This window comes from Catellatospora chokoriensis, from assembly GCF_011297315.1.
Lineage (GTDB): Bacteria > Actinomycetota > Actinomycetes > Mycobacteriales > Micromonosporaceae > Catellatospora > Catellatospora citrea.
Genome location: NZ_JAAOTI010000036.1, coordinates 1 through 57,671, shown reverse-complemented (window position 1 = coordinate 57,671; position 57,671 = coordinate 1). Strand labels below are relative to the sequence as shown.

Genomic DNA, 57,671 nt, shown 5'->3' with positions numbered 1-57,671 from the left:
ACGGCGATCTTGGCCAGTACCAGTCGGCCGTAGCCGGTGTCGACGAGAGCTGTCCAGGAACCGAGGATCCGCCATGTCAGCAGCGAGCCGGTGGCGACCAGGGCGGCGAGCACACCGGCGGCGGTGGTGGAGAACCGGGCCAGCACCTCGGCCGCCGTGGTGCCGTGACTGGACAGGCCCGGCAATGTCAGCGCCAGTCCTACGAGTCCGCCGAGCCAGACGCTGCCCGCGAGCAGGTGCAGCGCGTCCGCGCCGATGACGAGCGGTTCGGGACTCGCTGCGCGGGCGTGTCCGACCAGCGCGGGAGCCGTGACCGCGAGCGCGGCGGCCGCTACCGCTGCGACGCGTCGCCGACGCGTTGTCGTCGCGGGACTGAACAGGGTCACAGTCAGCGTAAGTCCACCGACGACGGCCGCCGCGACGGCGTATTCGGTCAGCGGCAGCGCGGACCACGTCGCGCCCTGACTGAGCAGTGCCGGCCCGCCGCCGAGCAGGTAGAGCGCGGTGATCGGCAAGGCCGCCAGCCATGCCGCCACCGCGACGGCTGCGGCGGTTCGCGCGAGGGTGGCCAATTGGCGTCGGGGGCGGTCGGCGCCGGGGTCGGTGGGCAGGAACAAGGCGGCGAAAGCGACGAGTCCGGTGGCGAGAAGGAGGCCGAGATAGCCCACGACGCGCGCCAGGGTCAGCGTCCAGGGGATCTCCGGGACGCTGCTGGCGTCACTGGGAGCGGGGGTGGTGACGGGGGTGGGCGCGCCGACGGAGAACGTGAGCGCGCCGCTGATGGGATGGCCGTCGTCGGAGACGACCCGCCAGGTGATCACGGTCGTGCCGTGGCCCAGGCGGGCAGCCGGCACGACTTCGAGCTCGGCGCCGGTGACGGTCGGTCTTGCTTCGACCTGCTCACCCTGCGGGCCGTAGATCTGGACGCCGCCCGGGACGCCGCGTACGGCTTCGTCGAAGGTGAACAGGACCCGGTCGGGTGCGGTCTGCAGGACCGCGCCCTCGGCCGGGTCGGTGCCGACGAGGTGCGCGTGCGCGTGTGCCGGCTGGGGGAGGCCGAGCAGCATCGCGGGCACGAAGACCAGGACCAGCAGCGCCGTGGTCCGGATGCGCCGCGATCGTCGGCTGGTCATGTCCGGCGGCGCTGTCGTACGAGCGCCGCGCCGCCGAGCAGCGTGCCGAGGGCGCCGGCCGCCAGCGCGGCGAACGTCAGCGCGCGGTCCTTTCCCGACACGGGTGCTGTGGCAGCGGAGTGCTCGGAATGGGCGTCGTCCGTGGTCATGTGGTGGGCCGTGCCCTCGCCGGGCTCAGAGGTGATGAAGCTCGGGGCGGGCAGCTCGAGCTCTTCGACGTTCTGCCCGTCCTGCGCGACCTCGATCCAGGCGGATTCGCCCTGCGCGCAGGTCTGGATGGTCGGGAAGACGAGCTTGGTTCCCGTGGCCTCGGGCAGCTGGACCGTGAGTTCGAAAACCTCGCGGTAGCCGTCCGGGAGCGGGGTGTCCGTGCTGAACGTGACCGAGGCGACGCGTTGCACGATCTTGTTGCCGTGAGCGTCCACCGCGGGCGGGTCGACCGTCTCCGTCTGCTTCGCGATCTTCCACAGCGCCGTTCGGGTGGGGGTCACCGAGGTGATCTGCGCCGGGATCTGAATGGTGATCCTGGTGGTGGGCGAGTCCGCGCAGCCGTGTCCGACGCTGAACTGCAGGACGGCGTGGGCGCCGGCCGCGGTCGTGGAGGGGGTGACGGTGACGTGCGCACCCGCCGGGGACGCGAACCCGAACACGCTGGCGATCAGCGCGGCGGCGCCGGCCTGCATGGCGCGGCGTGCCCGCGTTCGCGCCGGACGGCGGTCGGGCCGGTCGGCCGGGATCTGGGCGGATCCGAAGTCATTGCGCCGCATGTCGCATCCTCGCGCCTCAGGACGAGTCGGCTCGCCGGTGTTGATCGGTGTGCGGGCGTCGCCGCATCGGGTCGCCATGATTCGACCAACAGGCCGAACCGATGTCAAGTATGTGAACTGACGAAGGTCCATCGTTGCGACACCCCCGGAGGGCCTGTAGCGTGCGTTCACGTTGATGAACTGAAGTCCATGACGTGGACAGCCGGTACAGGGAGGGGCGCCATGCCTAACATCACCGTCGAACTGCTCGCGGGCCGGTCCGTGGAGCAGCGCAGGGCCTTTGCCCGGGCCGTGACCGACAGCGCCGTCGAGCTCCTCGGGGCCCGTGAGCAAGACGTCCGCATGGTGTTCACGGAGATCACGCCGGATGTCGTGGCCAACGGAGGTGTGCTGGCCAGCGAGGACGCCAGCCGTGCCGGTGTGGTGGCGGCTCTCGAGAAGCGCTGACGTCGCTGTTCAAGTGCGCAAGACGATGGGGCCGACCTGTGCGCAGGTCGGCCCCATCGTCGTAGTCAGGGGTCGGTCGGTGTCAGGGGAGCCGGTGGTCGCGGTCCGGACGCCGGCTCGGCTCAGCGCACCAGGCCGTTGTCGCGCATCGCCGACAGGCGGGCCTTCACGCTCAGCAGGGTCTCGATGATGAGGTCTTCCCGGCCCTGCTTCAGACGGCTGATCGGCACCGCGACGCTCAGCGCGTCGTCCGACCGGTGCGAGAAGGGGAGCGCGACGCCGAAGCAGCGCACGCCCAGGCACGACTCCTCGCTCTCCTCTGCGTAGCCGAGCTGGGCGGCCTTGTCGATGGTCGCCAGCAGGGCGTCCCGGTCCGTGATCGTCTGGGAGGTGATGGCCTTGATCTCGTGGGGGACGAACGTCTCGCGGACGTCTTCGGGCATCTCGGCCAGCATCGCCCGGCCGAGGGCCGTGCTGTAGGCGGGGAGCCGGCGGCCGACGGCTGAGTACATGCGCAACGGATGCTTGGACTCGCGCTTGGCGGTGTAGATGATCTCCGCGCCCTCCAGGCGACCCAGGTGCACGGTCTCCTCGGTGGCCGCCGCGATTTCGTCCATCACGGCGCTGGCCCGCGACAGCACCGGGTCGCCGTCGATGTAGGCGGAGCTGACCGTCAGCGTGTGGACGCCGAGCCGGTAGACGCTGCCGGTCTGGTCGGTGTCCAGCCATCCGCGAGCGCACATGGTGCGCAGGAGCGCGTGCAGGCTGCTCTTCGGGATGCCGAGGCGGGTGGCCAGCTGCAGCTGGGTGCCGGGGCCGTTGGCGGCGATGTCGTCCAGCACGTCGAGGACGCGCGCAGCAGACTTGACCTGCGAGGTAGCGGAGTTGTTGACCGTTTTGTCCGCGTCCACCGCGGCCTCCTCATCAATCCATCGTGGTACATGACCCGGCGTACAACACTAAACCACAGTTCACATAGAGGGACTGACTTCGGCCCCTTGACTCGTGATCCGGGCCATGGGTATCGTCGCGTTCAGTTCACATAGCGGAACCAGGTTCACAACCGAGGAGAAGTTTTGATCGAGGTAAGGCACTCCGCATCGCCGTCCAGCGTGGAGACGGCAACGAATGCGGACCTGCGAAAGAACTTTCTCGTCGACCGCCTGTTCCGCACCGGCGAGGTGCGCGGGGTGTACACCCACGACGACCGGCTGATAGTCGGCGGCGCTGTCCCCGGCGCAGGCCGGCTCGAACTGCCGGCCTGGGACGTGCTCGGCACGAGCTCGCACCTGGCCCGCCGCGAGCTCGGCATCGTCAACGTCGGTCAGTCCGGCCACGTGCTCGTCAACGACGAGAAGTTCGAACTGCGTCACCTCGACGGGCTGTTCGTCGGCCGTGGCAACGAGGTCGTGTTCGCCGGCGCCGACGCCGCGTTCTACTTCGTGTCCGCGCCCGCCCACGCGTCCTACCCCACCGCCCTGCTGAGCCACGCGGCGATCGAGCCGGTCAAGCTGGGCACGGCGCAGGGCGCGAGCGAGCGCAGCCTCTACCGGTACGCCTGGGGCCAGGAGCTGCAGACCTCGGTGCTCCAGTTCGGCGTGACCGTCATCGCCGACGGCTCCGTCTGGAACACCTTCCCGCCGCACCTGCACGACCGGCGCACCGAGGTCTACATGTACGTCGACCTCGACGACAAGGACCGGGTCTTCCACCTGATGGGCCAGCCCGGCGCCGCCCGCCACCTCGTCGTGCGCGACCGCGAGGCCGTCATCTCACCGCCGTGGTCGATCCACTCCGGCGTCGGCACCGGCTCGTATGCCTTCATCTGGGCCATGGGCGGCGAGAACAACGACTACACCGACCTGCAGCCCGTGGCGCTGGAGGACCTGTGACCGCCCAGCCCGCCGCCGAACTCCGGTCGCCGTTCGATCTGACCGGCCGCTGCGCCGTGGTGACCGGCGCCGGCCGCGGCCTGGGACAGGCCATCGCTCGCGGGCTCGCCCAGGCCGGAGCCGACCTGGTCCTGCTGGGCAGGCCGGGCAGCCAGTCTTCGACGCGGGACCGGCTGGCCGACCTCGGTCGTGCCGTGGAACTCGTCGACCTCGACGTCAGCGACCACGACGCCGTCGAGCGGGTCGCCGCGCAGGTGAACAGCGACCGCCAGGTCGACATCCTGGTGAACAACGCCGGCATCATCGACCGCCAGGACTCGGTGGACGTGAGCCGGCAGTCGTGGAACCGCGTGGTGGACGTCAACCTGAACGGCCTGTTCTTCCTCTGCCAGCAGTTCGGGCGCCCGATGACCGAACGCGGGCACGGCAAGATCGTCAACATCGCCAGCCTGCTCTCCTTCCAGGGCGGACTCCGCGTGGCCGCGTACGCCGCCAGCAAGCACGGCGTCGCCGGCATCACCAAAGCCCTGGCCAACGAGTGGGGCCCGCGCGGCGTGCAGGTCAACGCCATCGCGCCCGGCTACATGAACACCGACAACACGACCGCGCTGCGTGCGGACCCGGACCGCTCCCGGTCCATCCTCGAACGCATCCCGGCCGGTCGTTGGGGAGACGCCGCCGACATCGCCGGAGCGGCCGTCTTCCTGAGCTCCGCCGCCGCCGACTACGTCAACGGCCATGTCCTGGTCGTGGACGGAGGCTGGATGGCCCGCTGACCCTGGCCTCCAGCGCACCAAACCCGTACGATCCGCCGACCGCCAACCTCCCACCTGGCGGCAGGTTTCTCGCTCGATTTGTGCCACCCCCAGCCGGATTTTCCGGCACTGAAGAGATCGAGGATCACCGTGAAGATCGCGTTTCGTCCCACCGCAGTCTTATTGACCCTGTCCCTGGCAGTCGTCGGCCTGGCCGCCTGCAGCGAGGCCCCGGCCGGGGAGAACGACCCCGCCGGCGCGGGCGCCTGCAAGCCGGCCGACGTCAAGCTGGTCGGCCAGGTCCGCAACGAGTCCAACCCGTACGAAGCCTCGTGGCTGGCCGGCGGCGACGCCTTCGCCAAGACCGTCGGCCTCACCCAGCAGCGCCTCACCTACGGCGGCGACTCCACCAAGCAGCAGGAGCAGATCAGCCAGCTGCTGGCCGGCGACACCAAGTGCCTGGTCATGAACGTGCTCCCCAACGGCGACTCGGACACCGCGCCGATCGTCAAGGGCGCCGACAAAGCCGGTGCCTACCTGGTCACCCAGTGGAACAAGCCGGCCGACCTGAAGCCGGCCGACTACCAGACGTGGATCAGCCACATCACCTACAACGGCGTCGAGTCCGGCAAGCAGATCGGTGACGCGCTCGCCAAGTCGATCGGCGGCTCGGGCGGCATCATCGCGCTGCAGGGCGTCCTGGACACCGCGGCCGCCAAGGACCGGTTCGCCGGCCTGCAGGAGTCGCTCAAGGCGAACACCGGTGTGCAGCTGCTCGACCAGCAGACCGCCAACTTCTCGCGCGCCGAGGCGCTGACGGTCACCAAGACGCTGCTGACCAAGCACGGCGACAAGGTCAAGGGCATCTGGGCCGCCAACGACGACATGGCGCTCGGCGCCCTGGAGGCACTCCAGCAGGCAGGCAAGGCCGGCAAGGTCGCGGTCGTCGGTATCGACGCCGTGCCCGACGCCGTCGCGGCGGTCCAGAGCGGATCCATGACCGCGACCGTCTCCAGCGACGGCACCTGGCAGGGCGGCATCGGCCTGGCGATCGGCTTCTGCGTCGCCACCGGCAAGCTGCAGGTCAAGGACATTGCCGCCGACAACCGGGCGTTCTTCGCCGAGCAGTTCCTCATCACCAAGGACAACGCCGCCAGCTTCGCCCAGCCGAAGACGGACCCGGCGGACTTCGACTGCGCCAACGTCTTCAAGCGCGTGGCCGGGCCCCTGAAGTGACGGTCACCACCGGGGTCGCCGCGTCTCGCCGGATCATTCGGCGGGGCGCGGCGTTTCGAGACGCCGGCCCGCCGGTCGCGCTCGTCGTCATCTTCGCGGTGTTCGCGGTCCTGAGCCCGCAGTTCCGCAGCATCGACAACGTCCAGAACATCGTGGACGCCGCCGCGGTGCTCGCCGTCGTCACCTGCGGCATCACGTTCGTGCTGATGATGGGTTCGATCGACCTGTCGTCCGCCGGCGTGATGGGCGCCTCCGCGCTGACCGTGTCGCTGCTGGTGGCCAACAACCGCAACGACAACGACTTCGGTCTCGTCGGCGTCCTGGCCGCGATCGTGCTGGGCTGCGCGTTCGGCTGCCTGAGCGGGCTCGCGCTTGTCCTGCTGAAGGTGCCGTCGTTCATGGCCACGCTGGGCGTGTCGGCCATCGGGCTCGGCGTCGCGACCCTGCTGTTCGCCGGCGTCCAGCCCAACATCTCCGACACCATGCTCAAGAGCTGGGCCATCGAACGCTTCCTGGGCCTGTCCTATCTCACCTGGATCGCCGCCGCGTGCATCCTGGTGGGCTGGCTCGTCCAGCGCTACACCCGGCTCGGCCGGTACGCCTTCGCGATCGGCGGCGCCGAGGAAGTGCTGACGCTCTCCGGCGTCAGGGTCAAGCCGTACAAGGTCGCGGTCTTCACCCTCGCCGGCGCCTTCTACGGGCTGGCCGGGGTCATGGTGACCAGCCAGCTCGGCGCCGGTCTCGTCCAGGCCGGCAACGGATACGACTTCTCTGCCATCACCGCCGCCGTCGTCGGCGGCACCCTGCTCACCGGGGGCCGGGGCGGCATCCTGCACTCCGCCGTGGGTGTCGTGCTGGTCATGGTGCTCACCAACGGCCTCGTGCAGGTCGGCGTCAGCCCCTACTGGCAGGGCGGCGTCGAGGGCCTCATCGTCGTGGCCGCGGTCGCCGCCGCGGTCATCCCGCAGCGTCGAAGAAACCAGGTGGTCAAGTGAGCGTCCCAGACCAGCGGGAACCCACGACGTCCGCGCCGGTGCCGGCGTTGGAGGTCCGCGGCCTCGTCAAGCACTACCCGGGTGTGAAGGCTCTCGACGGCGTCGACCTGGTGGTCCATCAACACGAGGTGCTGGGCCTGGCCGGCGAGAACGGCGCGGGCAAGTCCACGCTGCTCAAAGCGCTGGTCGGTCTGGTCACCCCGGACGCCGGCGAGATCTACGTGCGCGGCGAGGCCGTCAAGCTGCGCAGCGTCGTCGACGCCGCCGACCACGGCATCGGCATGGTGTTCCAGGAGCAGTCCCTGGTGCCGAACCTGACCGCGGCAGAGAACATCCTGCTCGGCGGCGAAGGGCCCGCGGTCCGTCGCGGCGTCTACCGCTGGGACGTGATGCGCCGCCTGGCTCAGGAGCAGCTCGACAAGATCGGCTCGAAGATCGACCCCCTGGCCCGCACCGACACCCTGTCCTTCGCCGACCGGCAGATGGTCGAGATCGCCAAGGTGCTGCGCATCGAGCAGCGCAGCCAGCACCCGCCGGTCATCATCCTGGACGAGCCGACCTCGGTCCTGGAGTCCAAGGAGATCGACACCCTGTTCGCGCAGATCCGCCGGCTGCGCGAGTTCGCCTCGGTCGTCTTCGTCTCCCACCGCCTCGACGAGGTGCTGGACGTGTGCGATCGGGTGAGCGTGCTGCGCGGCGGCCAGTCGGTCGGCGAGGTCGCCACGGCCGGCGCCGTCCCGCGCGAGCTGCACCGGATGATGATCGGATCCACCGGGTCCGACGACCACTACCACGAGAACGCCGCCGCTTCCGTCGCGTCCGAGCAGCCCCGGCTGTCCGTACGCGGGCTGTCGGGCAAGTCGTTCCGCGACATCGACCTCGACGTCGCCGCGGGCGAGATCGTGGCGATCGTCGGCGTGCACGGCTCCGGCCGCGAGGACGTCTGCCGGGCGCTGTTCGGCATCGAGCCGACGAGCGCCGGTGAGATCCGGATGGACGGCAAGAAGATCAGCCTGCCGAACACCCGCGCCGCCTGCGCCGCCGGCATCGGCTACGTGCCCGCCGAACGCAAGATCGAAGGCATGGTCGGCCCGATGTCGGTGGCCGAGAACATGACCCTGACCAAGCAGAAGGCCCGCTGCGCGGGCCCGTTCGTGGCGCCGAAGAAGCAGGCCGGCCTGGTGGACCGCTGGATCGAGCGGCTGTCCATCCGCACGCCCGGCCGCGACACCCCCATCCAGCGGCTGTCCGGCGGCAACCAGCAGAAGGTGGTCCTGGCCCGATGGCTGATCGGCGACGGCATCCGGCTGCTCCTGCTCGACCACCCGACCCGCGGCCTGGACATCGGCGCCCGCTCGGAGGTCTATCGGTTGATGCGTGAGCTCGCCACCAGTGGCGTCGCCACCGTGCTGCTGGCCGACAGCCTCGAGGAGGCCATCGGCATGGCCGACCGCATCCTGGTCATGAACGACGGACGGGTCGTGACCGAGGTCGCCTGCCCGAACGGCGGCAAGCCGACCCCTCTGGACCTCGTGAAAGAGATGGTATGAGCACTCCCGTCGCCATGCAGCCGGTCGCCGAACCCGCGACCGGCAGAAATGGCCCCCGCCAAGCCAACCGGCTCACCGGGTTCATGCCGCTCATCGCCCTGGTCGCCCTGGTGGTGGCCCTGACGATCGCCGACCCGGACTTCCTGACCCAGCGCAGCCTGACCGCGGTGGCGCGGACCGCCGCCCCGCTCATCGTGCTCGCCGCGGGGGCGACGCTCATCGTCCTGTGCGGTGGCATCGATCTGTCCATCGCGGCGCTGGCCTCGCTGTCGACCGTCCTGCTGGCACTCTGGCTGCCGAACCTCGGCGGCCTGGCCACCCCGGCCGTCATCGCCGTCGCCGCGGCGATCGGCGCGGTGCAGGGCGTGGCGCATGTACTGCTACGGATCCCGTCGTTCATCGTCACCCTGGGCGGGATGAGCATCCTGTCCGCGGTCGCCCTCGTCGTCTCCGGCGCCGGCACCGTGCGGGTCGTCGACGACTCGCCGGTCAAGTGGCTCGAACTCTACGTCGGCGGCTACGTGCCGATGTCGGCCGCCATGGCGCTGCTCGTCGTCGCCCTGCTCGCGGCGATCCTCAAGGCGACCCCGCTGCAGAGCTGGGTCTCGGCCACCGGCTACGCCGAGTCGGCAGCGCGGCTCGCCGGCACCCCCGTGGACCTCGTGAAGATCGGTGCGTTCTGCGTCTCCGGCGCCTGCGCCGGGTTCGCCGCGGTCATGCTGGTCTCGCGGCAGTTCAGCGGCGGGCCGACCATGGCCGACAACCTGCTGCTGCCGGCGGTCGCGGCGATCGTCGTCGGCGGCACCGCGATCACCGGCGGTCACGGCAGCCTGTGGCGCAGCCTTGCCGGCGCGTTCGTCGTGACGCTGCTGCGGGTCGGCCTGCCGATCGTCGGTGTGCCGTCCGCCTACGAGCAGATCCTGTACGGCGTGATCATCGTCGTCGCCGTCGCACTGACCCTCGACTGGTCGAAGGTGTCGATCATCAAATAGCCGAGCCGAATCCCGACCCAGGTAACCGCACATACGGAAGGCCACCATGTCCCACGAGAACTCCACGCTCCTGCCCGCCGTCCGCTCGTTCCTGTCCGCGCCCAAGCAGCTGCTCATCGGCGGCGAGTGGGTGGACGCGAAGGACGGCAGGACGTTCGCCACCGTCAACCCGTCGACCGAGGAGGTGCTTGTCCAGGTCGCGCACGCGTCCGCCGTCGACGTGGACCGTGCGGTCGTGGCGGCGCGCACGGCGTTCGAGTCGCCCTCCCCGTGGTCGAAGATGACCCCGCGCGAGCGCTCCCACCTGCTGTGGCGCATCGGTGATCTCATCGATGCCCACGCCGAGGAGTTCGCCCAGCTGGAGGCCCTCGACAACGGCAAGCGCGTCGAGGCGGCCCGCGACGGTGACGTCGCGATCTCCGCCGAGCTCTTCCGCTACTTCGCGGGCTGGGCGACCAAGATGGAGGGCACGTCCATCCCGATGTCCGTGCCGGGCCGCGAGTTCCACGCCTACACCCGCCGCGAGCCGGTCGGCGTCGTCGCGGGCATCGTGCCGTGGAACTTCCCCCTGCTGATGGCCTGCTTCAAGATTGTCCCGGCGATCACCGCGGGCAACACGGTCATCCTCAAGCCGGCCGAGCAGACTCCGCTGACCGCACTGCGCCTCGGTGAGCTGCTGCTCGAGGCCGGCGTGCCGGCCGGTGTCGTGAACATCCTGCCCGGCTTCGGTGACACCGGGGCCGCGCTGGTCGACCACCACGGTGTGGACAAGGTCGCCTTCACCGGCAGCACCGAGGTCGGCAAGAAGATCGCCGCCGCGGCCTCGGGCAACCTGAAGAAGGTCTCCCTGGAGCTCGGCGGCAAGGCGCCCAACATCATCTTCAATGACGCCGACATCGACGCCGCCATCGCCGGCGCGGTGCTCGGCGGCTACTTCAACGAGGGGCAGTGCTGCGTCAACGGCTCGCGCCTGTACGTCCAGCGCGGTGTCTTCGACCAGGTCGTCGAGGGAGTGGCCGCGGCTGCCCGAGCGATCAGGGTGGGCGACGGCTTCGACCCGGCCTCGCACATGGGCCCGCTGGTCTCCAAGGAGCAGCACGAGAAGGTGCTGGGCTACATCCGGGGCGCGGTGGCCGAAGGCGCCGTGCTGAACGCGGGCAGCGCCGACGCTGTCGGTGATCGCGGCTTCTTCGTGGCGCCGACGCTCATCACATCGGTGAACGAGCAGATGGCCGTGCAGACCGACGAGATCTTCGGCCCGGTCGTGACGGCGATTCCGTTCGACACCGAGGACGAGGTCGTCGCGGCCGCGAACAACACGGTGTACGGGCTCGCCGCGGGCGTCTGGTCGCAGAACATCGGCACCGCGCACCGCGTCGGCGCCCGCCTGCGGGCCGGCACGGTGTGGCTCAACACGTGGCACGCCGACGATGTCACGCTGCCGCGCGGTGGCTTCAAGCAGTCGGGCTGGGGGCGCGAGCTCGGCTCGTTCGGCCTGGACGACTACACCGAACTCAAGACCGTCATCGCCGAGCTGCGATGAGCTGAGCTCACCGCCGAGGTGAGCGAGGTGAGTGACCGAAGGTAGGCCCCCGGAGATCCTTCCGGCGGGCCTACCTCCATGTCGGCCGGCGCCGGGATCGAGTCTGGGTTCACATATAAGAACGAAGAGAAAACCTTGTTCATGTATGTAGACCCAGTTCTTGACATTCCATTCACGAGTGTCTTACGTTCAGGCTTCCGTGGCGGAATCCGTCCTCGCCGTCACGCCCGCCGAACCTCAAGGGATCTCTTATGAAAGTGCCCCGCAGGTCTGCCCGCTCCCTCCTATTTGCGCAACTCGAACGATGGTCCGCGGGTCTGTCCGGCCGCGCCGCCGCGACGTTCGTCGCGCTGGCCACGGTCGCCGGTTTGCTGACCGGCCCCGTCGCCGCGCACGCAGCCCCCGACAACGACGGCCGGCTCAGCGTCCTGCTGTTCTACAAGCCCAACTTCCACGCCTCCAACGTGCAGGCCCGCCAGGCCGTGCGGGACCTGGCCAACCAGCTCGGCACGCAGTACGGCCAGCCGGTGGACATCCAGGAGACCGAGGACCCCGCGGCGTTCAACACCGCGAACCTCGCCATCCGCGACACGGTCGTCTTCGCGCAGACCGGTGGCGTCCTGTTCAACGCTTCGCAGCGCTCCGCGCTGGAGGCCTACATCCGCGGCGGCGGCGGCTTCATGGGCCTGCACTACACCGGCTGGTCGGTCGGTGAGAGCGAGCACGACGTCAACCCGTTCTACGCCCGCCTCGTCGGCGCCGTCTCCGAAGGACACCCGGAGAACCCGGGCGTGCGGCCGGGCCGCGTGTTCGTGACGAACACCAGCCACCCGCTCACCCAGGGTGTGACGGCCAGCCTCACCCGCAGCGACGAGTGGTACGACTGGGTCGTCAACCCGGCGCCCTGGGTGCGCACCCTCATCCAGGCCGACGAGTCCTCCTACGGCATGGGCCGCCAGGGCTCCATGCACCCGGTCACCTGGTGCCAGACGATCGACTCCGGCCGGTCCTGGTACACCTCCATGGGCCACGAGGGCACCGCGTACAGCGAGTCCTACATGCTCGCCCAGATGAAGAACGGCCTCGCCTACGCCGCGAAGCTGCTGGCCGCGGACTGCTCGCCGCCGACCAAGGACCAGGCCGGCTCCTGGAGCGGCGTCACCCCGTGGCCGCTGGTCCCGATCAACATGGCGCTGACCTCCGACGGCCGGGTGCAGTCGTTCGGCAGCGTCGGCGGCTGGGGCACCGACACCACGCCGTACGACTGGACCGGCAACGACTCGGTCACGCAGGGCGGCCAGATGGAGGTCGACGTCTGGGATCCCGCCCAGCCGCGCACCCTGGCGAACCTGCGCAACGGCATCCTGCCGAACACCACGTACACCGACCTGTTCTGCGCCATGCAGGTGCAGTCGCCGCACGACCACTCCACCATGACGGTCGGCGGCGACGACGGCATGGGCGGCAACTCGCCCAACGACGGCGCCATCGGCGTCACCAGCTACACCACGAACAACGGGCTGCAGAACGAAGCGCCCATGAACTACCCCCGCTGGTACCCGACCGGAACCACCATGCCCAACGGCGACGTCGTCGTGCAGGGTGGCAGCCTCACCGGCGGGCCGGGCGGGCGCGGCGTGCTCACCCCGGAGATCTACACCCCGGAGCAGGGCTCGGGCTGGAAGAAGCTCACCGGGGCGACGAACTCGGCCGCGTACGGCGACGGCGGGTCCGACCACGCCGGCGCGGACGAGAACCGCTGGTGGTACCCGCGCGCGTTCGTGTCCCCGACGACCGGGACGCTGTTCAACATCACCGGCACGCAGATGTACGAGCTCAACCCGTACGGCAACAGCGGCACCGGCCAGCTGACGCTGCGCGGCACCCTGCCCACCAACATCTCCAACCAGGGCGCCAACGGCAACCCGGTCGGCGCCACGTCCACCGCCACGATGTTCCGCCCCGGCAAGATACTGCAGGTCGGCGGCGGCTGGTGGGGTAACGGCGGCGGCCCCGACGGCGCCCGCGCCGGCTTCGTCGTCGACATCACCGGCGGCACCGCCAACCCGGTCGTCACGGCGACCCAGCCGATGAAGTACCAGCGGCACTGGGCGACCTCGACGCTGCTGCCCGACGGCCGGGTGCTGGTCACCGGCGGCGGCCGGGAGAACAACGGCAACGGCGGATACGTCACCAACCCCGAGATCTGGAACCCGGACACCGGCGCCTGGACCGAGGTCGTCATCCCGGCCGAGCGGGCCCGGCTCTACCACTCCACCGCCCTGCTCCTGCCCGACGGCCGGGTGATGATCGGCGGCGGTGGCGCGCCCGGTCCGCGTAACTACACCGATGTGGAGTACTACTCCCCGTCGTACCTGTTCGACAGCAACAACGCCGCGCCTCGCCCGGTGATCAACACCGCGCCGGCGAAGATCGGCTACAACGGCACCTTCCAGATCACCGCGACGGGTACGGTCTCCAAGGTCGCGCTGGTCCGCAACGGCTCCGTGACGCACGGGTTCAACAACGACCAGAACTTCCAGAACCTGGCGTTCAGCCAGTCCGGCGGGACGGTCACCATCAACTCGCCGCTGAACGGCAACTACGCGCCGGCGGGTTCGTACATGCTGTTCGTCTTCGACGCCGCCGGCACCCCGTCGGTCGCGAAGATCGTCAAGATCGACCCCGCGGTCATCATGACGCAGCTCAACCCGCGGGTCGTCGACCAGTTCGAGTACCCGCGCCTGCCCGCCGAGTGGCGCACCAACAACCCGCCCGCGACGGTCGACGTCGCCGCCGGCAACAGCCGGATGGTGCCGTGGACGGTCCAGAGCCAGGTCCAGCTGGTGCGCGGCAACGCCACCGGCCAGGGCGGCCTCGGCTTCACCGGCTACCAGCTCTCCCTGGGCACCTCGGGCAGCATCAGGCGCACCGTCAGCGACCTCACCCCCGGGGCCACCTACCGGATATCGCTGCGCTACGCCCGCGACGCCCGATCATCCGGGACCGCCGCCGCGACGGCCACCCTGTCGATCGGCAGCCTGAGCACCACGCTCACCGCCACGACAGCGCAGCCGTCGACAGCCGCCTACGGCACCTACTCCGGCACCTTCACGGCCGCGACCGCCTCGCAGACGCTCGCCCTGACAGGGACCGGTGGCGCCAGCCTGATGATCGACGACCTGGTCATCGTCGGCGACAACGCTCCGCCGCCCGCCACGGGCATCCCGGTGCGATACGAGTTCGAGGAGGGCACGGGCACCACGGCCGCCAACACCGGCTCCGTCAGCGGGGTAGGGGCTGCCGTGCTGACCGGCACCACCGGCTGGTCCGTCAACGGTGTCCTCGGCAAGGCGGTCAACCTGCCCGGCGGCAGCACCGCGAACGCGGTGGACCTGCCGGACAACCTGCTGCAGGGCGCGGCGAACTTCTCCACCAGCCTGTGGGTCCGCCCCGACACGAAGTCCAACTGGACCGGCCTGTTCCACATCGGTGACGGACTCGGCTCCGCCGGGAGCTACTACCAGATCCAGATGCAGACCCAGGCCAGTGGCAGCACCGGACTCGCCGTCACCTTCAAGGGCAAGACCGGCCCCGAGGAGCGGGTCTTCGCCACTCCGGCGCAGGACGTGGCCGTCAACCAGTGGAACCACGTGGCCTTCACCCGGCAGGGCTCGATCGGCACGCTGTACCTCAACGGCGTGGTGATCGCGACGCGCACCGACCTGACCGTCGGCATGACCGAGGTCGGCCCGACCGCCAACAACTGGCTGGGTCGCAACGGCTACGGGGATGCGGCGTTCGACGGCCTGATGGACGACGTACGCCTGTACACGTCCACGCTGACCGCGGCGGACGTGGCGGCGATGTACAACGAAGGAGTCGCCGTCCGGTACACCTTCGACGAGAACACGGGCACCTCCGCCGCGAACACGGGCGCGAAGTCGTCGATCGGCGCAGCCTCCTTCCTGGGTACCACCGGCTGGAGCACGGCCGGCCAGTACGGCAGCGCGGTGTCGCTGCCGGGCGGCGCCGCGAGCACGAACAACCACGTGAAGATGGCCGACAACATCGCGGCCGGACTGGACGAGCAGTTCACCGTGTCCTTCTGGGCACGGCCGGACACGCTGCCGAGCTGGGTGCCGCTGGTCCAGATCGGCAGCAGCACGGACACGTTCTTCCTGCTCCAGTCGTCCACGAACGGCACGACCACCGGGTTCGGGGCCACGTTCAAGGCACCGGGGGTGGCCACGCAGGAACGGCTCCTGCTCGGTGCGGGCAGGGACCTGCCTCTCAATGCCTGGACGCACGTGGTGTTCACGATGAACGGATCGACCGGAAAGATCTACTTCAACGGCGTTCTGCAGGCCACTCGTACCGACTTCACCATCGGCATCGGTGACGTGGGCGTGGGCGGCACCACCACGGCCAACTTCGTCGGTGGCACGAGCTGGGGAGATGCCAGGTTCGACGGGTTGATCGACGACTTCCGGCTGTACGGTTACGAGCTCAGCGCCGAGCAGGTGACACAGCTGCACCAGGGTCGCCGGTAAGCGATGACACGACGACGTGGGCTCCGGGGAAGTTCCCGGGGCCCACGTCCCGTGCCGGGACTGAGCCGGATACCGTCGGCGCCGCCGACGATCTCGAAGAGCAGGGACACCTCGCATGACCGACACCATCGCGCCACCCCGGGCCACCGGTTCCGGCCGCGCCGCAGCGCTCGTCTCCGAGGTCCTGCACCCGGGCATCTTCTCCCTGGTGCTGCCGCCGGCGGTCGGCGCCGTCGCGGCGGGCTGGGGCGGCGCGCTGTGGGGGCTGCTGGCCTGCGTATTCACCGCCGGGATACCGCTGTTGATCATCCTCGGCGGCGTCCGGCGGGGCAGGCTGAGCAATCACCACATGGACCGGCGTGAGGAGCGCGCCGCGCCGCTCGGTCTGTCGGTAGTCTCGGTCGCCGCCGGTCTCGGCCTCCTGACGTTCCTGAACGCGCCCGCCCCGTTGCGCGCCACCGTCGCGGCCCTCGGTGCCGCACTGGCCGTGACCACGTTGGTCAACCTGTGGTGGAAGCTGTCGGCACACGCGGCGACGGTGTCCGCGGCGGCCGTGGTGCTGACTGCGGCCCTCGGCGGCCCCGGTGCCGTCTCGTGGTTGATGGTGGCGGTGGTCTGCTGGGCGCGCCTACGCCTGGGCGCGCACGATCCCGCGCAGATCGGCGCCGGAGTCCTGGCCGGAGCCGGCTCGGCCGTGCTTGCCTGGACCGTGCTGAGCTGATCCGCGACGGCGGACGCCAGGGACGGGCACCCTCGTGGCCGGGCACCGTCCGTCCTGGCCGGCCGCACGTTCGTGCCACTCCGTCAGGTGCGTGGCATGCCGGCTGCCGCGACATTGCCCACCTGGCGCAGTTCGGTCAGGCGCAGCAGCAGACCGGCGGCGACATAGCCGACGATCCCGGCCGCTCCGGCGGCGGCGAGCACAGTCAGTGACGCGGTCCAGCCGTTGCCCACGACCGGGGTCAGCGCCCGCGTGGCGAGGATCGCGCACGCCGCACTGATGGCGGCCGCGCCGAGGGTCCGCAGGTGCGTGGCGATCAGCCGTCGACCGTCGATGCGGCCGAGGCGGCGGCGCAGCAAGGCGGCAGAGACGAGCAGTCCGGCGCTGTACGCGATGGCATATGCCGCGGGCACGCCGAGAACAATGTCGGCGCGCGGCAGCAGCCAGATGGCACCAGCGCATCCGGCCACGCCGATCGTCGCGACTCCCGCACTGATCAGTGCAGGTGTCTTGGTGTCCTGCAGGGCGTAGAAGCCTCGGACCATGATCGAATACCCGGTGAAGGGCAGCAGCGTGAACCCGAACACCGTCACGACCGCGCCCAGCAGGCTCACCGTCGACGCCACGCTGCGGCCATGCTCGAACAGCAGGGCGGCCAGTGGCCGTCCGAGGGTTATCATCGCCACCGCGATCGGTGCCATCGCCACCGCGGCGACTCGTAAGGTACGGGACAGGTCTTCGACGACCTGCGCATGGTCGAGCTGAGCCGCGCTGCGGCTCAGGCGCGGCAGCATCGCGGTCATCACCGACACCGCGATGACCGCGAACGGCACCTGGAAGATCGCATACGCGCTCTGGTATGCGGTGACGCCGCCCGGCCCGCTCAGTGACGCGGCCCGGGTGGCCATGGCGAGCAGCACCTGGCCGGCCACGACCGAGATCAGCACCCAGGCGCCGAGCCGGCCGATGCGGCGGACCGCCAAGCCTCGTGGGTTCCAGCGCGCCCGCAGCGGAAATCCGCTGCGCATCAGGTAGTACAGCACCAGCGCCATCTGGGCGAAGACTCCCGCCGTGGTGCCGAGTGCCAGCAGCAGCGTCTGTCCCGTGGTCAGGTCGCCCGTTCCCACCGTCGGCCAGATGACGAGGTAGATCAGCCCGACCGCGATGAGCACCACGTTGTTGCACAGCGGGGCCCACATCGGGGCGGTGAAGCGGCCGCGGATGTTCAGCACGGCTCCAGCGGTGGCGCTGACTCCGTAGAACAGGATCTGGGGTAGGAAGAACCGGCTGAACACCAGTGCCTGACTTCGCTGCGCGGCGGTGAAGCCGGGCGCGAGGAGGTCGATCAACAGCGGTGCGGCCAGCAGCGCGACGAGGGTGACCAGGCTCAGGCCATACACCATCAGGGTCAGTAGGCGCTGAGCGTACTCCACACCGTCGTCGGGTTCGGACAACGACGCCCGCACCAGCAGCGGCACCACGACGCTTGCCATCGCCCCGCCGACCACCAGCTCGTACACCGCGTTGGGCAGCGTGTTGGCGACGTTGTAGTTGTCGAGTAGTTCGGTGCCCATGCCCAGCGCTGCCGCGATCACCACGATCCGCAGGAATCCGGTCGCCCGGGCCGCGAGCGTCGCGACAGCCATGCCGCGGCTCGCCTGTCCGAGTGTCGGTTCCTTTGCCACGCCGACATTCCTAACGCATCGATGCTTCGGACGCAGCCCCGTCAACAGTCGGTGCAGGGGATGCGGTCGGCGGCGAACCTGGTCGACGGGTGGTTGTCCCTACCTCCGAGCAGGGGGCGTGCGGGATTCCTTGTCAAGGTCACGTTCGCGAGGCTCGACACATGAGCCAAGCCATGATCGCGGACCGCCCTCCCGCCAACCGGGGCAGCGACTTCGCGCACCTGTCGGAGCGGATCAAGAAAGCCGGCCTGCTCGACCGGCAACCCGGCTACTACGCGCTACGCATCACCCTCGTCGTCGCGGCGTACGCCGGGGCGTGGGCGGCCTTCGCGCTGATCGGCGACTCGTGGTGGCAGCTGCTCGTCGCCGCCGCGCTCGCCGTGGTCTACGCCCAGGTGGCCCTCGTCGCCCACGACCTCGCACACCGTCAGGTCTTCACCTCCCGCAGGCCGAGCGAGATCGCCGGGCTCCTCGCCGGCAATCTCGGCATCGGCATGAGCTACGGCTGGTGGATGGACAAGCACACCCGCCACCACGCCAACCCGAACCACGAGGACCACGACCCCGACGTCTCGCCCGACATCCTGATCTGGTCCACCGACCAGGCGCGGGCCAGCAAGGGCGTGCCCCGCCTCATCGGTCGCTACCAGGCATACCTGTTCTTCCCGCTGCTGCTGCTGGAGGGGCTGAACCTGCATGTGGCCGGCGCGCGTGCCCTGCGCCGGCGCGGGATCCGGCACCGGGCGGCGGAGATCGCGCTGTTCACCGTGCACGTGGTCGGCTATCTCGGCGTCACTGTCGCGATGCTGCCGCCTGGCAAGGCTCTCGCCTTCATCGCCGTCCACCAAGGGCTGTTCGGCCTCTACCTCGGCTGCACGTTCGCGCCCAACCACAAAGGCATGCCGATGGCCACCGACGACATGGACTACCTGCGCAAGCAGGTGATCACGTCCCGCAACGTGTCCGGCGGGCGGCTGCTCGACCTGGTGCTCGGCGGGCTCAACCACCAGATCGAGCACCACCTGTTCCCGAACATGCCCACGCCGAACCTGCGCCGGGCCAAGCCGATCGTGCGGGCGTACTGCGCCGAAATCGGAGTGCCCTATGCGGAGTCGGGCCTCGTCGCGTCCTATCGGCAGGCGCTGACGCATCTGCACCGCGTCGGGGCGCCACTGCGAGCACGGTAGGCCGGTGCCCGACGCCTGGCCGACAGCACGACGAGAGCAGACCGGCCGAACGGTGGTCCGGTCGGTGGCCCGGACCGGGTCCGGCGGTGCCGGCGGCGGTGCAGGCACGGAACTCATGCTCGCCCACGGCAATCGAGCTGCGATCATCGGTGAGTTCCGGGCCTGCCTGCCGTCGTTCGTCTGTCCGGATTGGCGCCTACCACCGGTCGTGCGCTCCGGCAGGCCGGTCAGGAAGGCGCTCTGGCCATCTCAGCAGCCGATGCGAGCCGAGCCCCACGCGATGTCGTCGAACCAGAGGCGGTCGGCGCCCTCACCGTAGCTCTCCCAGCCCAGGCGCAGGTCGGTCAGGTTGGGGTGCCAGTTGGCCCGGGCGAGCCACTGCCGATCCACGTCGGCGGTGGGCACTCCGTCCACGCGCAGGCCCGCCACCTCGCTGCCATCTGTCCAGGTCTGCACCTGGCCCGCGGGCCCGTCGACCCGGATCTCCACGCACACCCAGCGGTCGACCGGCAGCGGGCGGCTGAGCGCCACCCCGGTCGGGCTCTGCTCGGGCAGGGTCGCGTCGTCGGACTGGCGGTTCCACTGCAGGGCGGCGTTCTGGCCGCCGACGCGCAGGTCCCGGTTGCCGTCGGCGGCGTCGCGCATGGCCAGGAAGGTCACGTGTGCCGACGGCAGTGCGGTGGTGTGCCTGACGTAGAACCGGCCGTACCAGACACCGCCGAGCGCGCTGAAGTCACGGGTCGACTTCAGGAACACGTGGTTGCAGTAGCCGGCGGTGCCGTCGACGCGAACCGACCGGCTGCCCGACCTGGCGACGGTGGTGTCGACAACGGCAGACCCGGTGCCCTGGCAGTCGGGGTAGGCCAGCGTCCACGCGCCCGACGGCACAGTGCCGGTCTGGTCCTCGAAGCCGTCGCACCACAGCGCGCCGGTGCAGCCGGCCGGCGGCGGCCCGGACGGCGACGGGCTCGCCGACGGGCTGGCCGACGGTCGGGGGGAGGCGCTCGGCGACGGTGACGTGCTGCGCGACGGGCTCACCGACGGGCTGGGTGAGCTGCTGCGCGATGGGCTGGGCGAAGCGGAGCTGGGCACCGGCGACGGGGTCGCCCCGCAGGGCGCGCCGTTGACGGTGAAAGCGGTCGGCGCGGTGTTGTTGCCCGCCCAGGTGCCCTGCATGCCGAACTCCAGCGAGGCCCCGGGCGCCAGGTCGCCGTTGTAGGCGGCGTTGACCGCGGTGACGGCGGTGCCGGACTGGGTGACGGAGGCGTTCCAGGCGTTGGTGATCTTCTGGTCGCCGGGCCAGGTCCAGCCGACAGTCCAGCCGTGGATGGCGGTGTCGCCGGCGGTGAGCTTGACGTAACCGACGAAGCCGCCGGTCCACTGGTCGGCACGGTAGCTGACCTGGCAGGCGGCGGCCGCGCCGGCTGGGGGTGGGGCGGCGGCGACGGCTCCGATGCCGGCGGTGACCGTGGCGAGGACGGCGGCGGCGGACGCGCGCCATCGTGCGGACAGGTGCATGGAAGATCCTTCCGGGAGGCCGTGCGGCAACGGCCGCGACGGCGAGGGTGCGCTGTGGACCAGCCGACGCCCGGTGCGTGGCTGGGGCAGGACAGCTCCCGGCTCCCGGATCCGCGTCGCCGCACCCACGGCGAGCAGATCTGATGGATGAGTGTAAATGTCAGGACGGGCGGCGTCCAGCGATGCTTTATCCACTTTCGTGTGATCATGAGCATCGACGGGGTGCCGTCACCACTACAGGGTGTTGCACGGCCCGGAGTACTTGGCCGGGTCCTTCTCCGCCATCGTCAGGATGTCCACCCTCAATCGCACGTTCTTGAACAACTTGCTCTTCATCCAGGCGAGATCGTCCGGGGTCAACTGCCCGCGTTCGGCCGCCGTCGGGCACAGCCTCGGCGCGAACCGGAACGGCACGTTCCCGTTGCGCAGCAGCTGCACCCCGGTGCTCCCGCCCGTGGTGACGTCGAATGCCAGGTCGAAGGAGTACGGCCGGCGCAGACTGCCCACCTTCACGGTGAAGTCCCGCTCCTCGCCCGGGGCGATTTTGACGGTCCTGCCGTTGAAGTACGGCACCGTCGCGGTGCCGTTGGACGACTCCTCGTAGGCCAGTGGCGTGTCGGCGTCGGCGGTGAACGTCAGCGCGACGAACTCGCCTCCCGCGCCGCCCTCGTTGTTCATGATGTACGCCATGGCCAGTGGCATGCACTCCTCGGCGATGTTCACGAGCCGCACATTGGTGATGGTCACCGGCTCTGTGCCGGAGTTGCGCACGAGGAACATCGCGCGGGCCCCGCCGAGCAGGAACAGGCCGTCGGTCCAGGCGTCCTGCAGCGACCACTCGGGAGTGCGTCCCGTGCTGAGCAGCTGGGGATACTTCTGCAGCGTCGCCTCGGTCAGCGCGTAGTTGAAGCCGGTGCCGTTGGTGAGCTCGGTGATCTTGAAGGTCAGCGGAGTGGCGGTCTGCTCCTGGACGTTCCTGGCCGGCAGTGGGCACGCCGCGGCTTCGCCGGCGGCCGATGCCGCCGCGCTGCCCGACCCGTTCGGCTGCACCGGGGCCGGGTCCGACGGCGTCCCGCAGCCGACGGTGACCGCCGCGGTGAGCGCGGCTGCCGACAGCAGTGCCGCTGCCCGTCGGCTGCGCTGGGATGCTCGCATCGTCATGCTCCTTCTCCGCAGTCTGCGAGGGGCTCTTGGCTTCCCCGGATGTAGCCGAGCGCGCCCGTCGTGTCGGCCGGGTTCAGCTCGGCCCGGGTCAGGTCCAGGCCGTGGCTGGTGAGCGCCCAGACGTTGGTGGTCTCGGCGAATACGACGTACACGCCGAAGGACGCGCTCTGCTCCTTGCGTTGGATCGATTGCGGTGACCGTGCGAAGACCCGGAAGGTGACCTCGGCACACGGCGGGATGTCCCCGACGTCCACGCCGCGGACGCCGGCGACGCCGTCGTCGCCGATCAGCGGGAGGAACGGTGTGACGGACCTGACCGGCACCGGCGACCGGTTGGAGACCAGGATGTCCAGGCCTCGTGGCCGTACGCTGCTGGCGTCGTCGCCGACCTGGATCCACGTCGACACCCGGGAGGCGTAGATCCGCAGCTGCCGCTGCCGCTCGAAGTTGTTGAGCTCGGTCTGCAGCTCGTTGACCCGGCGCTGGTCCTGGAGCGTCAGCGCGGTGACGACCAGCGCGAGGACGGACACGATGAGTGCCACACCGGTGATGTACAGGTTGACGCGCTCAGGACTGTAAAGGTGCGGGGGAATCTGTCGCGGAGGCGGCGACGGTGCCGCGGGTGGTGGAGGCGCTACGGGTTCTTCCGCGTCGCTCGCGTGGCGGACGCTTCACGCACCGGCATTTGGCGAATGATTCCGGCCGCGACTGCGGAGGACCACGCCCCTGTCGCATTGGCGACTGTGCATGCGGGCTGGTGGTCGGCGCTTGCCGCCGATGCGGCAACCACGCTCGGCCGATACGGTCGGTCCCCGCGGGTGGCCCGGCCGGTGCGGGAGGCCGGTCGGCCGGCGGCCGCCGTCGTTGGCGCGGCCCGCGCTGACCCGTCGGTCGCGTCGTGTGGATTGTCGGATGGCTGAACGTCAGTCTCCCGCCGGCAGGCTTCGCCGTCTCCCGCTCGGGTTCGGCGGCCTCGGCGGGTCGGCACGTGATGAGCCTTCACAACGGCGAGGGAGTCTGTTTAACTGTCTGCACTGGACGGGAGAGCGCTCTCCGATCAACCGGAACAGGGAGGAGGTGAAGGCACGTACGCCCTCATGTCGTGGCCGGCTCGGCCGCTCACGACAAGCAGCCCGGTGGTGGCCAACGGCTTGCGGCACCTCTCGACTTCGGCGAGACGACATGTGTCCGATGCCGACCACACGACAGCAGGGCGACCGTTCGGCACTCTCTCTGTCGAGCGGATGCGGCGCTACCAAACGAGTCGTAACCCAGTCTGAGGCCCACCGTGCCATGGTGCGGCTGACAGCTCACGGACCAGACGTGATCGGCGCACGTCTTCATTGTTCTCTCTACAGGAGAGGTGCAACCGATCATGTTCCTTCGCAGAGTGCTGCTCTGTGTCACCATCGTGCTGGCCGGCGTCGGCTTCAACGCCGTCCCCGCGCAGGCCGCCCCCGACTTCTCGGTGCTGATCTTCAGCAAGACCGCGGGTTTCCGGCATGACTCGATCCCGGTGGGCATCACCGCGATCCAGCAGCTCGGCACGGCCAACAACTTCGCGGTCGAGGCTACCGAGGACGCCACCCAGTTCAACGACGCCAACCTGGCCAGATTCAAGGCCGTGATCTGGCTGTCCACCACCGGCGACGTGCTCGACGCCACCCAGCAGGCCGCGTTCGAGCGCTACGTCCGCGCCGGCGGCGGGTACGTCGGCGTGCACGCCGCGTCCGACACCGAGTACGACTGGCCCTGGTACGGCAGCCTGGTGGGCGCCTACTTCGCCAGCCACCCGGCGATCCAGCCGGTCACGGTGCGCATCGAGGACACGGCCCACCCGTCCACCGCGGGCCTGCCGACGAACTGGAACCGCACCGACGAGCTGTACAACTACCGCACCAACCCGCGCTCGACGGTGCACGTGCTGGCCAACCTGGACGAGTCCACGTACACCGGCGGCAGCATGGGTGCAGACCACCCGATCTCGTGGTGCCGCGCCTACGACGGCGGACGCTCGTGGTACACCGGCCTCGGACACACCCAGGAGAGCTTCAGCGAGGCCAACTTCCGCACCCACCTGCTCGGCGGCATCCGCTACGCGGCCCAGGGCACCGGGAACTGCACGGTCGGCGGCCCCCCGCCGGTCGGCACGTTCAACCAGGTGACGCTGGCCAAGGGCGCGGCCGAGACGGGCGAGCCGATGGGTCTGACCGTGCTGCCGAACCGGGGTGTGCTGCACACCTCCCGCGACGGTGTCGTCCGGTACACCGACGTCAACGGCAACACCAAGGTCGCGCTGACCCTTCAGGTCTACACCCACGACGAGGAGGGTCTGCAGAGCATCAAGGCCGACCCGAATTTCGCCAGCAACCGGTGGGTGTACCTCTACTACGCGCCCCCGCTGAGCACCCCGGGCGGCGACGCGCCGACGACCGGCACCGCGGCACAGTTCGCCCCGTTCAACGGGTCCAACAAGCTGGCCCGGTTCACGGTGCGCGACGACAACACGATCGACCCGGCGTCGCAGGTCACCATCCTCGACGTGCCGACCAGCCGGGGGCAGTGCTGCCACGTCGGCGGTGACATCGACTTCGACGCGGCCGGCAACCTGTACCTGTCGACCGGCGACGACACCAACCCGTTCGACTCGGGCGGCTCCGCGCCGATCGACGAGCGGGCCGACCGCAACCCGGCGTTCGACGCGCAGCGCACCGCGAGCAACAGCAACGACCTGCGGGGCAAGGTCCTGCGGATCAAGCCGGGAGCCACCGGTGGTTACACCATCCCGGCCGGCAACATGTTCGCGCCGGGCACGCCGAACACCAAGCCCGAGGTGTACGCCATGGGCTTCCGCAACCCGTTCCGGATGAGCGTGGACAAGGCCACCGGGGTCGTCTACCTCGGTGACTACGGCCCCGACGGCGGCGCCGACCCGAACCGCGGACCGGCGGGCACGGTGGCGTTCGAGCGGATCACGCAGCCGGGCAACTTCGGCTGGCCCTACTGCTCGAACTACAACACCCCTTACCACGAGTACACGTTCCCCAGCGGTCCGTCGGCCGGCCTGTTCAACTGTGCGGGCGGCCCGACGAACAACTCGCGCAACAACACGGGCATCACCACCCTGCCGCCGTCGCAGGCCGCCTGGCTGCCCTACGGCGGTGCCGGACCCTGGCGGCCCGAGCTGGGCGGCGGCGGCCCGATGGGCGGCCCGGTCTACAACTTCAACCCGGCGCTGGTCTCCGACGTGAAGTTCCCGGCCTCCTACAACGGCAAGGCCATCCTCGGCGAGTTCACCAGCCGCTGGATCAAGGCGGCCACGATCAACGCCAACGGCACCGCCGGCGCGATCGACCCGATCCCGTGGTCCGGGACCGCGATCATGGACCTGGAGTTCGGACCGGACGGCGCCCTGTACGTGCTCGACTACGGCACGACCTGGTTCGGTGGCGACGCCAACTCGGCCGTCTACCGCATCGAGTACAACAGCGGCGGCAACCGGGCGCCGATCGCCCAGGCCGCGGCGAATCCGTCCACCGGCGCGGCGCCGCTGACCGTGCAGTTCAGCTCGGCGGGCAGCAACGACCCGGACGGCGACGCGATCACGTACGCCTGGGACTTCACCAGCAACGGGAGCACCGACTCGACCGCGGCCAACCCGACGTTCACGTACGCGGCCAACGGCGAGTACACCGCGACCCTGACGGTCCGGGACACCGGCGGCCGGATCTCGACGGCGAGCGTCGTCGTCGGCGTCGGCCGGGCGGGGATCCAGATCGTCATCCCGGGCAACGGCACCGTTTTCCAGTTCGGTGACCTGGTGCCCTACGAGATCCGGGTCACCGATCCGAACGTCGGCACCGTCGACTGCAACCGGGTCGTGCTCAACTACGTCCTCGGCCACGACAGCCACGGACACCCCATCACCAGCAAGACCGGATGCACCGGCTCGATCCAGACCACGGTCGACGGTGAGCACGACGCGGCCGCGAACATCTTCGGGGTGCTCGCAGCGGTCTACACCCCGCCCACCGGCGTCGCCGTCCAGGCCCAGCACCAGCTGCAGCCCAGGACGCGGCAGGCCGAGCACTACAACACGATGAACGGTGTCCAGATCGCCGCCAAGGCCAGCGCGCACGGCGGCAACGCCGTCGGCTACATCGAGAACGGCGACTGGATCTCCTTCACGCCGTACAACCTGACCGGCGTCACCGGGTTCAAGGCGCGGGTCGCCTCGGCCGGTGTCGGCGGCACGCTGACCGTGCGGGTCGGCTCGCCCACCGGCACGGTCGTGTCCACGGTGCCGGTCGCGCCGACCGGCGGCTGGGAGACCTGGGTCGACGTGACCGGCACGGTGACCGTGCCGGCCGGAACGCAACAGCTGTACCTGGTGTTCACCGGCGCCGCCACCGGCTCGCTGTTCGACATCGACGACTTCACGTTCACCGCCGGCGGCACCCAGCCGCCGACGGGGACCAACCTCGCGCTGAACCGTCCGGCGACGGCGTCGAGTGTCGAGGGGGCCTACACGGCGTCGGCGGCGGTCGACGGTTCGCTGACCACCCGGTGGGGCAGCGCGTTCGCCGACCCGCAGTGGATCCAGGTGGACCTCGGTCAGTCGTATGCGATCAACCGGGTCAAGTTGACCTGGGAGGCCGCGTACGGCTCGGCGTACCAGATCCAGACGTCGGCCGACGGCACGACCTGGACCACGGCACGCACGGTCACCGGCGGTGACGGCGGCGTCGACGACAACACGGGGCTCACGGCCACCGGCCGGTACGTGCGGATCAACGGCACGGCCCGGGGCACCGCGTGGGGCTACTCGCTGTTCGAGTTCGAGGTCTACGGTGACGGCACCCCGCCGCCGCCCACGAACAACCTCGCGCTGAACCGGCCGGCCACCGCATCCAGCGTGGAAGGCGCGTTCGTGGCGTCGGCGGCGGTCGACGGCTCGCTGACCACCCGGTGGGGCAGCGCGTTCGCCGACCCGCAGTGGATCCAGGTCGACCTGGGCCAGTCGTACGCGATCAACCGGGTGAAGCTGACCTGGGAGGCCGCGTACGGCTCGGCGTACCAGATCCAGACCTCGGCCAACGGCACGACCTGGACGACGGTACGTTCGGTCACCGGCGGCAACGGCGGGGTCGACGACAACACGGCGCTCGGGGCCACCGGCCGGTACGTGCGGATCAACGGCACGGCCCGGGGCACCGCATACGGTTACTCGCTGTTCGAGTTCGAGGTCTACAGCTGACCGCGTAGGCCGCCTGCGCCGGGCGCGGAGGACCGCTCAGGTCCTCCGCGCTCGGCGGTGCTCAGTGACAGTGCGGTTCTCCGACCAGGGCGGCGCACCATTCGGCGGCGGATTCGGTGGCCGCCGAGCCCGGCCACCGTGGCAGTTCATGTGCGCCGTCGAGCGCATGACCGAGCGCGGCAGCGGTGGCGGAGACGTCGAACGGGTCAACGCCCAAGGTGTAGGGGTGCAGCTCGTCATATACGCCCGCATTCACCGAGAGCACGACCGGGGCCGTCGGGTTCACCAGCAGCGATTCCTTGGCAACCAGGTTGAGCCCGTCGAAAGTCGGGTTCACCAGGGTCGCGCAGGCCAGCTGGAGTGCGGCGACGACCCGGTGCTGGGTGTTGTCGCCGGGTTCGGCGTACAGCAGAGTCACCGGCTCGGGACCGTCCCCGCCATGCCGCGCGTTGATGCGCGCGGCGATCGCCGCGCACGTCTGCTCATACCTGCGGTGCCGCTCGGTGGGCCGGCGAACGCCGGAGAGCAGCGCGCAGTGCCAGACACCGCGAGCCAGTTCCGGCCGGCCCGCCAGCAGCCGCTCGTACGCCAGCAGACCACCCGCGACGTTCTTCCACAGATCCATGCGCTCCGCGCGCACCAGCAAGCGCCGCCCTTCCGCCTGCGCGGTGAGCCGGTCGCGCCACCGCACGGTCAGCGGGTCGGCGGCCAGCCGTTGCAGCGTGGCGGCGTCGGCCGGTCCGGGGGCGGCCACCACCCGAGTTCGCCGCCCTCGGTGGACGACGTGGTCGCCGGCGACATGGGCCTCTGGCAGGTCGCGGGCGCAGCAGGACAGGAACGCCCGCGCCCAGCGGCGAGCGTGGAAGCCGACGACGTCGCACGCGAGCAGGCTGTCGAGGATCGCGGTGCGTACGCGGCCGGGCAGCAACGCGAAATTGTCGGCATCGCACCACGGCGTCTGATGGAAGTAGACGACGGGGCCTGGACGCGCCGGCCGCAGCTCGCGTAGACGTCCACCGACGAGCAGGAACTGGTGGTCGTTGACCAGGAGCAGGTCGGCCGGGTCGGCAAGGTCGTGCATACGTGTGGCGACCTCGAGATTGACCTTCTGATACCCGCCCCACGCGTCCCAGATCGCCGGGTCGGAAATCGGTGTGGCGAGGGGATCATGTAGGTAGTGCATCAGCCACTGCAGCACCTCTATCGACATCCTGTCGTGCTGCGCGGCCGAATGCGCATCGACGCGGTGTCCGTGGAGGGTCGTGGTGGTCCCGGCCATGGCGACGGCGGTCGAGTCGGCGTGATCGCCGTTTCCGACATACACCCAGTGACCCCCGTGGTGGCGCATCAGCGCGGCGACCATGGGCACCAGTCCACCGGGCGAGACCGGCACGAGTTGTGGCGATTGCCCGGCCGTTGCCTGTACCGCGCTATTGCTACACGTCACGATGCGCATGGGCCATGACGCTAGCTGGCGTCGGTCACGCCCGATCGGATGGTGGATCTGACGTTTCCTCGACTGTTCAATCAGGATCCGTTGACAGTCCTTATATTGCTGACATGCCTGCTGTCTCCGCTGTGCTCTCCGGCGCTGGGATCTCCCGCGGAAGTCCGGCGAACCTGCCATTGGGCGACGAGTTCCACGACGCCCTTCTTCACGGTTGCTTCGACGCCGCGAGCGCGATCACCCGTGGCGCCGTCACGACGCTCGGACTGGACCTGCTCATGTCCGGAGGCAGGCGCAACATTCTGGGCTGCATCGAGGACTGCCTCGACTCCGGCACGGTCGCAGCAGTGCTCGACTGCATGCGGGTGCGGTTGCCCACGGAGGAGCATCTGCTGTGCGCGATGCTGGCGGCACGAGGCGTGCTGCAACTGACCTTGAACTTCGACAACGGCATAGAGCTGGCATACGCGCTGCTCACGGGGCGGGCCCAGCTTCCGCGGGACGTGCCGGCCGACTATGCGCGGGCGCTGGCCCGGTGGCGGGAGGCGATGCCGGCTGCGCCGCCGCTGCGCGTGATGGCTACACCGCGGGACTTCGCGTCGCGTGGCGTCGGGCACCGGCCACTGCTGGTGAAGTTGCGCGGGTCGGTGGATGTCGGCGCCGATGGCACCGTGGTGCCGCTGCGGCCGACCATGGAGGATCTGGAGTGCACGCTGCTCGACGACGACCGCCGTGAGGCGCTGTCCGAGGCGGTGACGGGCGGACGCCTCCTGGTGATCGGGCATTCGGGCAGGGACCTGGACGTCTTCGAGACGCTGGAGGCGATGCTCCGGCCGGACGGGTTCGACTGGATCGCACCACAGCTCGATGACAAAGTCGCGGCGCGGCTGAGTGCAGTCGACCCGCAGCAGCCCCGGCTGGGCACGGCTCGGCACGTGCTGCGGGCAGAGCTGGGTGAGCTGCCGGATTGGCCGTCGGTCGCGGTCGCCGGTTCGCCGTTCTCGCAGCGGTTCGCCACCTGGTGGCGCTGTGTGCCGCAGCTTGCCGCAGCGGAGGCATACGGGTGGATGCTGTCGGAGGCGGGCCACCACGGCGAAGCCGTGCTGGTGCTACGAGCCGTCGCGGCCGGCACCTCGCGTCGGCCCGCGTCGGCCCGGGTGCGGCTGCGGCTGGCCGACGCGCTCGCGCGCCGGGGCGGCCGGGAGGATCTCGCCGAGGCGGCCGTGCTTTACGCCAAGACGTCGCGCGGCCGGAGTACGCCTGCGGGCCTGCGGGCTTACGCGATCACGCGCGGGCTCGAGTGCCGGGCCGACCGAGCACCGACCGTGCCGGTCCTGCTGGCGGCTGCGGCGAGCGGCGTCGGCGCGGCCGTGTTCGCGCAGTCCGGCCACGGTCGGCTCCGGGTGATGATCCGGGTGCTGGCCGGCATCGGCCACGTCGCGGTGCGGTGCACCGAAGCGGGGCTGGAGCGAGGGCTCTCGCGCTCGGGCCGCTCGTCGACTGTGCTGGTGGCGCGGGCTGCTGCCCGGGTGCTGGAATCAGCGTGGCGGAGGTCGATGCTGGCCGGCACCGTCACCCGGCAGTCTGATCTCGAACTGTTGCGCCTGCGAGCCGACCTCCTGCTGGCGCTGCTGCGCGGCACACCGCCGGCGCCGGACGCTTCCGCGCGGCTGGCCGGTGTGGAACGCGCGTACGCGCATCGCGGGAACCGGTCCGGGGTGGTCGAGGTGCGGCTGACCAGGGCGTTGATGCTGCTGGCCGCGCGGGACGCGAGCGGGTTCACGCTGGCGATACATGCTGTCGGAGATCCGACCGGAGCCGAGTTGCGTCCCCGTACCGCGTCCGAGGTAGTCAGCCTGCGGACGTGGGCGAGCAGGCTGGAGATGATGTCCGATTCGGATCATCCCGGTATTGTGCGCGCCACTGCGGTGGGCCACGCTTGAGTGCGGTGGCAACGGGCATGGACCGATAGGCGGGGGACTCGCGATGGCCTGGTTCTGGCGCAAACGACGCCGCGCTGCGGCGGCCGCGGTGCCCGCGCCTACCGAACCGATGGTCAATCGCAAGCTCGAACTGGAGCTGCTGCGTGACCACATGGAGACCGTCGGCGGTGGGCGCGGGCACGCCGTGCTGCTGCTGGGCGACTCGGGAGTGGGCAAGTCCCGGCTGGTCGCCGAGCTGGTGCGAGAATCCGAGCAGCTGCAGATGGTGGCGATCCTGTCGCGCGGCCTGGGCCGCGGCGCGGAGCCGCTGCTGCCGGTGAAGGACGCGCTGCGGGAATACCTGGGGACCACCCCGGACAAGGTGCGCCGGACCCTGCTCAGTGCGGCTCCCCGGCTGCTGGATTCGATCCCGTTCATCGGGGCGTTCCTCGGCAAGATCGGTGAGACGCTGGTCGACAGCAGGTCGTTGTACGGGGCGAGCCTCGACGGAATCTACGAGGAGCTGTCCCGGGTGCTGCTCGGCGTCTCGGAGCGGCACGGGCTGTGCTTCGTGGTGGAGGACCTGCACGACGCCGACCAGGACACGCTGTACTTCGTGAACTATCTGCTCGGCAAGATCCGCGGGCGGAGGGTGCTCGTGCTGATGACGGCGCAGTCCGAGCAGTTGCGCGAAGCGCCGAACCTGCAGCTGCTGACCGCGCGGTGGAGCGCTGAGGGCCTGGCCGCGCTGACCGTGACGCCGCTCGAGCGCGCGCACGTCGGAGAGTACGTGCGATCGGTGCTCGCGTTGGGCGGCGAGCCCGACGAAGGGCTGATCGACCAGGTGTTCCGTCTCACCGGCGGCAACCCGTTCTACCTCAAGGAGACCCTGCACATCCTCTCCGGCACAGGCGGAGACGGCGCCATCGCCGATGACGCCGTGCTGAAGCTGCCGCCCGGGCTGGACGCGGTGGTTCGCCAGCGGCTCGCGCGCGCCGACGCGGACGTGCGCGAACTGCTCGACGCCGCCGCCGTGGTCGCCGACGGATCTCAAGACATCGAGGCGGTGCTCCATGTCATGGAAGCGCCGATGGGCAAGGCGGTCCGGCTCTTGCGCAGGGCCTGTGAGCTGGGCATCCTCCAGGAGGGCCCAGCGGGGGAAATCAGCTTCGTGCACGGCATCATGCGAAACGCGGTCTACGGCGAGCTCGGTGCGGCAGCCCGCAAGTACCTGCACTCGCGGGCCGCGGAGTGGTTCGACGAGCGCGCCCAGCCGGCGAGCGCGGCGGGTCATTTCGAGCGCGCTGGACGCACGGCGGATATGGTACGAACGGCGCTGCAGGCGGCTGCCCACGCGGAGCAGCAAGGTCTCTACCACTCCGCGCTGTTTCACTACCAGAAGGCGCGTCCGCACATGGCAATCGAGGAGATAGGCCCCCGGCTCGGCCGGGCCCTGATCACACTGGGCGATTGGGCCGGCGCCGACGAGGTCATCCGGTTGCTGCCGGCTGACGACAGCGGCACCTGCCTGCTGCGCTCGCAGCTGTGCTTCGTGCGCGGCGATTTCGAGGGCTCCCTGGCCGCAGCCCGTACGGCGTTGGCCGACCCGGACGTGGACCGGGTCGCGGTGCTGCACCGCATCGGCGACATCGAGCTCTACCTCGGCAACTTCGACGATGCTCGGCAGTACGCCGAGCAGGCGCAGGCCGCGGCCGACGGCGCGCCGATCCCGAGCGCGCTGCTCTGCGCGCTGCTCGGCGCGATCTCCTACTTCCGCGACGAGCTGGACGCCGCCGAGACGTACTACCGCCGGGGCCTCGATCTCATCGCGGCGCTGCCCGAACAGCAGCAGGACGCGCTGATCGAGACGATGCTCCGGGGCAACCTGGCGAACGTCGCGCTGACCAGAGGGGATCTCGTCACCGCGACGGAGATCCACGCTGCCGCGCTGAAGAAGCGCCGGGAGGTCGCCGACGTCCGCGGCGCGCTGCACAGCATGCACGCGCTGGGCATGTGCCATCTGCGCGCCGGTGACACCGCCGCCGCGGTGGAGCTGTTCGAGCAGACCGAGCAGCTGGCGGCGAGCCTGGGCGAGACGCTGGAGCGGGCCAAGGTCGCGCAGACCAGGGGATTGCTGGCGCTGGAGCAGGGTGAGGTCGAGCAGGCCTATGACCTGATCCGCGGTGCGCTCGACTCGTTCGGGCAGTCGCAGTGCCGCTACGACATCACCCATGCCCGCGTCGCGCTGAGCATGGCGGCGGCAGCGGCGGGTCGGGAGCGGGAGGCAGTGGAGCTGGGCGCGCTCGCTCGCGCGGATGTCGCGGCGCACGGCTACGGACTGCTGCGGCGGATGTACCCGGAGACGGTGTTCTCGCTCGCTGAGCGGATCGGGGGTTCGCTCACGGCATACGCGTGCGGTGACGCGCTCGGCCTGCCGTACGAGACCTACCCTCCGGAAGGCCCGTCGGGCGCGAGCACCGAAGAGATCGAAACGGTGCACGCCCGCGAAGGATGGGAGGTCGGCTCCACCTCCGACGACACCGCGCTGACCCTGCTGGTCGGGGAGTATCTGCTGAACACCGGTGGCGATGGCGGCGCGGAAGGGTTCCTCGCGTTGCTGGGCGAGCGCGCCGGCGAGATCAAGGGCCTGGGCCCGTCGACCACGAAGGCGGTGGAACACTTCGCCGAGACCGGCCAGATCGCCCAGGACCAGGCCGGTAACACCAACGGCGCCGCGATGCGCGCCCTGCCGGTCGGCTGGACGGTTGGCATCGGCGACCGGGCGCGGCTGCAGGAGCGCGTCGCCGAGTTGAGCCGGCCCACGCACCGCAGTCCGGACGCGCTGGTCGCCGCATGCGTGATCGCCGAGTGCGGCGCGTGGGCCGCGGAGGGCGCGTCACGATCGCTGCTGATGGAGATCGCGACCGAAGCCGCCGCGCAGGCGACGCAGGCGTACGAGGCCACCACCTCGGTCTCGGACGCGCTGGCCCGGGTGGCCGACGGCACGTGGACCGTGCCGGACCACGGGCCGAGCATGGACCCGGCCGAGACGGTCAGCGCCGTGCTGTACTGCGTGCACACCGGGCAGCCGTTGCGGGAGGCGATCGTCACGGCGATCGGGCTGGGTGGCGACGCCGACACCGTCGCGGCCATGACCGGCGGTCTGCTCGGCGCGGCGTACACCCGCGAGCAGGTCATGGCGCAGCTGCCCTATGCGTCGGAGTTGAAGATCCCGGACGGCGACCGCACCGCGGCACTGGCTGAAGGGCTGGTCGCGCTGCGGCAAGCAGGCCGCTGAGCAATGGGCGCCGAGGTCCGGCTCCTCGGATTGAACGACCTGCATGGCCACCTGACCGGTCGCGGGCTGGCCTACACCGACCCGTACACCGGCCGGACCGGCCCGGTCGGCGGGGTCGCGACTCTGGCCGCGATGATCCGGCAGCGCCGGCGCGCGTACCCGAACCCCACGTTCGTGGTGCACTCCGGCGACATGACCGGCGGCAGCCCCGCCGAAGCCGCACTGCTGCGCGACGAGCCGGTCATCCGGGTGCTCAACCAGCTCGGAATGCTGGTCGGCACGCCGGGCAACCACGAGTTCGGGGCAGGGCTCGGCGAGTTCCTGCGCCTGGTGCGCGGCGGGAACGGCTTCGAGGGCCAGAACTTCCCCTTGGTCAGCGCCAACATCATGCACCGACCCACCGGCCGCACCCTGTTCCCGCCGTACCTGGTGACCGCCGTCGGCGGCATCAAGATCGGGTTCATCGGCGCGACGGTCTGGTTCACGCCTCTGCTGACCAGCCCGGGGACCGTGGACGACTTGGACTTCCTCGACGAGGTGGACGCGGTGCGCGCCTGCCTGCCCGAACTCCGCGCACAGGGCGTGCACGCGATCGTGTTGCTGCTCCACGAGGGCGGCCACCAGCAGACGCTTCCCGGCGGCACGGTTTCCGCCCGGGTCAATGAGATCGCCGCGAGTCTGCCCGAGGTCGGTGTCGTGATGGCGGCGCACACCCACCACAGCATCCACACGTACGTCGGGAACACACTGGTCATGCAAGCCGCACCGTTCGGTCGGGCGTTCTGCGACGTGCGGATCACGCTGGACCCGCGCACCGGACGGATCGCCACCGCAGACGGCGAGCTGGTGCCCGTATGGGCCGACGGGGCGGCAGCGCCCGACGTCGCCGCCATCGTCGACGACGCCCTCGCCGCGACCGCCGAGGTGACCGGCCGCGTGGTCGCCGTCAGCTCGCGGCGCCTGGTGTCCGGCCGCGACGGTGGAGCCACGCATGCCGGGGAGTCGCCGCTGGGCAACCTGCTCGCCGACGCGATGAGGGCCACCACCGGTGCGGACGTGGCGTTCACCAACCCCGGCGGCATGCGCGCCGCCATCCCCGCCGGCGCGGTCACCTGGGGCGACCTGTTCGGCGTGCTGCCGTCGGGCAACGACGTGATTTCCTGCACGCTGACCGGCGCGCAGCTCTGGGAGTTGCTGGCGCAGCAGCGCCGTCACCGGTTCCGGCGCAACCTGGCGGTGTCCGGGCTGCACTACCGCTACCGCCCGCACGACGAGCACGGCGGCGAGGTGATCGAGATCCGCCTAGGCCCTGCGGGGCAGCGGGGCAAGCTGATCCGGCCCGATGCGAACGAACGCTACCGGGTCGCGGTGAACAGCTTCCTCGCCGCCGGCGGCGACGGCTACCGGGCACTGCTGGGCGGCGCCGAGGTGGTCGGACACGGATCCGAGCTCGGCGCCCTGGTCGAGTATGTCGCCACGCTGCCGTCGCCGTTCGACGCGGCGATCGAGGACCGGATCGTCTGCGACCGGGTCGCGAAGATCATCTGATCGGAGCGCCTGCGGTCCGGGCTCCGTCAGGAGTCCGGACCGCAGAGGCTCCGCGGTGCCGCTCAGGGCCGTAGTGCGGTGACGGCGGCCGCCGCGGCCTGCGCGATGAGCGCGTCGTCGTACTTGGCGTCCTGCTCATCGCGGCTGGACAGGACGGCCAGGACGATGGGGGCGCCGTCGGCCGGCCAGATGACGGCGATGTCGTTGCGGGTGCCGTAGGCGGCGGCTCCGGTCTTGTCGCCGACCTGCCAGCCCGCCGGGATGCCGGCGCGGATGAGCTTGGCGCCGGTGGTGTTGCCGCGCAGCCAGTCGTTGAGCACGGTGCGGTCGTCGTCGGCCAGACCGTCGCCGAGGGCATAGGCGCGCAGGTCGGTGGCCAGCGCGCGGGGGGTGCTGGTGTCGCGGGTGTCGCCGGGGGAGGCCTGGTTGAGTTCGGTCTCGTGGCGGGCGGCGTCGGTGGTGCGGTCGCCGATCTCGCGGAGCGACCGCTCGAAGCCGTCGGGGCCACCGAGGTGGTCCAGCAGCAGGTTGCCGGCGGTGTTGTCGCTGTAGCGCACCGCGGCGTCGGCGATCTCACGCAGGCTCATGCCGGTCTGGACGCGCTTGTCGGTGACGGGCGAGTAGGTGACCAGGTCGGCGTCGGTGTAGTGGACGACGCGGTCGAGTTGCTCGGCGGTCGTGCTGTCCAGCACCGCCGCGGCGGCCAGGGCCTTGTAGGTGGAGGCGTAGGCGAAGCGCTCGTCGGCGCGGTGCTCGACGGTGCGGCCGGTGCCGGTGTCGACCGCGTACACCCCCAGCCGGGCGTCGAACCGGGTCTCCAGGTCCGCGAAGGCGGCGACGGCCGAGGGCGCCGCAGCGCCGGGCGTGGGGATGGTGGGGGTGGTGGGCGTGTTGGTTGTGCAGCCGCTGAGGATGAGGCAGGTGAGCGTGGCGGCCGCAGCGGTCCGCCGCACAGAGATGATCATGTTGGTGCCTTCCCTCGTGTCGTGTCTGCGCCGATCCGGGGACGCCGGACGCCAAAGCCGCCAGGTTCGGGCGACAGCGTTCCCGGAGCGGCGCGCTGAGCCTCCCACCGCCCAACGAATGCAGACAAAGACGAAAACGAGCCGATCCATGCTGATCTTGCATAGAATGCTCGGGTGGATCTTGTGGCGGCCTGTCGCGCCTTTCTGGCGGTGAGCGGGCAGGGCAGCTTCACCGCCGGCGCGGCGGTGGCGCGGATCCCGCAGTCGGTGGCCAGCAGGCGCGTCGCCGCGCTGGAGGAGCACCTGGGCGGTCGGGTGTTCGCGCGCTCGTCGCGGACGGTGCGGCTGACGCCGTTCGGGCGCGACATGCTGCCATGGGCCAGGCGGGTCGTCGACGTGGCCGACGCGATGGCGCTGGACGCGGCACGGGCACGGCTGCGCCCGATCCGCCTGGCCGTCCCGGCGGTGTGCGGCACCCTCGCGCTGGCCAGACTCGCCGCGGCGGGCCGTGACGAGCAGGTGCACCTGGACCTGCTGGCGGCGGGCCCGGTCGAGCGGGCGGAGCTGGTGCGGTCCGAGCAGGTCGGTGCGGCGCTGGTGGCCGTCGCGCCCGACGCCGCGGTGTGGCAGGTGCCGGTGGGCGTGGCCACCGTCGCCGACCCGGGCCGGTCGGCTGTGCACCTGGAGTCGCTGCGAGCCGGCCGGGCCGCGCGGACGGCTCGCCGCCGGCGGATCTGGGTGCAGCCCGAGGACGACGTGGCGCATGTACGCGACGAGCTGACGCGCCTGGGTGCAGCGCTAGGGTTGCAGCCCGCGCAGGTTGCGACCGGGGCTTCGTTGGTGGCCGCGGCATCGGAGGTGCTGACCTCGAACGATCTCCTCGCGTGCTCGCCGGCGCAAGCCGAGGAGCTGGGCCTGCACTGGCGGCCGATCGGTGAGCTCGACCTGCGCCGGGGCTACGACCTGGCGGTCGGCAGCCGTGAGGACGCCTCGGCGGTGGGGCAGCTGCTGGAAGCCGAGATCGGTCGTTGCCTGGGTGTGCGCCACGGGCAGGGGAGGGGGCGCTCGTGAACGACGCCGCGGTCGTGGCGGAAGCCCGCGAAGCCCTGCGAGACGCAGGGTTGCGCGGATCGTTCCTGGTGCGGGATCTGGACTCCGGGCAGGAGGTGGGCATCGACGCGGACCTGGTGTGGCCGGTCGCGTCGCTGGTGAAGGTCCCGATCGCCGTGGCCACGCTGGAACGCGCCGCCCGCGGCGAACTCGACCCCGCGGCTCCGGTCACCGTCCAGCCCGGCCGCGTGAGCACGCCGGGCCCGACCGGGCTCAGCAGGTTCCGGCACCCGGCGACGCTCGCCGTCGAGGATCTGGCCTACCTGGCCGTGGCGGTCAGCGACAGCACGGCCGCCGACGCGCTGCTGGCCATCACCGGGCCGGCGCAGGTGACCGCCGAGCTGCGGCGGCTCGGCGTGGCCGGCATCAGCGTCCGCTACCTGATGCGTGAACTGGCCAGCACCCCCGCCGAGCTGCTCGACCCGGGCGAGGTGCACGTCGCTCACTCCCTGGCCATCGCCGGCGCCACGCCGACCGGGGGGCACGCGGTCGCGCAGCTGGACGTCGCCCGTGCCAACACCGGCTCGGCGCGCGCCTTCGTGGACCTGCTGCACGCGCTGTGGCGGCCCTCGACCGTGCACACCGCGGTCGCCGAACGCGTACGCGAGCTGATGGGCGCCACGGTGATGCGCCACCGGCTGGCGCCGGACTTCAGCTCGGACGCCTCGGTGTGGTCGTCGAAGACCGGCACCCTGCTCAACCTGCGCCACGAGATCGGCGTCGTCGAGCACGCCGACGGTCAGACCTTCGCCATAGCGGCGCTGACCGAGTCCAGCGTCGCGGCGGCGGTGCAGCCCGAGGCCGAGGCGCTGATGGCGCACGTCGCCCGGACGCTGCGGGACCAGCTGCGCCGCTTCGACCGGCTCTGACAACGTCTGCGCCCGACGGCCGGCTGCGCCGCCCACTGCGGGCTCGCACCGTGAGCTTGGGAGTGTCGGGGAAGGACGGCGGACCACCGCGCCATGACGGCGATCCATCGACGCAAACTCCGCCATGTGCGGAAAACGCCGTGACCGGCCACAATGCGGTAGCGACAGCCGCGGGAGGGGAAGCGCACATGAACGAGGCGACGAGCCAGCCGACCGAGACGACGGTGCCGCTGCTGCCGTGCGTGTCCGCCGACGACACCCTGGCGTTCTACCAGGCGCTCGGCTTTCAGGTCACCTGGCGGCAGACCAAGCCGTACCTCTACCTTGCCTTCAAGCGGGGCGGGTTCGAACTGCACTTCAAGAATCCGCCGCGGGGGATGGACCCCGGCGAGGAGAACAGCGGCGGCTGCCTGGTGCTGGTCGATGCGGTCGCGCCGTACCACGCCGCCTTCACCCGGGCGATGCGCCAGGCTTACGGCAAAGTGCTGGTCACGGGGCTGCCCCGGCTGACCCGCTACCGGCCCGGCGCCAGCCGCTTCACCCTGATGGACCCGTCCGGCAACTCGATCATCTTCATCCAGCGCGACGAGCCGGGGGAGGTGGAGTACGGCGGCTCGAAGAAGCTCGAAGGGCTGGCCCGGGTGCTCGACAACGCCCGGATCTACCGCGAGTTCAAGAACGACGACCGCGCGGCCTACCGCGCACTCACCTCCGGGCTGCGCAAACACCGCGACCAGGCTGCGCCGATCGATCGGGCGCTGGCGTTGGCGGCGCTGATCGAGCTGGCAGTCGCCATGGACGAACCCGCGAAGATCGAGACGTACGCCGCGGAGCTGCGGACCATCCAGCTCACCGAGTCGGAGCGCGAACGGGTCGACGCGGAGCTGCGCACCGCGGCAGACCTCGACATCTGGCTGACCGCCGATCCGGCGGCGGACGGCCGGTAGGCGTCTGGCAGCCGGTACGAAGGCGGCAGCCGGTGCTCAGCCGCGTTACCCCGGCGGTAGTTCCTGCCAGTGCCCGAACATGTGGATCAGGACGGTGAGCTCGGGGACCGCGCTGAGCAGCTGCGACACCACCGGCTGGCGGCCGTCGGTCCAGATCTTCAGGCGGGTCTTGCCGACCTCCACCCGCGTGACGGCGTGCCATGGCACCAGGGAGTCGCGCCAGCGCACCCCCTCGGCGGCCAGCGTGATCGGCCCGAAGACCGCGGCACCGGTCTTGCGGAACTCCTCGGTCTTGAGGGGGAGTTTGACGGCGGAGACGTTGGCGTCGATGAACGACACGATCTCCGGCATCTCCTTGTAGCGCGGCTTGGCCAGGTCGAGGACCTCGCCACTGTTCAGGTCGAGACGGCACTGCGGCACCTCGGTGTACGCGGTGCCGAGGTTGACGACCCTGGTCCAGTACCGCAGGTGCGCCACGTCGTGCCAGGTCACCAACGAGGTCACCGTGCCGCGTGGGCCGACGGTCAGCGTCCCGCCGGTGAACAGGTGACGCCATGTGTTGGCCTTGCGCCAGGTGACCAGCCCGCCGACCGCCGCCAGCGCGAGCACGCCGAGGCCCATCGCGACGACCGCGCCCGCACCGCCCGCGGCGGCCAGCAGCACGAAGCCCAGCGCGGCGCAGCACACGACGATGACGATGTCGGCGGCAACCGCGGACCGGTAGCGGCCGTGCTGCTCACCCAGCCCGGCTTCGGCCACGGCCTGCTCGATCGAGCGTCCACCCGCACGACTGTCCATGCGCAAATCATGCCGTGTCGATGGGCGGCCATCAATGGGTCAATGCCTGTCGTCGAGGTCACCGCCGGGCGGGTGCAGGCACGTACGACGCTGTCTGACAGGCGTCAGATTTCGGCTGTGGTGAGGGCTCCGTCAGCACGGGTCGGGCCACCGAGCTACCCGTCCGTACCGTGGGACGCCGGCACTGCGGCCGGGCGAGACCGCCGCCCCGCGGCTCCCGTAAGCTGGTCTATCTCAGCGCGGGCGAGGAATGGGGGCAGGACCGGAGATGGTCGGGAGTCAGCCGGATCCGGTGCCGCGGCGGCCTGCTGCCAGTCGGGCCACGCATGTCGACCTCACCGACGCCGAGATCCTCCGGCGGGGCCTGGAGGCGTTCTCGGAACTGGGCTACGAGGGGGCCTCGGTGCGCGAGCTCGCCAAGCGCCTCGGGGTCAACCACAACTTCATCAACGACCGCTTCGGCTCGAAGAACAACTTCTGGCGGGCGGTGGTCGACCACGCCATGGGTGCGATGCAGAGCCGGTTCTCCCTCGCCTTCGAGCTGGGCTCCGACGACTACGAGAAACTCGAAGCCATCATCAAGGCCTTCTACTCCGTCGCCGCCAACGCCCCGCAGATGAACCGGATCCTGGCCGCGGAGTTCGTGCTCGACTCCGACCGCCTCGACTACATCTTCGACAAGTACACGACCGCGATGCTGGAGCGGGTCGAGCCGATCGCACAGCGGCTGATGGACGCCGGGCGCATGCCGCGAATATCGACGGACATCCTGTTCACGGCGCTCAGCGGGCCCGCGCTGGCCCTCACCCAGGGCGGCCTGGCCCGGCGGCTGGGACGCGCGCCGAGCCAGTCGGACGCGGAGTGGCAACAGATCACCGATTCGCTGGCGGAGGTGGTCCTGCGCGGACTGCTGCCGGCAGAGCCGACCGCCTGAGCCCGCCTCGGCGGCTCGGGTCGGCTCCGGCCCGGCATCAGGCCGGGCCGACGCCGTCGTAAGCGATCCGCAGGTGAATCGGTCCGCGCAGGACCGGGCTCGGGCGGTAGGGCGGTGGATCGGCGACCAGGCGCGGGTTCCGCAGTCGTTTGGCGAGCTGGGTCAGCGCGATCTGCGCCTCCAGGCGTGCCAGGGGCGCGCCGAAGCAGTAGTGGACACCCCCGGCGAACGACAGGTGGATGTTGTCGGCGCGGTCGGGGTCGAAGCGGTCGGCATGTGGGATGCACTCGGGGTCACGGTTGCCCGATGCGAGCATCACGGCGATCGGGTGGCCCTTGCGGATGGTGGTTTCGCCGATCTCGATGTCGGACACCGCGGTCCGGAACGGCAGGATGTGCACGGACGGTTCGTAGCGCAGCAGCTCCTCGACCAGGCGGATGGCGAAATGGGGTTCGGTGCGCAGCCGCTCCAGCACGTCGGGGTGGCGTTGCAGGGTCAGCCAGCCGTTGGTGATGAGGTTGACGGTGGTCTCGTGCCCGGCGATCAGCAGCAGCATCAGGGTGGCGAGCAGGTCGCCGCCCTCCAGCCGCCCGTCGGGCCCGTCGTCGGTGACGTAGCCGGAGATCATGTCGTCGCCGGGTTCCGTGCGGCGGCGCGCGGCGAGTTCGGACATGTAGTCGGTCATGTGCTGCCGTGCGTCGTTGCGCGCCTGCAGCTGCTCGGGTGTGGGCCGGGTGAGGGCGTTGACGATCGGGTCGACCCAGGCGCTGAATTTCGGCTCGTCTTCGGGCGGGACGCCGAGCAAGTGGCAGATGACGGCGACCGGGAACGGGTAGGCCACCTCGTCGACGAGGTCGGCCTCCTGCTTGTCGGAGATCTTGTCGATCAGCTTGGTGACGATCTCGGTGAGCCTCGGGGTGAGCTCGTCGATGCGAGCCGGCCGGTGCGGCGGGCCGAACTGGCGCATCGCGATGCGGCGCAGCACGTCATGGCGTGGCGGGTCGGTGACGATGAAGCTGCGCGGCCCGTCGTCCTGCGGCATCCTGTCGGCGAACTGGGGCAGCAGGTTCGCCATGTCCGAGCTCAGCCGCGGGTCGTGCATGAGCGCGTAGATGTCGCGGTACGTGCTGACGACGAAGGTGCCGTCGGCCTCCTGCCATACCGGCTGGGAACGCAGCTTCTCGTACAGCGGCCACGGGTTGGCGCGGTTGGCGTAGTCGAGGATCTGGTCGTAGAGGCTGGCCTCGGTCATGGGATCTCCTGCTCAGCGCCGGCGGAGGAACACGCACGGCGCGTACCCCGCACACTTCGTCAGGTCCACCACCACGCGCATGCAGGCCATCATCCCACTCGGATGGTGCATATCAGCTCTTTTACGACATTAGCCATGCTAAGCAGCTCTCAGGCCACCCTCAGCCGATGAGCCGGTCGAGCAGCTCGAAGGTGTCGTATTGCTGGTTGTAGTCGCCGAAGTGTCCGTCGTCGCGGATGATCTGCGTACCGCCGAGGCGCTCGAACATGGCGCGGCCCTGTGCGGCGTCGCATCCGTACGGATCGCGGGTGGAGTTGACGAAGTAGATGTCGCGCACGTGCGCCTTGATCGCCGCCCAGTCGTACTCGGCCTGCAGCACCGGCTCGTCGGCATCGTTGGGCCGCGTCGAGTAGCCGGCCACGAGTATCGCCTGCGCGACGGTGACGTCGAGGTGTTCCAGCAGAGCCAGCAGGAATGCGGCACCGCCGGAATGCCCGACGAGCACAGTCCGCTCATCGAACCGGTGGCCGGCCAGCACCTTCGGCAACAAGGTGGCGACCGGCTCGGCGTTCATCCCGGGGTAGTGCGGGATGTCGACGGCGTAGCCGCGCTCACCGAGACGCGCGCCCAGCCAAGGAAACCAGAGAATCTCCGGACTGCCGCCCGTGCCGTGGAAGATGATCGCGTTTGGCTGCATACGGCAGCACGCTACCGCCTGCGCCGGTCGCGGCACGCCGCGGAGCCGCGCTCGTCGACCTACCAGCGGCGGCCGCGTCCTGGCAGGCGATCAGCCTGGTAGTCAGTCAGTCCGGCCCGTTAGGGTCGGCGGCATGACGCCAACCGTTGCCGCCACTGCCTTCGACTCGCTGCGCCTCGACGCCGTGCCCGATGAGGAGGCGCTGCGCCGGACCTACGAACTCCCCAGCGACGCGGCCGTGCGCAAGCAGATGACCGAACTCACCGACGAGACCCGGCGGTTGATCGGCTGCTCGTCGCTGGTCCTGGTCGCCAGCGTCGACGCTGACGGCAACTGTGACGTCTCCCCGCGCGGCGGCCCCGCCGGGTTCGTCGCCGTCCTGGACGCACGGACGGTGGCGATACCGGATGCGACCGGCAACAAGCGTCTGGACACGCTGCGCAACGTAGTCGTCACCGGGCGAGCCGGGCTGCTGTTCATCATCCCGGGGCGGCCCACGACGCTTCGGGTCAACGGCCGGGCCTGCGTCTCCACTCGCCCCGAGCTGCTGTCGCAGCTGACCGCCGTAGGCAAGCCGCCCGCCAGCGCCCTGGTGGTGGGGATCGAGGAGGTCTACCCGCACTGTCCCAAGTCGCTGCTGCGCAGTGGGGCTTGGAAGCCGGAGCAGTGGCTGCCGGCGGACGCCCAGCCGACCTCGGCCGAGGTGACGCTGGCCCAGCTGCGGATGCCGGAGCTGACGATCGCCGACATCGAGCGGGCGGAGGCGGATTCGCTGAAGTACCGGTACGAGTGACGGCCGCACCGTGGTGGACGCTCGGCCATTGCGTTCGCCGATGGCGGCGTTAGGGTTGTCCGTGACCACGCGCATGTCCGCCCGTGTTGCCGGGCTCGCCGTCCTCGCCGCCGAGACGACGGCCATCGCGACCCGGACCAACCGGCCGCTCACACAGGTTGTCTGCGCTGTGCTGGTCGTCCTGCAGCTCGCCGCTGTCCTCTGGGCCACCGATCGCAGGTCGGCGGGCGCACTTCGGGCGGTGGCGCCGGCCGGACTGGCGGCGGTCACCGCGACCGCAATGTGGACGGTGCTCGCGCTCGCTGCCCCGTCGACCGCCACCGGCAACGCGGCAGCTCTGTGTGTCGTCACCGGGGTCGGCATCGTCGTGGCGGCGCTGTCCCACCGCAGCGGCCGTGAGAGTTCCCTGCGGCTCGCGCTGATCGCCTCGGCGGGCAGTGCGCTGCTCATCTTCCTTTCGATCTCGTGGTTCCTGCCGACGGTCCCCGGTTTTGTCAGCCACAACCATCCGCCGACCTATACCGATGCGGTGCGGATGGTAGACCCGGTCATCGAGTTGGCCTGTTTCGTGCTGCTGATCACGGTGCTCGGCGTCCACGTGCTGCGCGCTCGATTCCGCAACCGCCGGGCGGGCAGGCACGGTCAGACTCTCGCGCACGTGCCCGGGATCAACGAGATGGTCGTCGAGCCCACCGCGTAGGAACGCCGCCAAGCGTATCGAAACGCCCACGGCCGTCGCGGGCCCACGCAAGCCGGCACCCTTCACTGGCCTGCAGATCGGCGACCTCCAGCAGCGCGGCGGTCAGACCGCATCGGGTGCGTCGGCACGCACCTGCGGCGATGGCTGCATCCCGGGCCGGTAGGCGAGGCCGCCGGCGGCGATTCCGCCCAGCAGCGCGGTGCCGTGCAGGTCGGCGAACACTGTCAGGCCGATGCCCACCGTCAGGGCCACCAGGCAGTATGTCCAGCGGGGCACGCGGCCGCGCTGGCTGATGAGCAATCCCGCCAGGACGGCGGCTGCCACGAAGGACCACAGGACGTCCACTGCCGACGCGGCGACGGCGAGCGCGTACGCGGCGCCGATCGCTGCGGGCAGCGGATCGCGGCCGTGCCATGCCGCGACCGCGGTGCCGCCGACCAAGCCGCACAACCCGATGGAGCTGCCGGCGCCGACAGTGTCGAACAGCAGCCCGCCGATCTGGCCCAGGGCGACACCGCTGAGGAAGAACAGCAGCCAACGGCCGGGGCCGACGGCACGCTCCGCCAGCCATCCGAGCACCAGCAGGAAGCCCAGGTTGCTGACGGTGCCGGGGACCCCGCTGTCCTGGACGAGCGAGGACGTGACCAGCCGCCAGAGCTGACCGTCGGCGATCAGAGCAGGGTCGCGCCGCAGGCTGGTCAGCAGTGACGGACAGGCGAACTGCAGCAGGCTCGGGACGGCGGTCAGCAGGAAGACGATCGCGGTGACACGGGGGAACGGCCGCATCCCGGCATGATATGGCCGTGCGGCACTCAGCCGCCGAACGAGGCGGCCCCGGAGCACTCCACCCGGCTGCCGACTCTGCCGGTAGCGAACTGGGCTGTCAGGTCGTGGCCGGCCCGGCTATAAACGATCCATGCGGAATCCGGCGGAGCGGTCACACGCCCAGGCGCCTGCGCGCCGAGTGCTGTTGCGCTCGGCGCTGGGCGAAGCACTGCGGCGCCTGCGCCTTGAGCAGGGGCGCACGCTGGCCGAGGTCGCGCTGGCAGCGCGCATCTCGATGCCCTACCTGTCCGAGGTGGAGCGCGGCCTAAAGGAGATCTCCTCCGAGGTGCTCGCGGCGCTGTGCGCGGCGCTGGGCATCGAGCTGTCGGACCTGCTCGTCGCCGTCGCCTTCCACATCTCGGCGAGCAACGGCGCGGTCACGGTGGTGCCGGTCCACCGGACGGCCGTGGGGCGGTTCGAGGTGGCGGCGCCGCCGACCCGGCGAGCCGGCGACGCCTACGCCCTGGCCGCCTAACCCGTCGGCGCCTTCACGGTGGTGATGACCTGGTCGGCCAGGCCGTACGCGACGGCCTCGGCGGCGCTGAACGTCTTGTGCCGATCGAGGTCGTGCCGGATCTTCTGCGCGGGGTGACCGGTGTGCCGGCTCAGGATGTCGTCCATCTCGGCTCGCACCCGCGACACGTCGCGGGCCCGGATCGCCAGGTCCGGCAGCGTGCCATGGGCCACGTCGAAGGAGCCCTCCTCGGTCGACGGCTGGTGCAGCACGACCTTGGCGTGCCGCAGCACGGCTCGCTTGCCGGCGGTGCCCGCGGCCAGCAGCACGGCCGCCGCCGAGGACGCCTGCCCGACGCACAGGGTGGCGACGTCCGGGCGGACGTACTGCATCGTGTCGTAGATCGCGGTGAGCGCGCTGTAGGAGCCGCCCCGTGAGTTGACGTAGAACCAGATGTCCATGTCGGCACTCTCGGCCTGCAGGTGCAGCAGTTGCGCGATGATCACGTTGGCGACGTCGTCGGTGATCTCCGTGCCGAGGAAGATGATCCGCTCCGACAGCAGCCGGGAGTAGATGTCGTAGGCGCGTTCGCCGCGCGAGGTCCGCTCGACGACGGTGGGAATCGTGTACTGGCCCACGGTCCTACACCCCCATCCGCTGCTTGACCACGCGCGGGCGGATGTCGTCTAGGTGGGCGACGATGTGGTCGACCATCCCGTAGTCGAGCGCCTCCTGCGCGCTGAACCAGCGGTCGCGCTGCCCGTCCTCGACGATCTCGGCCACCGGCCGGCCGGTGTGCCCGGCGGTCAGCACGCTCATCAGGTTGCTGAGCCGTTCCAGCTGCCCGGCGTAGATCTCCACGTCGGCCGCGGTGCCGCCCAGACCGGCCGACCCCTGGTGCATCAGGACCTGCGCGCTGGGCAGCGCGAACCGCTTGCCCGGCGTGCCGGCGCACAGCAGGAACTGGGCCATGCTGCCCGCCAGCCCCATCGCAACGGTGATCACGTCGTTGGGGATGAGCTGCATCATGTCGTACACGGCCAGCCCCGCGAGCACGGATCCGCCGCGCGAGTTCAGGTACAGCGCGATGTCGCGGCGCGGGTCTTCGGCGGACAGCGCCAGCAGCTGGGCGCATATCCGGTTGGCGATCTCGTCCTCGACGTCGGAGCCGAGCACGATGATCCGCTCGTGCAGCAGCCTCTTGCTCAGTTCGTCGTCCAGCGTGGCGGTGACGCCCATCGGTGTACTCCTGTTCCTCGGGCCTGTTCGTAGTCCACGATCAGGCCCGAGGGTGCGGCGTACCAAGGCATTCTGCTGACAGCGACTTAGCCGAGGGCAGAGCGGCCGCTACCTGGCCTCGGCGACGTCTGTCACCGGCCATCCCACGAACCGGGCGATGTCCTCGTCGGGCGTGGTCAGCAGGTCGACCCAGTCCTCCAGCGCGCCGGCCAGGCTGTGCGGGATCCCGGGATTATCGGGCCGGGCCCGTTGCGGCGCGAGGTTGTCGATGTGGATGAACGTGCCGTCGGGGTCGAGGGCGTCCAGCGCCTCGTCGTCGCTCATGTCGGCGTCGCCGCTGGCGATGACCTCACCGGTGTGCCAGTCGGTGTACTTCCAGGTGGTCTGGCTGGTCTGCCCGCCGTCGATGATCCGGTGCCCGTCGGCTTTGAGCTTGTCGGCGGCGTCGGCCAGACCGAGGTCCGCCTCGCGCTGTGCGACCAGATACCGGCGCACGTACTCCCGCACCAGGTCCATGACCAACTCCCCAGGGAAGACCTCAGCACGTGGTCCGGCTGAGCACGGGCTACAGATTGCCTGGCCTGTCGTCCGAAGCAAAGGACACACGCCGTAGCGGACCGGTTTTCGCCCGATCGGCCGAAGTCGCCCGCGTGCCCGCCTGAGGCGGGCGGCTGGGTGTGCGTGCAAGTGCCGCCCCGGGACGCAGGTCCGGCCGTCGGCGGGTCAGCTGCTCGCGCGGTGGGGTCCGGTGTTGCTGAGAGCCCGGAGGGCGTCGGTCAGCATTTCGGTCAGCTGTGCGGGGTCGGCGCTGGTCAGTGCCGGGGTGGCGATGATGTCGCGCATGAGCCATACGCCGGAGATCAGCGCCAGTACGAGTTCGGCTCGCTGCTCGGCGTCGGTTCCGTCGAGCAGGTTGGTCAGGCGCGTGCCGACGTGCCTGGAGATCGCGTCGCGCATGATCTCGGCGGCGCGCGGGTTGCCGGCCGAGCGCAGCATCAGCAGGAACGGGCTCAGCTGCGCGGCGGCGGGGTCGGTGCGGGCGACCAGGGCCTCGGCGAGGTGCGCCGCCAGTGCCGCCGGTGGCGAACCCACGATGGTGGGCGGGGCGAAGGACCGCTCCACGACCTCGGCGAACAGCTGCTCCTTGGAGCCGAAGTAGCGGTTGACCAGCATCGCGGTGACTCCGGCGGCGGCGGCGACCTCGCGCACGCCCGCACCGTCGTATCCGGCGCGGGTGAACGCCTCGACGGCGGAGTCGAGGATCGCCTCGCGGGTGGCCGCGGCGTCCCGGCGGCGTGGCTGTTGCGTCACCATCATGTCTACGAGTGTAGACAATGCAGGTCAGCGGCGTCTACAGTCGTAGACATCTGATCCAGCACACACCGCATGGGGGAGTCATGGACCTGCAACTGGCAGGCAAGCGCGCACTGGTCACCGGAAGCACCACCGGGCTGGGCGAGGCCATCGCCCGCCGGCTCTCGGCCGAAGGCGCCGCGGTCGTCGTCCACGGCCGCGACGAGCAGCGCGCGGCCAAGGTCGCCGAGGCCATCCGCGCCGACGGACGACCGGCCGACATCGCGATCGGCGATCTGGCCACGGACGGCGGCGCGGCGATCGTCGCCGCCGCGGCCCAGTCGGGCGGCCCGATCGACGTCCTGGTCAACAACGCGGGCGCGTACGACCCGATCGGCTGGGCGCAGGCCACGCCCGCCCAGTGGGCACGCCTGTACGAGGTGAACGTCATCTCCGGCGTACGCATGATCCAGCACTTGACGCCCGGCATGCGCGAGCGCGGCTGGGGCCGGGTGATCCAGATCGGCGGCGGCCTGGCGGCGCAGCCGACGGCCGACCAGCCGCACTACACCGCGACCCTGGCCGCGCGGCACAACCTCGCCGTCTCCCTGGCCCGCGAACTGGCCGGCACCGGCGTGACCTCCAACGTCGTCGCACCCGGCGCGATCATGGTCGACACCGTCCGGGACCTGCTGCTGCGGCTGGCCCCCGCACACGGCTGGGGCGACGACCTCGACGAGATCGAGCGAGCCGCGGCAGCCGACTGGGTGCCCAACGACACCGGACGCTTCGGGCGCCCGGAGGAGATCGCCTCGGCAGTGGCCTACCTGGCCAGCCCGCTGGCCGGCTACATCAGCGGCGCGACGCTGCGCGTGGACGGCGGCACGATCCGCAGCGTCCAGTAGCCGTCACGGCATCCGGCTCGCCTGGACCGGACCAGGCCGACGCGCCGCGCCCGGCCCGCCGAGTTGCCTCGGCCGGAGCCTTGATGCTAAATCTGCGTCGGCACTCCAGCACGGACAGTGCCGACGCGGAGAGGGGATGCCGGTGGGTCAGGTCGAGACGTTCGAGTTCCAGGCAGAGGCTCAGCAGTTGCTTCAACTGATGATCCACTCCGTCTACGCGAACAAGGACGTGTTCCTGCGGGAACTGGTCTCCAACGCCTCCGACGCCCTGGACAAGCTGCGCCTGCAGTCGCTCATCGACAAGGAGCTGGACGCCGACACCGGCGACCTGCGCATCGAACTCGCCGCCGACCCCGCCCAGCGCACCCTGACCGTGCGCGACAACGGCATCGGCATGACCCGCGACCAGGTGATCGAACTGATCGGCACCATCGCCCGGTCCGGCACCGCCGAGTTCGTCTCCCGCTGGCAGCAGGCCAAGCAGGACGGCACCGCGGAACTCATCGGCAAGTTCGGCATCGGGTTCTACTCCAGTTTCATGGTCGCCGACCGGGTCGTCATGATCACCCGCCGCGCCGGGGAGGCCGAGGCCACCCGCTGGGAGTCCACCGGCAGCGGCACCTACGAGATCTCCACGGTCGCCGACGCGGCCCCGGGCACCTCCGTCACCCTGCACCTCAAGCCGGCCGACGAGGACGACCAGCTGCACGACTACACCGACCCGGCCGTGCTGCGGCGCATCGTCAAGCGCTACTCCGACTTCATCGCCTGGCCGATCCGGATGAGCGAACCCGACACCGACCAGCCCGCCACGCTCAATTCGAGGAAGGCCCTGTGGTCGCGGCCCGCCGCCGACATCACACCCGACGAGTACACCGAGTTCTACCGGCACGTCAGCCACGACTGGACCGACCCGCTGGAGACCATCCACCTGCGCGCCGAGGGCGCCCTGGAGTTCGACGCGCTGCTGTTCCTGCCCACCCGCGCGCCGTACGACCTGTTCTCCCGCGACGCCCGCCGCGGCGTGCAGCTCTACATCAAACGCGTGTTCATCATGGACGACTGCCAGGCGCTGCTGCCGGAGTACCTGCGCTTCGTCAAGGGCGTCGTCGACTCCGCCGACCTGTCGCTCAACGTGTCCCGCGAGATCCTCCAGCAGGACCGGCAGATCCAGACGATCCACCGCCGCCTCGTCAAGAAGGTCCTCGGCACCCTCAAGGACATGCTCGCCAAGGACCCCGAGCGCTACACGGGCTTCTGGCGCGAATTCGGCCAGGCCGTCAAGGAAGGCCTGGTCAACGACCCGGACAACCGGGCCGCGATCCTCGACGTCGTGCAGCTCGCCTCGACCCGTGACCCGGCCCGGCCGACCACGCTGCGGGAGTACGCCGAGCGCATGACACCCGACCAGACGGAGATCTTCTACCTGGTCGGGGAGCAGCGCACCACCCTGGCGAACTCGCCGCACCTGGAGGCGTTCGCGGCCAACGGCGTCGAGGTGCTGCTGCTGCACGACCCGGTCGATGCGATGTGGGTCGAGATGGTCGGCGACTACGACGGCAAGCCGTTCGCGTCGGCCAGCCGCGGCGAGGTGGACCTGAAGACACCGTCGGACCAGGCGCCGGACTCCGGCGACTACACGGAGCTGCTGGCCTGGCTGGGCACCCGGCTGGGGGAGAAGGTCAAGCAGGTGCGGCTGAGCACTCGCCTCACCACGTCGGCGGCGTGCCTGGTCTCCGACGCGTTCGACGCGCCGCCGGCGCTGGAGAGGCTCTACCGGGCGATGGGCCAGGACATGCCGAAGACCAAACGCATCCTGGAGCTGAACCCGCAGCATCCGCTGGTGGACAAGCTGCGCGCCGCGCACGCCGAGCGCGGCGACGACGACTCGCTCGCCGAGACCGGTGAACTCGTGTACGCGATGGCGGTGCTCGCCGAGGGCGGCGAGCTCGACGACCCGGCCGGGTTCACCCGGCGGCTGGCCGACCGGCTGGCCCGCACACTCTGATCCACGTCAGGTCGGATGGCCCGCGATCGCTTCGGCGGCGGCCGCCAGGTCGGGGCGGCCGCCGGTGAGGACCAGGACGTCGCCGCCCAGAAGCATGGTGTCGGGGTCTGGCCCGGGCCGGGTGTCGCCGTCGCGGATCAGCGCGAGCACGCTGATCCCGGCGGGCAGCCGGCTGCCCAGCTCACCGAGCGGTCGCCCGGCGTACGGGGAGCCGGCCGGAACCGGCAGCGCGGCGACGTCGGCCGCACGGGAGAGCCCTGCGGCGGCGAGCCGGTCGACGACGCCCAGCGTGTGCAGCAGCTCCGCCACGTCGTGCGCCTGGGCAGGGGTCAGTGACACGCTGCCGTGGGCGACCTCGGCATGCGGTGAGGAGTACACCAGCAGGTCCCGGCGGCCGGAGGGATGGCAGATCACGGCCAGCCCGCGGCCGTCGACGGTGGCCAGGGTGTAGCGCATCCCGATCCCCGGCAGCGCGGAACGTTCGATGATCGTCATACGGTCGTCTCCTGTCTGGTGGTCGCGGCGGTCCGAGTGCCCGGACCGGTGGGTCGCTCGGGCACGGTGCGGGCAGGCGGCCGTTCGGGACCGCCGGTCCTGGTGAACGAGCCGCCTACGCCGCGGTCGAGCATGCGTGCCGCGGCGGCGGCGGCCAGCAGCCCGAGGGCGAGCAGTTCCCCGCTGGCGGTGGCCAGTGCCGCGCCCAGTACGCCGACGGCGGCCAGTAGGGTCGCCCACGCCCACCGCGGCCGCGTCGACGGCGGCGGGGCGGCGGCCGGGTGTGAGTGACGCCGGTGGGGCTCCCCGGCCGGTGCCGCACCGGCCGGGGACGTGGTGTCGGTGGTCAGAAGTCCGCGAAGTAGCGCAGCCATACATACCCCCATGCGATCACGGTGGTCACCGCCGTGGTGACGATGCCGTACCTGGTGAACTGCCAGAACGAGATCGGCTGCCCGGCGCGGGCGGCGATGCCGAGCACGACGACGTTGGCGCTGGCGGCGACCGCGGTGCCGTTGCCGCCGAGGTCGGCGCCGAGGGCGAAGGACCACCACAGGGCTTGGCCGGTGGCCGGGTCGGGGGTCTGCGCCACGACGTCCTCGACGATCGGGGCCATGGTCGCGACGTAGGGGATGTTGTCGAAGAACGCGCCGAGCACGGCCGAGCCGAAGATCAGCCCGGTGGCGGCGAGGAAGTGGTCGCCGCCGACGGTGTCGACGGCCCATTCGCCGATCTGGTGGATGACGCCGGTGTCGACGAGCCCGCCGACCATGACGAACAGGCCCATGAAGAACACCAGCGTCGGCCACTCGACCTCGGCGAGGTAGCGGGTGCTGTCGACGCGGGAGACCAGCACCATCAGGCCCGCGCCGAGCATCGCGATGATCGCCGGCTCGACGTGGATGACGGTGTGCAGGGTGAACCCGAGGCTGACCAGCGTCAGCACGGCCAGGCACCGGACCAGCAGCGACCGGTCGGTGATCTGCGCGCGGGCGTCCAGCTCCTTGACCGCGGCGAAACGTTCGGGCCGGTAGACGAACGACTTGCGGAACAGCACCCGGGCCATCAGCACGAACACCGCGAACAGCACCACCGTGACGGGTGCCATGTGGACGATGAAGTCGTTGAAGCTCAGCCCGGCCCGGCTGCCGATGATGATGTTCGGAGGGTCGCCGATGAGGGTGGCCGCGCCGCCGATGTTGGAGGCCAGTGCCTCCGCGATGAGGTACGGCGCGGCGGGGATGCCCAGCCGCCGGCAGACGGAGATGGTGATCGGGGCGACGAGCATGACCGTGGTGACGTTGTCCAGGAACGGCGACGCGATGGCGGTGATCACCATCAGCAGCACCATCAGCCGGTAGGGGCGGCCCTGTGAGCGCTGCGCGGCCCAGATGCCGAGGAAGTCGAACACGCCGGTCTGCTTGATCACCCCGACGATGATCATCATGCCGAGCAGCAGGAAGATGACGTCCCAGTCGATGCCCGCGTGCGGGGAGTAGAACACGTGCGAGCCGGGCACCAGGCCCAGCAGGGTCATGAGGCCGGCGGCGCCGAGCACGACGGCGACGCGGTTGATCTTCTCGGTCGCGATGAGCGCGAACGCGACCGCGAAGATGACGAGTGCGGTGACGGCCTGCAGGCTCACGGGCACCCGCCCGGGGGGCCGGTGTCGGCGTCGGCGGGGCGCAGCCCCGTCTCGGGCGGGTTGTACGAGCGGCCGTGGTCGGCGGCTGGCAGGGTCATCGCGTCTCCTCGTACGGTCACGGCGGTTCGCCATGACGGGTATGACCGGGCCTGTCGCGGCCGGTCTGCTTTCATGGTCATCTGGCCCCGAGCGGACGGCCATGCGGTCCAGCACCCATTTGCGTACGGTGCCGGCCCGCATCCATGCCCCGCACCGGCTGACGAAACGGCTCGTCCGGCGGCGGTGTGCCGAAGTGGTGGCCCGTGTCCGGTGGTGCGTGCCATTCGCGGAACACACCCGGGTCGGCGGCGTCGCGGGCCGGAAATGGGTGTCGACACCCATGGGCGATCGCCCAGCCGTGCGGTTGCCTGGATGCCACCGGTGCGCCACGGGCCGGGTGGCGCTCAAGCGGGGTGCGGTGGGTTCGTGAGGCGATAGTTTCGAGATCAGGAAGGCGGCTCGATGAACTCCGGCGAAGGGAGGCGCACGGTGTCGCTGTTCTGGCGGATCTTCCTGCTCAATGCGGCCGTGCTGGTCGCGGCCACCATGGTGCTGCTGCTCGGGCCGGTGACCGTGTCCACGCCGGTCGTGCTCACCGAGGCCCTGGTGCTGGCGGTCGGCCTGGCGCTGATGCTGGTCGCCAACGGAGCGCTGCTGCGGGTCGGGCTGGCGCCGCTGCACCGGCTCACCCGGGCGATGGCGACCCTCGATCTGCTGCAACCGGCTCCGCGGCCGATCGCCACCGGCCACGCGGGCATCGCCGACCTCATCCGGGCGTTCAACACCATGATCGACAGGTTGGAGGCCGAACGCGCCACCAGCACCGCCCGTGCCCTGTCGGCGCAGGAGGACGAGCGCCGCAGGGTCGCCCGGGAACTGCACGACGAGGTCGGACAGTCGCTGACCGCCGTCCTGCTGCAGCTGGAGCAGGTCGCCCGGCACGCGCCCGCGCCCTTGTCCGCCGAGTTGCGCCAGGTCCAGGAGACCACCCGGGCAGGCCTGGACGAAATCCGCCGCATCGCCCGCCGCCTGCGCCCGGGCGTGCTGGAAGAACTGGGTCTGGCCAGCGCGCTCAAGGCGCTGATCACCGAGGTCACCGGGCACACCGACCTCGCGGTCACCCATCGGCTGGGCGGCGACCTGCCGCCGATGGACGCCGAGACCGAACTGGTGATCTACCGGGTGGCTCAGGAGGGGCTCACCAACGCCGTGCGGCATGCCCGCGCGAGCCGGGTCGAGCTGTCGCTGCAGCGACGGCGCGGCGAGGTGCTGCTGCGCCTCGCCGACGACGGCCGCGGCGTCGCCGACGCCCCCGAGGGCGCGGGCATCCGCGGCATGCGCGAGCGGGCGCTGCTCATCGGCGCGCAGCTGGAGATCACCCGCAGCGCGTCAGGCGGCACCGAGGTCCGGTTGCGGGTGCCGATCGACGAGCAGCGGACCGCGCCGTGACCGGACCCGTCCGCATCCTGCTGGCCGACGACCACGCGCTGGTACGCCGCGGTGTGCGCCTCATCCTCGACAGCGAGCCCGATCTGACCGTGGTCGCCGAGGCCGGCGACGGCGCGGAGGCCATCGCGCTGGCCCGCGCCGAGCAGCCCGATCTGGCCATTCTCGACATCGCGATGCCGCGGCTGACCGGCCTGCAAGCCGCCCGCGAGCTGTCGCGCACCATGCCGGGCCTGCGCATCCTCATCCTGACCATGTACGACAACGAGCAGTTCTTCTTCGAGGCGCTGCGGGCCGGGGCCAACGGCTACGTGCTGAAGTCCGTGGCCGACCGTGATCTGGTCGAGGCCTGCCGGGCCGCGATGCGCGACGAGCCGTTCCTCTACCCGGGCGCGGTCACCGCCCTCATCCGCGACTACCTGGACCGGGCTGCGCGGGGGCAGGACCAGCCCGCGCGGGCCATCACCGCGCGGGAGGAGGAGGTGCTCAAACTGATCGCGGAGGGCCATACGGCCAAGGAGATCGCCCAGCTGCTGTTCATCAGCATCAAGACCGTCGACCGCCACCGGGCCAACCTGCTGCAGAAACTGGGCCTGCGCGACCGGCTGGAACTGACCCGCTACGCGATCCGGGCCGGACTCATCGAACCCTGAGCGCCGTCTTCTGCGGCGGCCGGGTGGGTGGATGCCGACGATCGAAGGCACCCACCCGCCCGACCTGGTCGTGACCGGCACCGCCAGGACTTCAGAGGGTGAGCACGACCGTGGAGATGCTGCGTGCGGCGACGTTGACGGTGACCTGTCCGCCGCTCACGCTGGCCGGCTGGCCGGCCGCGTTCGTGCTCTGCGAGGTGAGGAGGTACTCCGCCTTGGTGACGTTCTGCGGGGCCTGGATCACGGCACTGTTGACCGCGTTGGCGGACCGGTTGAGGATCACGAGCGTGATCTTCCCGGCACCCTGGTATGCGGTGACTTCCAGCGGCGCGGCCTTGGTGCTCTTCGTCAGGGCGACCCGCTGGTAGCCGGGGCGGACGTACTTGGCGTACTGCGAGAACGCGTACCCGCGCTTGAGCGGCGCTCCCGCGGTGGTGCCGTAGGCCGACTCTCCGTCTCCGATGAAGGAGTAGAAGCGTTTGCCGTACCACCAGATGTAGGCGCTCCAGTTCGACTCCATCGACTTGTGCACCGTGCGCATGATGTCGTCGAGCGTCTCGTTCCAGACCGTCAGGTTGGCGGGGTTGCCCCAGATGTTGGAGCCGCTGCCGTCAGCCTCGTGGAAGTTCCACTCGGTCATCCACACCGGCTTGTTGTACTGGGCGGCCCGGGCATACGGCGCCAGCCGGCCGGAGGCCTCGGTTCCGTACAGGTGTCCGCCGATGTAGCCGATGTTGTTGCGGGCGCAGGTGTCGTTCAGGGTCGGATCGGTGAAGCCGTAGTTGAGGTTGACCGCCTCGGCGACCATCAGCCTGGTGTTCAGCACCTTCGCACCCTGGGTGCAGACGAAGTTCTGCAGCTCGGTGCCGCTCCAGTCCATCGAGTCGTAGTCCGGGTGCCAGTCCGGCTCGTTCTGCACCGAGGTGACGTCGATCGTCACGCCCTGGTTGCGCATGTACTGGACATAACTGTTCAGGTGGTTGGCGTAGTCGTCGTAGTAGTCGGTCTTCAACTTGCCGCCGTTGACCCGGCTGTTGTTCGTCTTCCACGCCGCCGGAGCCGTCCACGGCGACGCGAGGATCCTCACGCCCGACCCGTACGCCTTCGCCGTCTTCAGGGCATTCACCTGCGTCGACCACTCGCCGGACACCGGCGAGATGCCGGTCCGCACGATCGACAGGCCCAGCTGGTTCTGCCCCAGGCCGACCAGCGTCTGCGTCTCGGACGTCGACCAGGCGCCGCCCCAGATCGACACCGCGGCCCCGAACCCGTCGATCACCTGGTATCGGCTCGCGCTGTTCACCGTGATGTCCGGCGTGGTGTTGGGCGGACTGCTCGGGGCCGTGCTGGGCGTGCTGCTCGGCGCAGCGCTGGGTGAGGTGCTCGGGGTTGAGGTGGGTGACGCGCTCGGCACGACGCCGCCCGTGCAGAGCACTCCGTTCAGCGCGAAACCGGCGGGAGCGGGGTTACTGCCGGTCCACGAGCCGTTGAAACCGAAGGAGGCGGTGGCGTTGGTTGCGATGGATCCGTTGTAGCCGGCGTCGCTTGCCGTGACCGCGGCGCCGTTCTGGGTCAGCGTGGTGTTCCAGGCCTGTGTGACGGTCTGGCCTGCGCTGAAGGACCAGGTCAGGGTCCAGCCCGTGAGCGGGTCGCCGAGATTGGTGATGGTGACATCGGCGCCGAAGCCGTTCTGCCACTGCGACGACACCGCGTAGTTCACCGCGCAGCCCGCCGCTGCCGCCGCGACCGGCAGCGCCACGCCGACCGCCGCCGACGCCAGCAGCAACGATCCGGCCGCCGCGGCGGCATAGGCCACTCTTCTGTTCCTCATGCATGTCTCCTCGATGGTGACCGGCGGCACGCCCCGTCAGCGCTGCAGGGTCAGCAGGCCGGGTCGGTAGGGCAGCAGGCCGTAGTCGCCGCCGGAGTTGGGCGACCGGCCCTGGTAGAGCAGTTGCAGTTGGCAGGGGTCGATGGTCATGGTCTGGTCGGCG

Annotated in this window: 46 protein-coding genes and 1 pseudogene (1 of these 47 running past the window's edge); 26 read left to right on the top strand and 21 right to left on the bottom strand. The window is 70.4% G+C overall.

What is annotated here, in order from left to right; all coding sequences use genetic code 11:
- Together HAV39_RS36740 and HAV39_RS36735 are read right to left on the bottom strand one after the other, a co-directional pair.
- Positions 1–1,133: the 5' portion of a copper resistance CopC/CopD family protein gene (locus tag HAV39_RS36740; RefSeq protein WP_203736513.1), read on the bottom strand. 544 nt of this gene lie to the left of the window's left edge; 1,133 of the gene's 1,677 nt are visible here — the first part of the coding sequence; its start codon is at positions 1,131–1,133; its stop codon lies off the left edge, out of view.
- Positions 1,130–1,900 (bottom strand): YcnI family copper-binding membrane protein, encoded by a 771-nt coding sequence (locus tag HAV39_RS36735; protein WP_191843771.1) that lies wholly within the window; start codon positions 1,898–1,900, stop codon positions 1,130–1,132. The genes HAV39_RS36740 and HAV39_RS36735 overlap by 4 nt, the downstream gene beginning before the upstream one ends.
- A 222-nt stretch (positions 1,901–2,122) precedes the next feature.
- Here HAV39_RS36735 and HAV39_RS36730 point away from each other — a divergent pair, with 222 nt between their 5' ends.
- Positions 2,123–2,347 carry a tautomerase family protein gene (locus tag HAV39_RS36730; protein WP_120314678.1) on the top strand — a complete coding sequence of 75 codons (225 nt, stop codon included), beginning with the start codon at positions 2,123–2,125 and terminating at the stop codon, positions 2,345–2,347.
- A gap of 122 nt (positions 2,348–2,469) precedes the next feature.
- Here HAV39_RS36730 and HAV39_RS36725 read toward each other — a convergent pair whose 3' ends face one another.
- The gene (locus HAV39_RS36725; RefSeq protein WP_191843770.1) at positions 2,470–3,258 is read right to left on the bottom strand and encodes an IclR family transcriptional regulator; all 789 of its coding nucleotides are present in this window, start codon (positions 3,256–3,258) and stop codon (positions 2,470–2,472) included.
- 165 nt (positions 3,259–3,423) lie between these two features.
- Between HAV39_RS36725 and kduI the strand changes: the two genes are divergently transcribed.
- The 9 genes from kduI to HAV39_RS36680 all read left to right on the top strand — a co-directional run bounded on the left by kduI (position 3,424) and on the right by HAV39_RS36680 (position 16,584).
- A complete protein-coding gene (gene kduI, locus HAV39_RS36720; protein WP_191843769.1) occupies positions 3,424–4,239 on the top strand; it encodes a 5-dehydro-4-deoxy-D-glucuronate isomerase in 816 nt (271 codons plus the stop codon).
- Entirely contained in the window at positions 4,236–5,015 is a 780-nt protein-coding gene (kduD, locus tag HAV39_RS36715) for a 2-dehydro-3-deoxy-D-gluconate 5-dehydrogenase KduD (protein WP_191843768.1), read from the top strand. The genes kduI and kduD overlap by 4 nt, the downstream gene beginning before the upstream one ends.
- Before the next feature lie 129 nt (positions 5,016–5,144).
- Entirely contained in the window at positions 5,145–6,230 is a 1,086-nt protein-coding gene (locus HAV39_RS36710; protein WP_191843767.1) for a sugar ABC transporter substrate-binding protein, read from the top strand.
- Positions 6,227–7,225, top strand: coding sequence for an ABC transporter permease (locus HAV39_RS36705; RefSeq protein WP_203736512.1), 999 nt, complete (start codon positions 6,227–6,229; stop codon positions 7,223–7,225). Before HAV39_RS36710 ends, HAV39_RS36705 begins: the two co-directional genes overlap by 4 nt.
- Complete coding sequence (locus HAV39_RS36700; RefSeq protein ID WP_191843766.1) at positions 7,222–8,775, top strand: sugar ABC transporter ATP-binding protein; 1,554 nt, start codon at positions 7,222–7,224, stop codon at positions 8,773–8,775. The genes HAV39_RS36705 and HAV39_RS36700 overlap by 4 nt, the downstream gene beginning before the upstream one ends.
- Positions 8,772–9,767, top strand: a complete 996-nt coding sequence (locus tag HAV39_RS36695; protein WP_191843765.1) for an ABC transporter permease — start codon at positions 8,772–8,774, stop codon at positions 9,765–9,767. Before HAV39_RS36700 ends, HAV39_RS36695 begins: the two co-directional genes overlap by 4 nt.
- A gap of 46 nt (positions 9,768–9,813) precedes the next feature.
- Positions 9,814–11,310, top strand: coding sequence for an aldehyde dehydrogenase family protein (locus tag HAV39_RS36690; protein ID WP_191843764.1), 1,497 nt, complete (start codon positions 9,814–9,816; stop codon positions 11,308–11,310).
- Positions 11,311–11,561: 251 nt separating this feature from the next.
- Positions 11,562–15,863 carry a LamG-like jellyroll fold domain-containing protein gene (locus tag HAV39_RS36685; protein WP_191843763.1) on the top strand — a complete coding sequence of 1,434 codons (4,302 nt, stop codon included), beginning with the start codon at positions 11,562–11,564 and terminating at the stop codon, positions 15,861–15,863.
- Between the two features lie 115 nt (positions 15,864–15,978).
- Entirely contained in the window at positions 15,979–16,584 is a 606-nt protein-coding gene (locus HAV39_RS36680) for a hypothetical protein (protein WP_191843762.1), read from the top strand.
- Positions 16,585–16,667: 83 nt separating this feature from the next.
- Here the strand turns inward: HAV39_RS36680 and murJ are convergent, their stop codons facing one another.
- The gene (gene murJ, locus HAV39_RS36675) at positions 16,668–18,230 is read right to left on the bottom strand and encodes a murein biosynthesis integral membrane protein MurJ (RefSeq protein WP_191843761.1); all 1,563 of its coding nucleotides are present in this window, start codon (positions 18,228–18,230) and stop codon (positions 16,668–16,670) included.
- Positions 18,231–18,430: 200 nt separating this feature from the next.
- On the opposite strand from murJ, the gene HAV39_RS36670 reads away from it, so the two are divergent.
- Positions 18,431–19,456 carry a fatty acid desaturase family protein gene (locus HAV39_RS36670; RefSeq protein WP_191843760.1) on the top strand — a complete coding sequence of 342 codons (1,026 nt, stop codon included), beginning with the start codon at positions 18,431–18,433 and terminating at the stop codon, positions 19,454–19,456.
- Between the two features lie 249 nt (positions 19,457–19,705).
- Here the strand turns inward: HAV39_RS36670 and HAV39_RS36665 are convergent, their stop codons facing one another.
- From HAV39_RS36665 to HAV39_RS36655, 3 genes are all read right to left on the bottom strand, one after another.
- Positions 19,706–20,974, bottom strand: a complete 1,269-nt coding sequence (locus HAV39_RS36665; RefSeq protein WP_191843759.1) for a cellulose-binding domain-containing protein — start codon at positions 20,972–20,974, stop codon at positions 19,706–19,708.
- A 234-nt stretch (positions 20,975–21,208) separates the two neighbouring features.
- Positions 21,209–22,129 carry a hypothetical protein gene (locus tag HAV39_RS36660; RefSeq protein WP_191843758.1) on the bottom strand — a complete coding sequence of 307 codons (921 nt, stop codon included), beginning with the start codon at positions 22,127–22,129 and terminating at the stop codon, positions 21,209–21,211.
- 2 nt (positions 22,130–22,131) lie between these two features.
- Positions 22,132–22,680: a hypothetical protein gene (locus HAV39_RS36655; protein WP_191843757.1), complete on the bottom strand. Its 549-nt coding sequence runs from the start codon at positions 22,678–22,680 to the stop codon at positions 22,132–22,134.
- 833 nt (positions 22,681–23,513) lie between these two features.
- Here HAV39_RS36655 and HAV39_RS36650 point away from each other — a divergent pair.
- Entirely contained in the window at positions 23,514–27,395 is a 3,882-nt protein-coding gene (locus tag HAV39_RS36650) for a ThuA domain-containing protein (RefSeq protein WP_191843756.1), read from the top strand.
- A gap of 61 nt (positions 27,396–27,456) precedes the next feature.
- Here the strand turns inward: HAV39_RS36650 and HAV39_RS36645 are convergent, their stop codons facing one another.
- Positions 27,457–28,851 carry a trehalose-6-phosphate synthase gene (locus HAV39_RS36645; protein WP_191843755.1) on the bottom strand — a complete coding sequence of 465 codons (1,395 nt, stop codon included), beginning with the start codon at positions 28,849–28,851 and terminating at the stop codon, positions 27,457–27,459.
- A 170-nt stretch (positions 28,852–29,021) separates the two neighbouring features.
- Here HAV39_RS36645 and HAV39_RS36640 point away from each other — a divergent pair, with 170 nt between their 5' ends.
- Genes HAV39_RS36640 through HAV39_RS36630 form a run of 3 tightly spaced genes read left to right on the top strand, consistent with a single transcriptional unit; the run spans position 29,022 to position 35,610 of the window.
- Positions 29,022–30,785 (top strand): hypothetical protein, encoded by a 1,764-nt coding sequence (locus tag HAV39_RS36640; protein WP_191843754.1) that lies wholly within the window; start codon positions 29,022–29,024, stop codon positions 30,783–30,785.
- 43 nt (positions 30,786–30,828) lie between these two features.
- On the top strand, positions 30,829–34,062 hold the full coding sequence (locus HAV39_RS36635; protein ID WP_191843753.1) for an ATP-binding protein: 3,234 nt from the start codon (positions 30,829–30,831) through the stop codon (positions 34,060–34,062).
- 30 nt (positions 34,063–34,092) lie between these two features.
- Positions 34,093–35,610 carry a bifunctional metallophosphatase/5'-nucleotidase gene (locus tag HAV39_RS36630; RefSeq protein WP_191843752.1) on the top strand — a complete coding sequence of 506 codons (1,518 nt, stop codon included), beginning with the start codon at positions 34,093–34,095 and terminating at the stop codon, positions 35,608–35,610.
- 62 nt (positions 35,611–35,672) lie between these two features.
- Here the strand turns inward: HAV39_RS36630 and bla are convergent, their stop codons facing one another.
- Positions 35,673–36,575: a class A beta-lactamase gene (gene bla, locus HAV39_RS36625; RefSeq protein ID WP_191843751.1), complete on the bottom strand. Its 903-nt coding sequence runs from the start codon at positions 36,573–36,575 to the stop codon at positions 35,673–35,675.
- Positions 36,576–36,749: 174 nt separating this feature from the next.
- On the opposite strand from bla, the gene HAV39_RS36620 reads away from it, so the two are divergent.
- The 3 genes from HAV39_RS36620 (at position 36,750) to HAV39_RS36610 (ending at position 39,501) form a co-directional block, all read left to right on the top strand.
- Entirely contained in the window at positions 36,750–37,646 is an 897-nt protein-coding gene (locus tag HAV39_RS36620) for a helix-turn-helix domain-containing protein (RefSeq protein ID WP_191843750.1), read from the top strand.
- A complete protein-coding gene (locus tag HAV39_RS36615; RefSeq protein ID WP_191843749.1) occupies positions 37,643–38,554 on the top strand; it encodes a serine hydrolase in 912 nt (303 codons plus the stop codon). Before HAV39_RS36620 ends, HAV39_RS36615 begins: the two co-directional genes overlap by 4 nt.
- 188 nt (positions 38,555–38,742) lie before the next feature.
- On the top strand, positions 38,743–39,501 hold the full coding sequence (locus HAV39_RS36610) for a VOC family protein (RefSeq protein WP_191843748.1): 759 nt from the start codon (positions 38,743–38,745) through the stop codon (positions 39,499–39,501).
- A gap of 45 nt (positions 39,502–39,546) precedes the next feature.
- On the opposite strand, the gene HAV39_RS36605 is transcribed toward HAV39_RS36610, so the two are convergent.
- Positions 39,547–40,299, bottom strand: coding sequence for a DUF6585 family protein (locus HAV39_RS36605; RefSeq protein WP_191843747.1), 753 nt, complete (start codon positions 40,297–40,299; stop codon positions 39,547–39,549).
- 268 nt (positions 40,300–40,567) lie between these two features.
- Between HAV39_RS36605 and HAV39_RS36600 the strand changes: the two genes are divergently transcribed.
- Positions 40,568–41,233, top strand: coding sequence for a TetR/AcrR family transcriptional regulator (locus HAV39_RS36600; RefSeq protein WP_191843746.1), 666 nt, complete (start codon positions 40,568–40,570; stop codon positions 41,231–41,233).
- 37 nt (positions 41,234–41,270) lie between these two features.
- Here the strand turns inward: HAV39_RS36600 and HAV39_RS36595 are convergent, their stop codons facing one another.
- Together HAV39_RS36595 and HAV39_RS36590 are read right to left on the bottom strand one after the other, a co-directional pair.
- Positions 41,271–42,485, bottom strand: a complete 1,215-nt coding sequence (locus tag HAV39_RS36595; protein ID WP_191843745.1) for a cytochrome P450 — start codon at positions 42,483–42,485, stop codon at positions 41,271–41,273.
- A gap of 160 nt (positions 42,486–42,645) precedes the next feature.
- Positions 42,646–43,218, bottom strand: a complete 573-nt coding sequence (locus HAV39_RS36590) for an RBBP9/YdeN family alpha/beta hydrolase (RefSeq protein WP_239120818.1) — start codon at positions 43,216–43,218, stop codon at positions 42,646–42,648.
- Positions 43,219–43,315: 97 nt separating this feature from the next.
- On the opposite strand from HAV39_RS36590, the gene HAV39_RS36585 reads away from it, so the two are divergent.
- Positions 43,316–43,975, top strand: coding sequence for an MSMEG_1061 family FMN-dependent PPOX-type flavoprotein (locus tag HAV39_RS36585; protein WP_191843744.1), 660 nt, complete (start codon positions 43,316–43,318; stop codon positions 43,973–43,975).
- Positions 43,976–44,015: 40 nt separating this feature from the next.
- A complete protein-coding gene (locus tag HAV39_RS36580; protein WP_191843743.1) occupies positions 44,016–44,675 on the top strand; it encodes a hypothetical protein in 660 nt (219 codons plus the stop codon).
- Between the two features lie 102 nt (positions 44,676–44,777).
- On the opposite strand, the gene HAV39_RS36575 is transcribed toward HAV39_RS36580, so the two are convergent.
- Positions 44,778–45,461, bottom strand: a complete 684-nt coding sequence (locus tag HAV39_RS36575; protein ID WP_191843742.1) for a rhomboid family intramembrane serine protease — start codon at positions 45,459–45,461, stop codon at positions 44,778–44,780.
- A 130-nt stretch (positions 45,462–45,591) separates the two neighbouring features.
- Between HAV39_RS36575 and HAV39_RS43100 the strand changes: the two are divergent.
- A pseudogene (locus tag HAV39_RS43100) lies at positions 45,592–45,837 on the top strand (helix-turn-helix domain-containing protein); the annotation flags it as partial.
- Between the two features lie 134 nt (positions 45,838–45,971).
- Here the strand turns inward: HAV39_RS43100 and HAV39_RS36565 are convergent.
- The 4 genes from HAV39_RS36565 to HAV39_RS36550 all read right to left on the bottom strand — a co-directional run bounded on the left by HAV39_RS36565 (position 45,972) and on the right by HAV39_RS36550 (position 48,510).
- Positions 45,972–46,592 (bottom strand): ATP-dependent Clp protease proteolytic subunit, encoded by a 621-nt coding sequence (locus HAV39_RS36565; protein ID WP_191843740.1) that lies wholly within the window; start codon positions 46,590–46,592, stop codon positions 45,972–45,974.
- A gap of 4 nt (positions 46,593–46,596) precedes the next feature.
- Positions 46,597–47,193: a ClpP family protease gene (locus tag HAV39_RS36560; protein ID WP_191843739.1), complete on the bottom strand. Its 597-nt coding sequence runs from the start codon at positions 47,191–47,193 to the stop codon at positions 46,597–46,599.
- Positions 47,194–47,301: 108 nt separating this feature from the next.
- Positions 47,302–47,709, bottom strand: coding sequence for a hypothetical protein (locus HAV39_RS36555; RefSeq protein ID WP_191843738.1), 408 nt, complete (start codon positions 47,707–47,709; stop codon positions 47,302–47,304).
- Between the two features lie 207 nt (positions 47,710–47,916).
- On the bottom strand, positions 47,917–48,510 hold the full coding sequence (locus tag HAV39_RS36550; protein WP_191843737.1) for a TetR/AcrR family transcriptional regulator: 594 nt from the start codon (positions 48,508–48,510) through the stop codon (positions 47,917–47,919).
- An 80-nt stretch (positions 48,511–48,590) separates the two neighbouring features.
- Here HAV39_RS36550 and HAV39_RS36545 point away from each other — a divergent pair, with 80 nt between their 5' ends.
- Entirely contained in the window at positions 48,591–49,391 is an 801-nt protein-coding gene (locus tag HAV39_RS36545; protein ID WP_191843736.1) for an SDR family NAD(P)-dependent oxidoreductase, read from the top strand.
- A gap of 136 nt (positions 49,392–49,527) precedes the next feature.
- The gene (gene htpG / locus HAV39_RS36540; RefSeq protein WP_191843735.1) at positions 49,528–51,399 is read left to right on the top strand and encodes a molecular chaperone HtpG; all 1,872 of its coding nucleotides are present in this window, start codon (positions 49,528–49,530) and stop codon (positions 51,397–51,399) included.
- Between the two features lie 6 nt (positions 51,400–51,405).
- Here htpG and HAV39_RS36535 read toward each other — a convergent pair whose 3' ends face one another.
- From HAV39_RS36535 to HAV39_RS36525, 3 genes are read right to left on the bottom strand one after another with little or no spacing between them, the layout of a single operon-like run.
- A complete protein-coding gene (locus HAV39_RS36535; protein ID WP_191843734.1) occupies positions 51,406–51,894 on the bottom strand; it encodes a cation:proton antiporter regulatory subunit in 489 nt (162 codons plus the stop codon).
- Positions 51,891–52,268, bottom strand: coding sequence for a hypothetical protein (locus HAV39_RS36530; RefSeq protein WP_191843733.1), 378 nt, complete (start codon positions 52,266–52,268; stop codon positions 51,891–51,893). Before HAV39_RS36530 ends, HAV39_RS36535 begins: the two co-directional genes overlap by 4 nt.
- Positions 52,241–53,539 (bottom strand): ArsB/NhaD family transporter, encoded by a 1,299-nt coding sequence (locus HAV39_RS36525; RefSeq protein ID WP_239120817.1) that lies wholly within the window; start codon positions 53,537–53,539, stop codon positions 52,241–52,243. The genes HAV39_RS36530 and HAV39_RS36525 overlap by 28 nt, the downstream gene beginning before the upstream one ends.
- A gap of 528 nt (positions 53,540–54,067) precedes the next feature.
- On the opposite strand from HAV39_RS36525, the gene HAV39_RS36520 reads away from it, so the two are divergent.
- Positions 54,068–55,027 (top strand): sensor histidine kinase, encoded by a 960-nt coding sequence (locus HAV39_RS36520; protein ID WP_191843731.1) that lies wholly within the window; start codon positions 54,068–54,070, stop codon positions 55,025–55,027.
- Positions 55,024–55,677, top strand: a complete 654-nt coding sequence (locus tag HAV39_RS36515) for a response regulator (protein WP_191843730.1) — start codon at positions 55,024–55,026, stop codon at positions 55,675–55,677. The genes HAV39_RS36520 and HAV39_RS36515 overlap by 4 nt, the downstream gene beginning before the upstream one ends.
- Positions 55,678–55,768: 91 nt before the next feature.
- Here HAV39_RS36515 and HAV39_RS36510 read toward each other — a convergent pair whose 3' ends face one another.
- Positions 55,769–57,508: a cellulose binding domain-containing protein gene (locus HAV39_RS36510; protein WP_191843729.1), complete on the bottom strand. Its 1,740-nt coding sequence runs from the start codon at positions 57,506–57,508 to the stop codon at positions 55,769–55,771.
- Between the last annotated feature and the right edge of the window lie 163 nt (positions 57,509–57,671).

Coding starts and splice junctions, on each gene's coding strand:
- HAV39_RS36735 (WP_191843771.1), bottom strand. CDS start 1,900: ATGCGGCGCAATGACTTCGGATCCGCCCAGATCCCGGCCGACCGGCCC.
- HAV39_RS36730 (WP_120314678.1), top strand. CDS start 2,123: ATGCCTAACATCACCGTCGAACTGCTCGCGGGCCGGTCCGTGGAGCAG.
- HAV39_RS36695 (WP_191843765.1), top strand. CDS start 8,772: ATGAGCACTCCCGTCGCCATGCAGCCGGTCGCCGAACCCGCGACCGGC.
- HAV39_RS36690 (WP_191843764.1), top strand. CDS start 9,814: ATGTCCCACGAGAACTCCACGCTCCTGCCCGCCGTCCGCTCGTTCCTG.
- HAV39_RS36685 (WP_191843763.1), top strand. CDS start 11,562: ATGAAAGTGCCCCGCAGGTCTGCCCGCTCCCTCCTATTTGCGCAACTC.
- HAV39_RS36680 (WP_191843762.1), top strand. CDS start 15,979: ATGACCGACACCATCGCGCCACCCCGGGCCACCGGTTCCGGCCGCGCC.
- murJ (WP_191843761.1), bottom strand. CDS start 18,230: ATGGCTGTCGCGACGCTCGCGGCCCGGGCGACCGGATTCCTGCGGATC.
- HAV39_RS36670 (WP_191843760.1), top strand. CDS start 18,431: ATGAGCCAAGCCATGATCGCGGACCGCCCTCCCGCCAACCGGGGCAGC.
- HAV39_RS36665 (WP_191843759.1), bottom strand. CDS start 20,974: ATGCACCTGTCCGCACGATGGCGCGCGTCCGCCGCCGCCGTCCTCGCC.
- HAV39_RS36660 (WP_191843758.1), bottom strand. CDS start 22,129: ATGCGAGCATCCCAGCGCAGCCGACGGGCAGCGGCACTGCTGTCGGCA.
- HAV39_RS36650 (WP_191843756.1), top strand. CDS start 23,514: ATGTTCCTTCGCAGAGTGCTGCTCTGTGTCACCATCGTGCTGGCCGGC.
- HAV39_RS36645 (WP_191843755.1), bottom strand. CDS start 28,851: ATGCGCATCGTGACGTGTAGCAATAGCGCGGTACAGGCAACGGCCGGG.
- HAV39_RS36635 (WP_191843753.1), top strand. CDS start 30,829: ATGGCCTGGTTCTGGCGCAAACGACGCCGCGCTGCGGCGGCCGCGGTG.
- bla (WP_191843751.1), bottom strand. CDS start 36,575: ATGATCATCTCTGTGCGGCGGACCGCTGCGGCCGCCACGCTCACCTGC.
- HAV39_RS36610 (WP_191843748.1), top strand. CDS start 38,743: ATGAACGAGGCGACGAGCCAGCCGACCGAGACGACGGTGCCGCTGCTG.
- HAV39_RS36605 (WP_191843747.1), bottom strand. CDS start 40,299: ATGGACAGTCGTGCGGGTGGACGCTCGATCGAGCAGGCCGTGGCCGAA.
- HAV39_RS36600 (WP_191843746.1), top strand. CDS start 40,568: ATGGTCGGGAGTCAGCCGGATCCGGTGCCGCGGCGGCCTGCTGCCAGT.
- HAV39_RS36595 (WP_191843745.1), bottom strand. CDS start 42,485: ATGACCGAGGCCAGCCTCTACGACCAGATCCTCGACTACGCCAACCGC.
- HAV39_RS36585 (WP_191843744.1), top strand. CDS start 43,316: ATGACGCCAACCGTTGCCGCCACTGCCTTCGACTCGCTGCGCCTCGAC.
- HAV39_RS36580 (WP_191843743.1), top strand. CDS start 44,016: ATGGCGGCGTTAGGGTTGTCCGTGACCACGCGCATGTCCGCCCGTGTT.
- HAV39_RS36575 (WP_191843742.1), bottom strand. CDS start 45,461: ATGCGGCCGTTCCCCCGTGTCACCGCGATCGTCTTCCTGCTGACCGCC.
- HAV39_RS36560 (WP_191843739.1), bottom strand. CDS start 47,193: ATGGGCGTCACCGCCACGCTGGACGACGAACTGAGCAAGAGGCTGCTG.
- HAV39_RS36555 (WP_191843738.1), bottom strand. CDS start 47,709: ATGGACCTGGTGCGGGAGTACGTGCGCCGGTATCTGGTCGCACAGCGC.
- HAV39_RS36550 (WP_191843737.1), bottom strand. CDS start 48,510: ATGATGGTGACGCAACAGCCACGCCGCCGGGACGCCGCGGCCACCCGC.
- HAV39_RS36545 (WP_191843736.1), top strand. CDS start 48,591: ATGGACCTGCAACTGGCAGGCAAGCGCGCACTGGTCACCGGAAGCACC.
- htpG (WP_191843735.1), top strand. CDS start 49,528: ATGCCGGTGGGTCAGGTCGAGACGTTCGAGTTCCAGGCAGAGGCTCAG.
- HAV39_RS36535 (WP_191843734.1), bottom strand. CDS start 51,894: ATGACGATCATCGAACGTTCCGCGCTGCCGGGGATCGGGATGCGCTAC.
- HAV39_RS36530 (WP_191843733.1), bottom strand. CDS start 52,268: ATGGCTGCGCTACTTCGCGGACTTCTGACCACCGACACCACGTCCCCG.
- HAV39_RS36510 (WP_191843729.1), bottom strand. CDS start 57,508: ATGAGGAACAGAAGAGTGGCCTATGCCGCCGCGGCGGCCGGATCGTTG.